This window comes from Acinetobacter sp. YH12069 (assembly GCF_013419675.1).
Taxonomy (GTDB): Bacteria; Pseudomonadota; Gammaproteobacteria; order Pseudomonadales; family Moraxellaceae; genus Acinetobacter; species Acinetobacter amyesii.
In genome coordinates, this window is sequence record NZ_VOZS01000008.1 from 57672 (window position 1) to 115342 (window position 57671).

At 40.5% G+C, this 57671-nt stretch carries 59 protein-coding genes (1 of these 59 only partly in view); 47 read left to right on the top strand and 12 right to left on the bottom strand.

What is annotated here, in order from left to right:
• Positions 1-65 precede the first annotated feature (65 nt).
• From tsaE to hfq, 4 genes are all read left to right on the top strand, one after another.
• The gene (tsaE, locus tag FTU16_RS07415) at positions 66-545 is read left to right on the top strand and encodes a tRNA (adenosine(37)-N6)-threonylcarbamoyltransferase complex ATPase subunit type 1 TsaE (protein ID WP_180003097.1); all 480 of its coding nucleotides are present in this window, start codon (positions 66-68) and stop codon (positions 543-545) included.
• Positions 535-2547, top strand: a complete 2013-nt coding sequence (gene mutL, locus FTU16_RS07420) for a DNA mismatch repair endonuclease MutL (protein WP_180163011.1) — start codon at positions 535-537, stop codon at positions 2545-2547. The genes tsaE and mutL overlap by 11 nt, the downstream gene beginning before the upstream one ends.
• Before the next feature lie 6 nt (positions 2548-2553).
• Positions 2554-3498 (top strand): tRNA (adenosine(37)-N6)-dimethylallyltransferase MiaA, encoded by a 945-nt coding sequence (miaA, locus tag FTU16_RS07425; protein ID WP_180010297.1) that lies wholly within the window; start codon positions 2554-2556, stop codon positions 3496-3498.
• Positions 3499-3590: 92 nt separating this feature from the next.
• Positions 3591-4100 carry an RNA chaperone Hfq gene (gene hfq, locus FTU16_RS07430; protein ID WP_168378882.1) on the top strand — a complete coding sequence of 170 codons (510 nt, stop codon included), beginning with the start codon at positions 3591-3593 and terminating at the stop codon, positions 4098-4100.
• 153 nt (positions 4101-4253) lie between these two features.
• Here the strand turns inward: hfq and FTU16_RS07435 are convergent, their stop codons facing one another.
• Together FTU16_RS07435 and FTU16_RS07440 are read right to left on the bottom strand one after the other, a co-directional pair.
• Entirely contained in the window at positions 4254-5561 is a 1308-nt protein-coding gene (locus FTU16_RS07435) for a peptidylprolyl isomerase (RefSeq protein ID WP_180163012.1), read from the bottom strand.
• The gene (locus tag FTU16_RS07440) at positions 5561-8041 is read right to left on the bottom strand and encodes an LPS-assembly protein LptD (protein ID WP_180163013.1); all 2481 of its coding nucleotides are present in this window, start codon (positions 8039-8041) and stop codon (positions 5561-5563) included. The genes FTU16_RS07435 and FTU16_RS07440 overlap by 1 nt, the downstream gene beginning before the upstream one ends.
• 120 nt (positions 8042-8161) lie before the next feature.
• Between FTU16_RS07440 and FTU16_RS07445 the strand changes: the two genes are divergently transcribed.
• The 28 genes from FTU16_RS07445 to pyrF all read left to right on the top strand — a co-directional run bounded on the left by FTU16_RS07445 (position 8162) and on the right by pyrF (position 30196).
• A complete protein-coding gene (locus FTU16_RS07445) occupies positions 8162-9175 on the top strand; it encodes an aminoglycoside phosphotransferase family protein (protein WP_078193676.1) in 1014 nt (337 codons plus the stop codon).
• A complete protein-coding gene (murU, locus tag FTU16_RS07450) occupies positions 9175-9864 on the top strand; it encodes an N-acetylmuramate alpha-1-phosphate uridylyltransferase MurU (protein WP_180007341.1) in 690 nt (229 codons plus the stop codon). Before FTU16_RS07445 ends, murU begins: the two co-directional genes overlap by 1 nt.
• An 84-nt stretch (positions 9865-9948) precedes the next feature.
• Positions 9949-10581, top strand: coding sequence for a 16S rRNA (guanine(527)-N(7))-methyltransferase RsmG (rsmG, locus tag FTU16_RS07455; RefSeq protein ID WP_180022522.1), 633 nt, complete (start codon positions 9949-9951; stop codon positions 10579-10581).
• 24 nt (positions 10582-10605) lie between these two features.
• Positions 10606-11388 (top strand): ParA family protein, encoded by a 783-nt coding sequence (locus FTU16_RS07460; RefSeq protein WP_078188958.1) that lies wholly within the window; start codon positions 10606-10608, stop codon positions 11386-11388.
• On the top strand, positions 11385-12272 hold the full coding sequence (locus FTU16_RS07465; protein WP_168378888.1) for a ParB/RepB/Spo0J family partition protein: 888 nt from the start codon (positions 11385-11387) through the stop codon (positions 12270-12272). Before FTU16_RS07460 ends, FTU16_RS07465 begins: the two co-directional genes overlap by 4 nt.
• 31 nt (positions 12273-12303) lie before the next feature.
• Positions 12304-12945 carry a MotA/TolQ/ExbB proton channel family protein gene (locus tag FTU16_RS07470; protein WP_168378889.1) on the top strand — a complete coding sequence of 214 codons (642 nt, stop codon included), beginning with the start codon at positions 12304-12306 and terminating at the stop codon, positions 12943-12945.
• Between the two features lie 13 nt (positions 12946-12958).
• Positions 12959-13381 (top strand): biopolymer transporter ExbD, encoded by a 423-nt coding sequence (locus tag FTU16_RS07475; protein WP_078193671.1) that lies wholly within the window; start codon positions 12959-12961, stop codon positions 13379-13381.
• Entirely contained in the window at positions 13381-15108 is a 1728-nt protein-coding gene (msbA, locus tag FTU16_RS07480; RefSeq protein WP_180074254.1) for a lipid A export permease/ATP-binding protein MsbA, read from the top strand. The genes FTU16_RS07475 and msbA overlap by 1 nt, the downstream gene beginning before the upstream one ends.
• A 3-nt stretch (positions 15109-15111) precedes the next feature.
• Complete coding sequence (gene lpxK / locus FTU16_RS07485; protein ID WP_078188953.1) at positions 15112-16125, top strand: tetraacyldisaccharide 4'-kinase; 1014 nt, start codon at positions 15112-15114, stop codon at positions 16123-16125.
• 3 nt (positions 16126-16128) lie between these two features.
• The gene (gene kdsB / locus FTU16_RS07490) at positions 16129-16890 is read left to right on the top strand and encodes a 3-deoxy-manno-octulosonate cytidylyltransferase (RefSeq protein WP_180059026.1); all 762 of its coding nucleotides are present in this window, start codon (positions 16129-16131) and stop codon (positions 16888-16890) included.
• A 13-nt stretch (positions 16891-16903) separates the two neighbouring features.
• The gene (locus FTU16_RS07495; protein ID WP_078193725.1) at positions 16904-17887 is read left to right on the top strand and encodes a DNA polymerase III subunit delta'; all 984 of its coding nucleotides are present in this window, start codon (positions 16904-16906) and stop codon (positions 17885-17887) included.
• A gap of 15 nt (positions 17888-17902) precedes the next feature.
• Complete coding sequence (locus FTU16_RS07500; RefSeq protein WP_111885061.1) at positions 17903-18244, top strand: PilZ domain-containing protein; 342 nt, start codon at positions 17903-17905, stop codon at positions 18242-18244.
• A gap of 31 nt (positions 18245-18275) precedes the next feature.
• Positions 18276-19049 carry a TatD family hydrolase gene (locus FTU16_RS07505; protein WP_180163014.1) on the top strand — a complete coding sequence of 258 codons (774 nt, stop codon included), beginning with the start codon at positions 18276-18278 and terminating at the stop codon, positions 19047-19049.
• Positions 19050-19091: 42 nt separating this feature from the next.
• Entirely contained in the window at positions 19092-19706 is a 615-nt protein-coding gene (locus FTU16_RS07510; protein WP_168378896.1) for a TetR/AcrR family transcriptional regulator, read from the top strand.
• A 9-nt stretch (positions 19707-19715) separates the two neighbouring features.
• Positions 19716-20273, top strand: a complete 558-nt coding sequence (locus FTU16_RS07515; protein ID WP_180059029.1) for a type II secretion system protein — start codon at positions 19716-19718, stop codon at positions 20271-20273.
• Positions 20263-20655 carry a type II secretion system minor pseudopilin GspI gene (gene gspI / locus FTU16_RS07520; protein WP_078188947.1) on the top strand — a complete coding sequence of 131 codons (393 nt, stop codon included), beginning with the start codon at positions 20263-20265 and terminating at the stop codon, positions 20653-20655. The genes FTU16_RS07515 and gspI overlap by 11 nt, the downstream gene beginning before the upstream one ends.
• 46 nt (positions 20656-20701) lie before the next feature.
• A complete protein-coding gene (gene gspJ / locus FTU16_RS07525; protein WP_078193724.1) occupies positions 20702-21331 on the top strand; it encodes a type II secretion system minor pseudopilin GspJ in 630 nt (209 codons plus the stop codon).
• A 39-nt stretch (positions 21332-21370) separates the two neighbouring features.
• Positions 21371-22318: a type II secretion system minor pseudopilin GspK gene (gene gspK, locus FTU16_RS07530; RefSeq protein ID WP_180059030.1), complete on the top strand. Its 948-nt coding sequence runs from the start codon at positions 21371-21373 to the stop codon at positions 22316-22318.
• Positions 22319-22448: 130 nt separating this feature from the next.
• A complete protein-coding gene (locus tag FTU16_RS07535; RefSeq protein WP_180040238.1) occupies positions 22449-23045 on the top strand; it encodes a 6-carboxytetrahydropterin synthase in 597 nt (198 codons plus the stop codon).
• Positions 23046-23081: 36 nt separating this feature from the next.
• Positions 23082-23795 carry a uracil-DNA glycosylase gene (ung, locus tag FTU16_RS07540; protein WP_168378900.1) on the top strand — a complete coding sequence of 238 codons (714 nt, stop codon included), beginning with the start codon at positions 23082-23084 and terminating at the stop codon, positions 23793-23795.
• On the top strand, positions 23792-24913 hold the full coding sequence (locus tag FTU16_RS07545; RefSeq protein ID WP_180074250.1) for an enoyl-CoA hydratase/isomerase family protein: 1122 nt from the start codon (positions 23792-23794) through the stop codon (positions 24911-24913). The genes ung and FTU16_RS07545 overlap by 4 nt, the downstream gene beginning before the upstream one ends.
• A gap of 7 nt (positions 24914-24920) precedes the next feature.
• The gene (tadA, locus tag FTU16_RS07550) at positions 24921-25472 is read left to right on the top strand and encodes a tRNA adenosine(34) deaminase TadA (protein WP_180163015.1); all 552 of its coding nucleotides are present in this window, start codon (positions 24921-24923) and stop codon (positions 25470-25472) included.
• Positions 25473-25498: 26 nt separating this feature from the next.
• Positions 25499-25930: an SRPBCC family protein gene (locus tag FTU16_RS07555; protein ID WP_078188937.1), complete on the top strand. Its 432-nt coding sequence runs from the start codon at positions 25499-25501 to the stop codon at positions 25928-25930.
• A gap of 17 nt (positions 25931-25947) precedes the next feature.
• Positions 25948-26631 (top strand): (d)CMP kinase, encoded by a 684-nt coding sequence (cmk, locus tag FTU16_RS07560; RefSeq protein ID WP_180163016.1) that lies wholly within the window; start codon positions 25948-25950, stop codon positions 26629-26631.
• Between the two features lie 107 nt (positions 26632-26738).
• Entirely contained in the window at positions 26739-28418 is a 1680-nt protein-coding gene (rpsA, locus tag FTU16_RS07565; protein ID WP_168378903.1) for a 30S ribosomal protein S1, read from the top strand.
• 162 nt (positions 28419-28580) lie between these two features.
• On the top strand, positions 28581-28883 hold the full coding sequence (locus FTU16_RS07570; RefSeq protein WP_067767464.1) for an integration host factor subunit beta: 303 nt from the start codon (positions 28581-28583) through the stop codon (positions 28881-28883).
• Between the two features lie 24 nt (positions 28884-28907).
• Positions 28908-29273 (top strand): lipopolysaccharide assembly protein LapA domain-containing protein, encoded by a 366-nt coding sequence (locus FTU16_RS07575; protein WP_078188931.1) that lies wholly within the window; start codon positions 28908-28910, stop codon positions 29271-29273.
• A gap of 242 nt (positions 29274-29515) precedes the next feature.
• Positions 29516-30196 (top strand): orotidine-5'-phosphate decarboxylase, encoded by a 681-nt coding sequence (gene pyrF / locus FTU16_RS07580; RefSeq protein ID WP_180010309.1) that lies wholly within the window; start codon positions 29516-29518, stop codon positions 30194-30196.
• A gap of 78 nt (positions 30197-30274) precedes the next feature.
• Here pyrF and FTU16_RS07585 read toward each other — a convergent pair whose 3' ends face one another.
• Positions 30275-31183, bottom strand: coding sequence for a lysine exporter LysO family protein (locus FTU16_RS07585; protein ID WP_180163017.1), 909 nt, complete (start codon positions 31181-31183; stop codon positions 30275-30277).
• A gap of 49 nt (positions 31184-31232) precedes the next feature.
• Positions 31233-32762, bottom strand: coding sequence for an NAD(P)/FAD-dependent oxidoreductase (locus FTU16_RS07590; RefSeq protein ID WP_180163048.1), 1530 nt, complete (start codon positions 32760-32762; stop codon positions 31233-31235).
• A gap of 157 nt (positions 32763-32919) precedes the next feature.
• Between FTU16_RS07590 and FTU16_RS07595 the strand changes: the two genes are divergently transcribed.
• The 5 genes from FTU16_RS07595 to FTU16_RS07615 all read left to right on the top strand — a co-directional run bounded on the left by FTU16_RS07595 (position 32920) and on the right by FTU16_RS07615 (position 39968).
• Entirely contained in the window at positions 32920-33927 is a 1008-nt protein-coding gene (locus tag FTU16_RS07595; RefSeq protein WP_180003059.1) for an AraC family transcriptional regulator, read from the top strand.
• Between the two features lie 84 nt (positions 33928-34011).
• Positions 34012-35163 (top strand): cell division protein ZapE, encoded by a 1152-nt coding sequence (gene zapE, locus FTU16_RS07600; protein WP_111885050.1) that lies wholly within the window; start codon positions 34012-34014, stop codon positions 35161-35163.
• Positions 35164-35687: 524 nt separating this feature from the next.
• Positions 35688-37850, top strand: coding sequence for a malate synthase G (locus FTU16_RS07605; RefSeq protein ID WP_067767448.1), 2163 nt, complete (start codon positions 35688-35690; stop codon positions 37848-37850).
• Between the two features lie 87 nt (positions 37851-37937).
• Positions 37938-38414, top strand: a complete 477-nt coding sequence (locus FTU16_RS07610) for a hypothetical protein (RefSeq protein ID WP_180129519.1) — start codon at positions 37938-37940, stop codon at positions 38412-38414.
• 111 nt (positions 38415-38525) lie between these two features.
• A complete protein-coding gene (locus tag FTU16_RS07615) occupies positions 38526-39968 on the top strand; it encodes an aldehyde dehydrogenase family protein (protein ID WP_180163018.1) in 1443 nt (480 codons plus the stop codon).
• 76 nt (positions 39969-40044) lie between these two features.
• On the opposite strand, the gene FTU16_RS07620 is transcribed toward FTU16_RS07615, so the two are convergent.
• Together FTU16_RS07620 and FTU16_RS07625 are read right to left on the bottom strand one after the other, a co-directional pair.
• The gene (locus FTU16_RS07620; RefSeq protein WP_180110641.1) at positions 40045-40200 is read right to left on the bottom strand and encodes a hypothetical protein; all 156 of its coding nucleotides are present in this window, start codon (positions 40198-40200) and stop codon (positions 40045-40047) included.
• A 207-nt stretch (positions 40201-40407) separates the two neighbouring features.
• Positions 40408-41031: a hypothetical protein gene (locus tag FTU16_RS07625; RefSeq protein ID WP_180163019.1), complete on the bottom strand. Its 624-nt coding sequence runs from the start codon at positions 41029-41031 to the stop codon at positions 40408-40410.
• Between the two features lie 38 nt (positions 41032-41069).
• On the opposite strand from FTU16_RS07625, the gene FTU16_RS07630 reads away from it, so the two are divergent.
• On the top strand, positions 41070-41729 hold the full coding sequence (locus tag FTU16_RS07630) for an SOS response-associated peptidase family protein (protein WP_180163049.1): 660 nt from the start codon (positions 41070-41072) through the stop codon (positions 41727-41729).
• 21 nt (positions 41730-41750) lie between these two features.
• Here FTU16_RS07630 and FTU16_RS07635 read toward each other — a convergent pair whose 3' ends face one another.
• Entirely contained in the window at positions 41751-42215 is a 465-nt protein-coding gene (locus FTU16_RS07635) for a MarR family winged helix-turn-helix transcriptional regulator (protein ID WP_180003047.1), read from the bottom strand.
• 618 nt (positions 42216-42833) lie between these two features.
• On the opposite strand from FTU16_RS07635, the gene FTU16_RS07640 reads away from it, so the two are divergent.
• The 3 genes from FTU16_RS07640 to FTU16_RS07650 all read left to right on the top strand — a co-directional run bounded on the left by FTU16_RS07640 (position 42834) and on the right by FTU16_RS07650 (position 46034).
• The gene (locus FTU16_RS07640) at positions 42834-44354 is read left to right on the top strand and encodes a transporter associated domain-containing protein (protein ID WP_078193645.1); all 1521 of its coding nucleotides are present in this window, start codon (positions 42834-42836) and stop codon (positions 44352-44354) included.
• Between the two features lie 380 nt (positions 44355-44734).
• Positions 44735-45463, top strand: a complete 729-nt coding sequence (locus FTU16_RS07645) for a hypothetical protein (RefSeq protein WP_180163020.1) — start codon at positions 44735-44737, stop codon at positions 45461-45463.
• 19 nt (positions 45464-45482) lie between these two features.
• On the top strand, positions 45483-46034 hold the full coding sequence (locus tag FTU16_RS07650; protein ID WP_180163021.1) for a hypothetical protein: 552 nt from the start codon (positions 45483-45485) through the stop codon (positions 46032-46034).
• 94 nt (positions 46035-46128) lie between these two features.
• Here FTU16_RS07650 and thiM read toward each other — a convergent pair whose 3' ends face one another.
• From thiM to FTU16_RS07665, 3 genes are all read right to left on the bottom strand, one after another.
• The gene (gene thiM / locus FTU16_RS07655) at positions 46129-46998 is read right to left on the bottom strand and encodes a hydroxyethylthiazole kinase (RefSeq protein ID WP_180108738.1); all 870 of its coding nucleotides are present in this window, start codon (positions 46996-46998) and stop codon (positions 46129-46131) included.
• Positions 46999-47009: 11 nt separating this feature from the next.
• Positions 47010-48167 (bottom strand): hypothetical protein, encoded by a 1158-nt coding sequence (locus FTU16_RS07660; RefSeq protein ID WP_111885041.1) that lies wholly within the window; start codon positions 48165-48167, stop codon positions 47010-47012.
• 149 nt (positions 48168-48316) lie between these two features.
• Positions 48317-48580 carry a hypothetical protein gene (locus tag FTU16_RS07665; RefSeq protein ID WP_078193641.1) on the bottom strand — a complete coding sequence of 88 codons (264 nt, stop codon included), beginning with the start codon at positions 48578-48580 and terminating at the stop codon, positions 48317-48319.
• A gap of 495 nt (positions 48581-49075) precedes the next feature.
• Here FTU16_RS07665 and FTU16_RS07670 point away from each other — a divergent pair, with 495 nt between their 5' ends.
• The 6 genes from FTU16_RS07670 (at position 49076) to FTU16_RS07695 (ending at position 56440) form a co-directional block, all read left to right on the top strand.
• Positions 49076-49351, top strand: coding sequence for a hypothetical protein (locus FTU16_RS07670; protein WP_180003034.1), 276 nt, complete (start codon positions 49076-49078; stop codon positions 49349-49351).
• Between the two features lie 355 nt (positions 49352-49706).
• On the top strand, positions 49707-52316 hold the full coding sequence (pepN, locus tag FTU16_RS07675; RefSeq protein WP_180163022.1) for an aminopeptidase N: 2610 nt from the start codon (positions 49707-49709) through the stop codon (positions 52314-52316).
• Between the two features lie 333 nt (positions 52317-52649).
• Entirely contained in the window at positions 52650-52862 is a 213-nt protein-coding gene (locus FTU16_RS07680; RefSeq protein WP_078193638.1) for a hypothetical protein, read from the top strand.
• Positions 52863-53085: 223 nt separating this feature from the next.
• On the top strand, positions 53086-53862 hold the full coding sequence (locus FTU16_RS07685) for a Rossmann-like and DUF2520 domain-containing protein (protein WP_180163023.1): 777 nt from the start codon (positions 53086-53088) through the stop codon (positions 53860-53862).
• 62 nt (positions 53863-53924) lie between these two features.
• A complete protein-coding gene (locus FTU16_RS07690) occupies positions 53925-54608 on the top strand; it encodes a class I SAM-dependent methyltransferase (RefSeq protein WP_180163024.1) in 684 nt (227 codons plus the stop codon).
• Between the two features lie 215 nt (positions 54609-54823).
• Positions 54824-56440, top strand: a complete 1617-nt coding sequence (locus tag FTU16_RS07695) for a GMC family oxidoreductase (protein WP_180163025.1) — start codon at positions 54824-54826, stop codon at positions 56438-56440.
• 103 nt (positions 56441-56543) lie between these two features.
• On the opposite strand, the gene trmB is transcribed toward FTU16_RS07695, so the two are convergent.
• Both trmB and FTU16_RS07705 read right to left on the bottom strand, forming a co-directional pair.
• The gene (gene trmB, locus FTU16_RS07700; protein ID WP_180023891.1) at positions 56544-57260 is read right to left on the bottom strand and encodes a tRNA (guanosine(46)-N7)-methyltransferase TrmB; all 717 of its coding nucleotides are present in this window, start codon (positions 57258-57260) and stop codon (positions 56544-56546) included.
• Positions 57261-57435: 175 nt separating this feature from the next.
• Positions 57436-57671: the 3' end of a sensor histidine kinase gene (locus tag FTU16_RS07705; RefSeq protein WP_180163026.1), read on the bottom strand. 1705 nt of this gene lie beyond the right edge of the window; the window shows 236 of its 1941 coding nt (coding positions 1706-1941); the start codon falls outside the window, past its right edge — the gene reads right to left on this strand; the stop codon is at positions 57436-57438.

Consider the following 57671-nt stretch of genomic DNA (forward strand, 5'->3'; position numbering starts at 1 on the left):
AACATATCCATTTTAGCCAGTGCGATGCTATCATATTTAATTCTTATGTACATGTTGTGAGTAATATGCAGTATTCATTCAGTCTGGAACTTAATAGTGAAGTCGATACCCAAAACTTAGCTACCGTACTGGCGACGCATTTTACGACGGGTGTAGCGTATTTAATTGGTGACTTGGGTGCAGGAAAGACCACGTTAACACGTTATTTTTTACAACACTTGGGTCATCAAGGTGCGGTAAAAAGTCCAACCTATACATTGGTTGAACCTTACAATATTCAAGGACAAGATATTTTTCATTTTGATTTATATCGTCTGAATGACCCTTATGAGCTTGAACTTATGGGTATCCGTGATTATTTAGAAACGCCGAACGCCCTATTTTTATTTGAATGGCCATCTAAAGGGGGCGACGAAATCCCTGAGGCTGATTTAATTATTAATATTGAAAAGTCTGCGGATGAAACCACCCGTACAGCGACTTTAAGCTCTTCTTCAAAAACTTTGCAAAACGCTTTGGAGCAAAAATTTAACCATGCTGAATGAAATCAGTGCCCGCCGCATTCGAACGCTTGATCCTGCCTTAGCCAACCAAATTGCCGCAGGGGAAGTGATTGAACGTCCTGCTTCTGTGGTCAAAGAATTACTGGAAAATGCCATTGATGCAGGGGCGACTGAGCTGATTGTTCGTATTGAACAAGGCGGCAGTACACTGATTGAAATAATAGACAATGGTCGGGGTATTCACCCTGAAGATCTACCTTTGGCGGTCATGCGCCATGCCACAAGTAAAATCCAAACTGCTGAAGATTTGCATGCCATTGTAAGTCTAGGTTTTCGTGGGGAAGCCTTGGCTTCGATCGCTGCGGTGTCTCGTTTGACATTGACCAGTAGCCAAAATGATGACGGTGTAGGCTATCAGGTCGAAGTAAATGGCACCGCATTTGATTCGCAAGAAATTCAGCCTGTGGCAGCGACGCAAGGCACCACCATCCGTGTGCAAGATTTATTTTTTAATGTGCCTGCACGGCGTAAGTTCCTCAAAAAACCGGGGACTGAGTTTGGACATATCGAAGAAATTGTCCGTCGTTTGGCACTGACCCATTTTGATATACGTTTTGTCCTTGAACATAACAATAGTATTAAGCTGAACTTGCCAATTGCAGACAGTGGCGCGCTCCGTTTTCAGCGGGTGCAACAATTATTAGGCCGTCAATTCACTGAAAATGCGTACTGGATGGATGCTGATAGCGTCAATATGCGTCTTAGCGGTTGGTTGGGTCATCCTTCAGATGCACGTGCGCAAGCCGATATGCAATATGTCTATGTGAATGGACGTATCGTAAAAGACAAGACAGTTTCACATGCACTTCGCATGGCCTATGACGGTATTTTGCATGGACATCAACATGCCGCTTATTTGTTATTTATGGAAGTTGATCCTGAAAATATCGATGTGAATGTGCATCCGACCAAGCATGAAATTCGGTTTCTAAATCAACGTGAAGTACATGAGTTTGTTCGTCATTTTGCCAAATCGACATTAGCGCAATTTCAAACCGCGACCGCCGAATTGTCATCTGCAATGAAACTTGATGGGCAGGCACACGAAAATATTATTCCGCAGCCGCGTCATCAGGAACAATTTTCATTACATCAACCTCAGCCAGTTGCAGAGCAAGGCATAAATTTTGTCAGTCCAGAGATCGCAGGTGGACTTACTGACTTTAGTTCGCCAGCAACGGTGCAATATGGTTCAAATCATGCGCCAACAGGTCTGGAAGCTTATACACAGCAATATTCAAATGCGTCGAACAATAGCACTGGATATCAGTCAAATTTAGCGGGTTCCAGACAGCTCAATAATGCATTGCAAAGTTATTTAGCGCCTTTACGTCAAACTGAGTCTACAAATGATCCTGATACTTCTTTGGCTGAACATATTCAGCAGAAAGTCGATGAGCATCCTTTGGGGATTGCCATTGCGCAATTGCATGGTATTTATATTTTGGCCCAAAACACCGAAGGTTTAATCATTGTTGATATGCATGCTGCGCATGAGCGCATTGTTTTACAACAAATGAAAACGGCTTGGGATAAACCTGAGTTTTGGACATCACAGCAATTGCTGATTCCTAAAGTCGTCAGTATCAGTCGGATGCAAGCGATGCGCGTCGATGAGCTCAAAGAACAATTGGCACGCCTAGGTTTAGAAATAGACCAATATGGCGATGAGCAAGTTATTGTCCGAGGTGTTCCTGCCATTTTGCATAAAGCAGACTTTGATGCGCTGATTCCAGATTTATTAAATGATTTAGACCCAACTGATCAGGTTGCAGGGTTACTACAAAAGCGTGATCAAATATTGGCAGGCATGGCCTGTCACGGCGCTGTACGCGCACACCGTATTTTAAGTCTATCTGAAATGAATGCATTACTGCGTCAGATGGAACAAACTGAATTTGCCAGCCAATGTAACCATGGACGTCCGACGTGGCGTGCGTTTCCATTGTCACAGCTAGATAAACTTTTTGCTCGGGGAGAGTAGTTTTACATGTCAAATCAATTGCCGGTCATCAACTTAATGGGACCAACTGCAAGCGGTAAAACCGCCTTGGCATGTGAGTTATACGAGCAAGGTGGATTCGAATTAATTTCAGTCGATTCTGCTTTGGTTTTTCAGGATATGGATATTGGTACGGCCAAGCCTAGTAAAGCTGAGTTGGAGAAATATCCACATCATTTGATTGATATTATCAGTCCGCTAGAAGTGTATTCGGCAGCGAACTTTGTGGAAGATGCGTGTGTGCTGATTGATGATATGCATGCCCGAGGTAAAACACCGATTTTAGTCGGTGGTACGATGTTGTATTACAAAGCTTTATTGGAAGGGTTGTCTTCAAACTTACCAAGTGCAGACTATGCTGTACGTGCTGAAATTGAAGCCAAAGCTGAGTCGCAAGGTTGGGATGCTGTATATGCAGAACTGTGCAATGTAGACCCATTGGCAGGTGAAAAATTTAAACCGAGTGATAAGCAACGAATTATCCGTGCGCTCGAAGTTTTTAAATTAACAGGTAAACCCATTACGCAGTTACAAGCTGAGCAACCTAAAAACGTACCATACCGTTACAATTTTCATAATTACGCATTATTGCCCGACCGATTAGAATTACATGAGCGTATAGCTCAACGTCTAAAAACAATGTGGGAAATTGGATTTTTAAATGAAGTGAAAGCTCTCATTGAAAAATACGATTTAGATGAAAATTTACCCTCTATGCGCTCAGTTGGATATCGTCAAGCTTTAGATTTTTTGAAAAATAGTGATCAAAGTAGCGAAAAACAGCGTGAAATGGAGGATAAGGCGCTTTTTGCAACACGACAACTTGCAAAACGTCAATATACTTGGTTAAGATCTTTGCAAGAAACGCATAAATTTACTACATATTTAACTGCGCAGCAGGCTCAAGAAGACTTGCGAAAGTGCTACGGATAAAGCAAAATTTACAGACTACCTTTTTGATAATTTTTAATTGAAAAGTAAAGGTAGCTTTTGCGCTGATTTTTATTATTTTTTGGAGTTATAACATGTCTAAAGGTCAAACTTTACAAGATCCGTTCTTAAATTCTCTCCGTAAAGAACGTATTCCAGTGTCGATCTTCCTTGTAAACGGTATTAAATTGCAAGGTCATATTGAATCTTTCGACCAATACGTTGTTTTATTAAAAAATACTGTAAGCCAAATGGTTTACAAACACGCTATTTCAACTGTTGTTCCAGCACGTAACCCACGTCCTGCTGGTGCTCCTGCTGGTGCTCAAGGCGCTGCCGGCTTCGGTGGTCAACAAGGCGGCTTCGGCGGTCAACAAGGTGGCTTCGGTGGTCAAGGTGGCTTTGGTGGTCAAGGTGGCTTCGGTGGTCAAGGTGGCTTCGGTGGCCAAGGTGGCTTCGGTGGTCAAGGTGGTTTTGGCTCTCAAGGTGGCTTTGGTGGTCAAGGTGGCTTCGGTGGTCAAAGTGGTTTCGGTGGTCAAAATGCTGGTTTTGATGGCGAAACTAAATTTGAAGATGCTCAAGACGACGAAAACAACAATCGTTAATTGAATTAAAAAAACCTCCCAAATGGGAGGTTTTTTTGCCTATAAAAAGAGTAGATGGTTTAAATACTGGTTTTTTAATAATTACTACAGCGCTGAATGATGATAAAAATCGACATAAAAAAACCAGCCGAAGCTGGTTTTTTGTTTATTCACTTATTTCTTTTTACGATCTAGAGCAGGGTCTTTAATTTCAACATAGGCATTGTTGCGAATTTCACGTAACCAGCTGTCCAGTTCAGTGTCAAATTGACGCTCACCTAAAATCTGACGTGCCATACGTTCTTGTACTTCATGTGTCATGTCTTGTTGACGTGTATCGGTCACTTGCAGGATGTGCCAACCAAACTGAGATTGGAAGGGTTTGCTGATTTCACCTTTCGCAGTTGATTTCATCATCGCTTCAAATTCTGGAACCATAACACCTGGGCTAACCCAACCTAAACTACCACCATTGGCAGCAGAACCTGTGTCATTCGAGAATGTTGAAGCCAAGACTGCAAAATCTTCACCTTTTTGCAGGCGGTTATACAAGCTGTCGATCATTTGTTTTGCGTTTTCAGGACTCACCACTTCAGATGGTTGAATCAAGATATGGCGAGTTTGGTATTGAGGAACAATGGCTTTTTGTTCGCCACCTTTACGGTCGACTAATTTTAAAACATGAACGCCATCACGTACTGAAATCAGTTCAGTGGTTTGACCGACTTTTAAAGGTGCTACACGTGCAGCAAGCTCATCTGGAATATCAGATAAGTTGCGGAAGCCCATATCTGCACCGTCAACTTTAATGTCTTTAGTGCTGTATTTGCTGGTAATTGCTTTAACATCGTTGCTTGTTGCAAGTTCTTTACGAATGTCTTCAGCGATTTTAACGGCATTATCACTGCTAGCAACGCGTACATGTAAGACATGAACTTGATTACCTAGTGCTGCTTGACCTTGTGGTGAGCTTAAGAAGTTTTTCACATCTTGGTCACTGATTTGAATGCGAGAAGTGACCAACTGTTGGCGTAGGCGTTGTAACGCGATGTCTTCAGCGATACGTGCACGTAAACCAGCATAGGTATTTGGCGCAACAGCATCTAATTTTTGCTGAAATGCTTCTAAGCTTGGAGAGCCGGCATCTTTCGCAACTTTAAGTACGGCTTCATTGAGCGATTTTTCATCCGCTTTGACGTTATAGCGTTTTACTTGTTCAAGCTGTGCTTGGCGTGTAATCAGTTGTTCTAAAGCTTGTTGCTGCAAATATTCAGTCGGTGGGACGGTTTGTTTTTTTACTTGAAGTTGGTGAGTGATCTCGGCAATGCTTTGATCAAGATCACTACGTAGAATCACGCTATTGTCAACGACAGCTACAATTTCATCTTTAGGTTGCGCAGCAGCAAATACAGATACAGAAGTTGATAGGCAAAGTGCCAAGGCTGACGCTTTAAAAATTTGTTTTAACTGTTTTGTCTTCATTAACGTTCTGTCCAAGATTGATTAATATTGTTAAAACCCAACACTCGGTTTTCAAGCAAAGAGGTTAATTTATTGTTGAAGCCACCTAAACCTTTTAGAGTGAACTCCGCCATAATGGCACGTTTTGGTTTAACATCTGAAGATGTTACATCATCTAAATCGTTATAGTACGAACGACCATAAACTGAAACACCCCAGCAGCATGACTCGTAGTTCACACCAAGTAAATATTCACGCGCAATACTGTTGTCGAGGTCATATTGTGCATGACCGATAAGACGCCAGTTATTGTGAATAGGTTGAATAAACGATGCTACTGCTTGGTCATAGCTGTCTTGGCGGTTCGGAATGTCTTTACGATGGAAATAACCGACATTGTATAAATTGCCTTTATTTCCTGTGTAATACATTTGAATATCGCGCTGAGCATTATCACCATTCGCCATCCATGCAGAATTGGCATTCACACTGATGCTGTCAGATAGCTGGCTAGAAATGCTCACGACAGGGCCGGTATGGCGTTCGGTATCAAATTTATCAGAGACGTTGTTTAGCGTGACGCGGCGGTCTTCGAAATAGAAACTTTGACCAACGCTAGCTTTTAAACGCTCAAGACCTACATCATCAAATAAACTATAGCTTAAGCCTAGAGATGCGAAGTTGTTGTCTTCTAAACGGTCATTACCGTAGAAACGACGCGGGCTAAACAACTGGTCATAGTTAATTGACGCTGTGGTTGAGTCAAAGTTCGGGTTAGTGTCTTGGTTTTTGTATGGAGAATACGCGTAGAAGAAACGTGGCGTTAAAGTTTGTAGATAACGACCTTCGCGCTCCATCACAAGACCCGCATCTAAAGTAAATTGCGGTACAATGACCGATTTACTTTCACTACTAGAGTGATTGTTATTTGTATTGGCACGATCAACAGTATCTTGATCATAAATCGTGTTTACGTTACGAATAGACACTTCTGGAATTACAAAAGACCATGGGTTGCGATAGTTATAACGCACACTAAAGTCGTTATAAATACGTGCACCACTTGGCTCATACATTGTCGCATCACTATTGTTTTGCGGAATATTATCGCCACGCAGATTCTTTTTAAAATATGCTGTATCGTTGTTAAATTCGTACTGTAAGCCGAGCGGATTACCAGTCTTGTAGTTCAGTAGGAATTGCGGCAAGCGCGCATACGGACGGTCTTCATCACTGACAGTTTTATCCAGTGTTTGGAAGTCTTCAACTTTAAGCTGTGCTTTTAGGCCGGGGATACCATTTTTATAATTGAGTTCCCATGCACGGCGTAAGTTCAGGTCAGTTTTTGAGTTTGGATTATTATTGAGATCTGAGAAATAGTCTTTATCAGATGCATAGTTATATTCTAAATTTGTCGTGAATTGATCGTTAATTTTCCAGTTATGGAGGAAATGTAAGTCTTTACGATCTTGATCGTCATACTTTTGGTCGGATGGTAAATAACCACCCCACACCATCCCTGAACCAAAGTTTTTGGTTAAATAACGGAATTCACCTTCCATCATTGCGCCACGGTCTGCAATATAACGTGGTGTTACCGTAGCATCATAGTTTGGCGCAAGGTTTAAATATACAGGTACTGCAAGCTCAATACCACCGTCATTGGTAAAACCAAAGCTTGGGGTCAAAATACCTGTGGTACGACGGTCATCAATCGGGAAGTTGAAATAGGGCACAGCCATTACAGGAACATCTTTTACATAAAGTGTTGTTCCTTTGGTTTCACCACGACCAGTTTCTTGATTCAGCTTAATTTTGTCTGCTTGAATTTTCCACGTTGGTTTTTCATCGGGTGGACAGGTGGTATAAACCGCATTTTCTAATTCAAGGGTTTTGGTTGAAGTACGCGAAATTTTTTCAGCACGACCATGCGCATGCTGCTGTTCAGCAATAAAGAAGCTGTTATTTAAATCACCTTGTTGGGTTTTTAAATTGTAATCAATAGAGTCACTTTGAGAAATCAGCCCTGACTGTGCCATTTGTACGCGGCCAGAAGCATTGGCATGGGTTTGGGTTTTATCAATTTTGATTTGATCGGCACGAATTTGACGACCTTCTTGGTCAATCAGAACATTACCTTCAAGAATGGAATCGCCATTCGGGTCAAAATGACCATAGTCTGCGGTAATGGTAGAGGTTGCGTCTTCTGGGGCAACAGCTTTTGTTGTTGGAGCAACTGGGGTAATCCAGGTGCCTGTACAAAACGCAGAACTTAATTGATTGGTGTTGCGAATCTGTGCTTCAGGTGCAGATTTATCGACATAATATTGTTCGAAGAACTGCTGCCCAGGGTAAGCTTCTGAAATGCTTTGTTTGAGTTGTTCTGTATCGTCATCCGTGGACGGGTTTGAAACAGGTGCTGCATAGCTTGGTAACGAGCTACCACATAGAAGGGTTAAGATCGCAGTCGCTAAAGGATTAAATTTAAACTGATGCTTCATTTGTCTCATTAACCAGGTATGCTTAATCGCAATTAATTATTGTCGCATCATAGAGAAAAAGTTGATAAGTAGCTACACTTAGCACTTTAAAAACTCAGCCTGTATTAGAATTTATCGCAAATGAATACACAACGTGAACAATTGATACAAACATGGATTTCATCTGTACTCGGTTCAGATCAATTTGAAATTAACTTCTTAGCAGGCGATGCAAGCTTCCGTCGTTATGCACGAATCAAATTGAATAATAAAACATTTATGCTCATGGATGCACCACCAGAAAAAGAAGATTGTGGTCCTTTTGTGTCGATTGATGAATTTTTTGATGCACATGGCGTGCGTGTACCACATATCGTGGCCAAAGACCTCGATCAAGGCTTCTTATTGTTAGAAGATTTTGGTGATGTTTTATTGTCTACGTTGTTGAATGATCAAACCGTAGACGCACATTATGCTCAAAGTTTTAAACAGTTGATTCAATTGCAGTCAATTGATGGAACTGCTCATTTTCCTGCATATACCTATGAAAAGCTGATTTCTGAAATGGAGCTGTTAACCGATTGGTTATTGCCATCTCTACAAGTGCAGCCTACTGAAGAAGAATCGGCACTGATTAAACGTACCTTTGCTATCTTAGCCAATGCTGCATTGGCTCAGCCTCAAGTGATTGTGCATCGTGATTTTCATAGCCGTAATTTGATGGTACTTGATGGTGAGCAAGATCAGGGTGTGATTGACTTCCAAGATGCTGTGATTGGTGCAGATACTTATGATTTGATCTCAATCACACGTGATGCCTATGTTCAGTGGAATGCAGATCGTGTTTATGCATGGTTTAAGACGTTCTATGATTTGCTACCTGCATCGGCTAAAGAAGGTCGTAACTTTGAGCAATTCAAACAAGACGCTGACCTGATGGCGATTCAACGTCATATCAAAATTTTAGGTATTTTTGTGCGCTTATTTGAGCGTGATGGTAAGTCAGGTTATCTCAAAGATTTGCCGCGTGTGATGTGGTATTTACTTGAAGAAAGTAAACCATATGCAGAATTACAACCTTTTATGCAATTTATTCACGCTAAAGTATTGCCGAAATTTGAAGCCAAATACGGCACTTATGAGGTTGTTGCATAATGAAAGCCATGATTTTAGCAGCGGGTCTCGGAAATCGGATGCGCCCTTTAACATTGTATAAGCCAAAGCCTTTGCTTGAAGTGGGTGGAAAACCACTGATTGTTTGGCATATAGAAAAGCTAAAAAAAATAGGTGTCACTGAAATCATCATCAATTCTGCATGGCTTGCAGATATCCTGATTGGTACTTTAGGTGATGGTTCGCAGTTTGGTGTAGATATTCGTTGGACACGTGAAGCGGAAGGTTTGGAAACAGCTGGTGGCATTATTAATGCTTTACCTTTGCTTGGGACAGAACCGTTTATTTTAGTCAATGGTGACGTTTGGACGACTTACGATTTTTCAGCCTTGCTCAATGTTGAGCTAAAAGATGATTTGGCACACTTGGTTTATGTGACTAATCCAACGCAACATCCAAAGGGTGATTTTATCTTGGATGCAGGGCGTAGTTATACCTTTGAGCAAGAACATGCAGGCGAGGCACTCACCTATAGTGGGATCGCGGTCATTCATCCAAATATGTTTGATGGATTGGAAGCGGGCAAGCGTCCGCTCGCACCTTTATTGAAAGAAGCTATGTTGGATGGAAAAATTTCTGCAGAGAAAATGCAAACTGCATGGGTTGATGTTGGCACACCTGAGCGTTTAAGTGATCTAGATCTACAGATTCGCCAAGGCATGTACGATTAAGTGCATATTCGCTAAGCGTTAGCTACTGTTCCACGGCTTAGAAATCGGTATACTTCAGTTAATTTTTATTGAGATGTCTTCTTTATGCATCCTTTTTTTCAAGACTTAAAGCAAGGTAGTCAAAAGCTTGGCTTAGATTTGAGTGAAGAAGCATTAAATCTATTGCTGAAATACCAAGATGCCCTAGTGCTGTGGAACAAAGCATATAACTTAACCGCTATTCGTGATCCTAAAGAAATGTTAGTTAAGCATTTATTGGATAGCTTAAGTATCCTAAATGATTTGCCTGTAGGTCGTTTATTGGATATCGGTACGGGTGGTGGCATGCCGGGCATGATCATTGCACTGTGTCAGCCTGAACGTGAATGTGTGCTTTTAGATGCCAACGGTAAAAAAATTCGATTCTTAAAACAATTTATTGCTGACTTAAAACTAAAAAATGTCATTGCGGTACAAACACGTGTCGAAAATGAAGACAGCATTCATGAACTGGGTCAGTTTGATGTGATTACCAGTCGTGCTTTTGCATCATTAACGGATTTTGTGGATGCCTCTAAACCGTATATGCATGCGCAAAGTATTATTGCGTCGATGAAAGGCTTAATTCCTGAAGAAGAAGTTGAAACACTGAAAAGTGATTTCAAGATTGATATCGTTGCATTACAAGTTCCACGACTTGATGAGCAGCGTCATTTAATTTTTCTTAAACGTATTTAAAATTTTCAAAGGACTGGGGTTACCATGGCTCAAATTATTGCGATTGCAAACCAAAAGGGTGGCGTAGGTAAAACCACAACGGCTGTGAACTTGGCTGCATCTTTAGCCATATTAAAAAAACGAGTTTTACTTGTGGACATGGATTCACAAGGCAATGCCACGATGGGTTCGGGCATTCAAAAAAATGATTTGCTGTATTCAGTCACAGATGTCTTACTCGGCGAAGTGCCGATTGAAACCGCCATATATAAAGCGGAAGTGGGCTATAAAGTTTTAGGTGCAAACCGTGACTTGGCCGGTGTTGAACTGGCGATTGCGGATCAAGACGGTCGTGAGTTTATTTTGCGTGAAGCGTTGGCAAGTGTTGAAAAAGACTTCGACTATATTATTGTCGATTGTGCGCCAAGTTTAAGTTTGATCACTGTCAATGCACTTGCAGCGGTACGTGCGGTGCTGATTCCAATGCAGTGTGAATATTATGCATTGGAAGGTTTGGCTGACTTAACCCAAACCATTGACCGTATTCAGCAAGCTTTAAACCCAGATCTAGAGATCGTGGGTGTGCTTCGTACCATGTACGATGCGCGTAATGCCTTAACACGTGATGTGTCTGCTGAGCTTGAACAATACTTCGGTCAGAAACTTTATGACACGGTCATTCCGCGAAATATTCGTTTGGCTGAAGCGCCTGCGCACGGTTTACCAGTAATTTATTTTGAAAAAAGCTCGAAGGGTGCAGTTGCTTATTTGAACTTGGCAGCTGAGATGTTAAAAAAAACCAAAGTAAAAAAAGGAACTAAAGCATGACCGTAAAAAAACGCGGACTGGCTAAAGGTCGTGGTCTGGATGCCTTACTCGGCTCAATTCAAAAAGAAAAACTACAGCTCGAAGCAAAAGCTTTAGATCATGGACAGTTAAAACAAATTGATGTGCATTTATTGAAACGCGGCGAGTATCAACCGCGTCGTTTCATTAAAGAACAAGATTTACAAGAACTTGCTGCATCGATTGAAAAGCATGGTGTCATGCAGCCAATCGTCATTCGTCCTGTCGAAGATGAAAAGCATCCCTACGAAATTATTGCTGGTGAGCGTCGTTGGCGTGCAGCTCAGCTTGCAGGTTTAACTGAAGTACCTGCCATTGTTCGTGACTTGAGTGATCAAGTTGCCATTGCTTTGGCATTGATTGAAAACATTCAACGTCAAGATTTGAACCCAATCGATCAAGCCATGGCTTTGCAACGCTTCCATGACGAGTTTGGTTTAAGTCATCAAGAGATTGCCGACACGGTCGGTAAAGCACGGACCACGATTAGTAACTTACTACGCCTCTTGTCTTTAGCGGATCAAGTCAAAGACTTTATGCAGCAAGGTTTGCTCGATATGGGGCATGCACGTGCGATCTTGACGCTAAAAGCCAAAGATCAGTTGAAAGTTGCTGAAATGGTGATTGAAAAAAGTATGTCTGTACGTCAAACCGAACAATTTGTTCGTGATTTGAATGCACCAAAACAACAAAAAGCGAAACCAAGTGTTTCATCAGACATTCAGCAACTGACACAACGTCTCTCTGATCGTTTCAGTGCAGATGTGAAAATTGATCATAATAAACAAGGGAAAGGCAAGCTGGTGATTAGCTACCATACTCTTGAAGAGCTAGATGGCATTTTAAATATTTGTCTAGCTGAATAATTTTTAAATTCGATTTATTGGGGAAAATCAAATGTGGGAATTAGTCAAAGCGGGCGGGTGGTTAATGATCCCGCTCGTCATTTGTTCGATCTTTACGGTAGCCATTACCATTGAGCGCTTTATTCGTTTAAAGAAATCAATGGTGTTGCCAAAAGACTTGATGATGAATGTGAACACATCAGTGAAAGATGTGGTGCAGCAGCTAAAGCAAAGTCCAACTTTACAGCAAAGTACATTGGGTCGTGTCTTGGATGCAGGTTTTGCCAGTAAAGATCAAAACGAGCAATATGCACGTGCGCAAATGGAAGTCACAGCGTCACAAGAAATTGGTTATTTAGAAAAAAATATCAACTTTTTGGGCACCTTAAGCGCTGTTGCACCGTTACTAGGTTTGTTGGGTACGGTGATCGGTATTATTGAAGCATTCTTAATGATTGATATAGGCACCAATAGTGATCCAGTATTGATGATGCCGGGTATTTCTAAAGCCTTGATTACCACTGCTGCCGGTATGTTAATTGCGGTACCTGCATTATTTGCACATCGCTATTTCCAACGTTTGGTTCAGGAATATGTGGCTGAGTTAGAACAGCAGTCGACGTTATTTCATGCCGCTTTGTTTTATAAAAAAACACCTGAAGTAGAAAGTCAGGACATTCAGAAAGCCAGCTGAGTGGAGACTGCGCATGAAATTTAAACGTCGTCAGGTTGAAGATATTCATATCAACCTCACACCGATGATTGACTGTTTGATGTTCATTTTGGTGTTCTTGTTGCTCTCGACTACCTTTAACCAGATGAGTCGAATGAACCTGACTTTGCCAGATGCACAGGGTGTTCCACCTAAAAACTATGATCAAAAGATTGAAGTTGTGGTGGATTCAACAGGACATTATTCTGTCAATGGTCAGTCATTGGCGAGTAAAGAAGTCTCTGATTTGAATACTGCAATTAAACAGACAGCCAATGATCGTCGTGATTTAATGTTTGTGATTGCAGCAGATGCAAAAGCAACACATCAGGATGTGATTCGGGTGATGGATGTTGCAGGTCAACTTGGATTTGTGAATATCAACATCAGTACCAAAGTTCCAACTCGAGGTTATTAGTGAAGCACGATTTTAAGGTCTATTTACGCCTATTAAGTTATTTAAAACCTTTTTGGGGAATCGGCCTGCTGGTTTTGCTTGGTTTCGGTATTAATGCTGCGACAGAAGTTTCTGTCGCAAAATTATTGGAACGCATTATTGAAGCCATTCAAAACAAAGATCAAAGCTTTACAACCTTATTTCCACTCTTGGTGGTTTTATTGATGTTCTTCCGTGGACTCGGTTTGTTCATGGGGGGATATTTTACCGCAGTGATTTCTCGAAACTTAATCTTTAATATTCGTCAGCAAGTGTTCGCAAAACTCATGCGTTTGCCTTCGCAATATTATTTAGATAATTCGAGCGGTCATATCACTGCAAAAATTATGTATAACGTTGAACAGTTGACGGCAGCATCATCTGAGTCACTGAAAACGATTGTACAACAGGGTCTGATTACCATCGCATTATTGGGTTATTTGCTCTATACCAACTGGCGTTTAACTCTATGTATTTTGATTTTTGGCCCAATTATTGGTCTGATTATCCGTAAAGCATCCAAGCGCATGCGTAAATTATCCATGCAAGTGCAAAGTACCATGGGTGATGTTAACCATGTGGTGCAAGAGACAGTGCAAGGCAACCTAGTGGTTAAGGGCTTTGCAGGGCAAGATTATGAACAAAAACGTTTTTATGAAAGCTCAATGGAGAACTTACGCCGCGGCTTAAAAATGGTTGTGGTGCAACAACTCAATAGCCCAATTGTTCAGCTGATTATGTCGATCGCGCTCAGTATCGTGATGTATATCGCGCTACGCCCTGAGATTTTACAAGATACATCAGCAGGTGAGTTTGTTGCCTATATCACTGCCGCAGGTATGTTGAGTAAGCCGATTAAAACCTTAACGGATGTCAATGAAAAACTGCAACGAGGCATGGCGGCAGCTTATTCAGTTTTTGAATTGCTCGATATGCCAGAAGAGGTGAATAACGGCACGCTGAAGCCTGCTTTAAAAGGCGAAATCGAATTTAAAAATGTCAACTTGATCTATGCCGATGGTCACCATGCGATTCATGACTTCAATTTAAAAGTCAATGCAGGACAAACCGTTGCATTGGTTGGACGTTCGGGTGCAGGTAAAACCTCACTGGTTAATCTGTTGGTACGTTACCAAGAGGTGTCATCAGGACAATTGTTGCTTGATCAGCATGATATTCACGACATAGAACTCAATAGCTTGCGTACTCAGATTTCGATGGTCAATCAGCAAGTGGTTTTGTTTAACCGTACTGTGCGTGAAAATATCGCTTATGGTCAGCTCGAGCATGCAACTGATGAGCAAGTCATTGCTGCTGCCAAAGCTGCATTTGCACATGATTTTATTATGGATTTACCGCAAGGTTATGACACACCATTGGGTGCCCAAGGTTTAAATCTATCAGGTGGTCAACGTCAACGGATTGCGATTGCACGTGCCATTTTGAAAAATGCACCGATCTTAATTTTAGATGAAGCGACCAGTGCGCTAGATAACGAATCTGAATTTTTTATTCAGCAAGCATTTGACGCTGCGATGCAAGATCGTACCACGATCGTGATTGCGCATCGTTTATCGACCATTGAAAATGCAGACTGTATTGTAGTGATGGATAAAGGGCGTATTATTGAACAAGGTTCTCATACGGAATTGATGGCACAACGTGGTGCATATTACCAACTTCATCAGCGTAATTTTGAGGAAAATTAAGACATGTCTTTTGCACAATTGATTCAGGATGCTTGGAATGAACAGGCAAAGTGGCTCGTTGTGTTTAGACCTTTGTCATGGCTTTATCGTGGCGGCTTTTTACTCAATAAAAAACTCTATCAATCAGGTATTAAGCAAAGTTATAAAGCGCCTATTCCAGTCATGGTCATTGGAAACATCACAGTGGGTGGAAGTGGTAAAACCCCATTGCTCATTCATTTGGTCAGTTATTTGAATAGCTTAAAGCTGCGTGTTGGTGTGATCAGTCGTGGCTATGGTGGTCAAGGACCATTTCCGGCCTATGTGGATTTAGACTCGACGGCTGAAATCGTGGGTGATGAACCGAGCTTAATCGTTCAGTCTACAGGTGTGCCAATGGCGGTCGGTCCAAATCGCCAGCAAAGTATTGAGTTGCTACTATCCAAGCATGAATTGGATTTGATCATCTGTGATGATGGTTTGCAGCATTGGGCACTTCAACGTCAGTTGGAGTGGATCGTGCTGGATAATAACCGTGGTTTAGGCAATGAAAAATTATTACCTGAAGGTTATTTGCGTGAACCGAAAAAGCGTCTTGCCAGTGGAACGGTCATTGAGCATTCAGCAGATCCAAGTTCTCCACTGAATATGCACCTTGAAGCGGCGCAGCCTTATTTGCTCAATAAAGATCTTGTGACGACATTTGATGCAAATAAAGATTTTTATGCTGTGGTGGGTATCGGCTTTCCGCAACGCTTTTATAAAACCTTAGAAAATATGGGGATTCATCAATTTCAATGTCATGAATTCCCAGATCATTATGAATATGAACTGAGTGATTTGCAGTTTGAAGATGCCAATCCCATCATTACCACTGAAAAAGATGCAGTTAAAATTTTAGCGATCCTCAAAAATAATCCAGATTTTAAAAGAGAAATATGGGTTGTTCCTGTAGATGCAGTGTTGTCACCTGCGTGTTATGAAACTTTGCATGCGCAGTTGAAACAACTGGGTCTGAAACTTCCCGAAGGCATTTAATTTATGAAACATATTGTTATTCCTGCACGTTTTTCAAGTTCACGTTTACCGGGTAAGCCTTTACTTGAAATTCATGGCCGTCCGATGATTTTACGTGTGGTCGATCAAGCCAAAAAAGTTGCAGGATTCGATGACCTTTGTGTCGCTACAGATGATGAGCGTATTGCAGCAGTATGTCGTGCGGAAGGGGTTGATGTGGTATTGACCTCTGCAGAACATCCATCTGGTACAGATCGTTTAAGTGAAGTTGCACGCATCAAAGGTTGGGCGAGTGATGACATTATTGTCAATGTGCAAGGTGATGAACCTTTGCTTCCTGCTCAATTGGTAAAACAAGTTGCACAATTACTTGTTGATCAGCCGACATGTTCAATGTCGACACTCTGCGAGCCGATTCATAGTCTAGATGAGTTTCAACGTGACAGCATCGTCAAAGTGGTGATGTCAAAGCACAATCAAGCGCTGTATTTCAGCCGTGCGACTATTCCTTATGACCGTGATGGTGCAAAGCAAGTAGAACAAACCTTGCATGATCAAGCCTTTCGTCATTTAGGACTTTATGCATACCGCGTAAAACTGCTACAAGAATATGTCACTTGGGATATGGGTGTACTAGAAAAATTAGAAAGCCTTGAACAATTACGTGTTTTGGAAAATGGTCACCGTATTGCCATTGCTGTGGCAGAAGCGAACCTACCACCTGGCGTAGATACTCAAGCTGACCTTGATCGTTTGAACCAAATGGATGTTTCAAACTTCGAATAAGGTTTAACGATTTATGCAAAATGACATTGTGGCGCAAGTGTACCCTTGGCAGCAAAATACATGGAATACATTAACCAGCCGTTTTCCACAACTGGGACATGGCGTGCTTTTGTATGGCAAAAAAGGCTGTGGTAAAGAGGCATTTGCAAAACAATTTCTTGCATGGGTGCTGTGTCAAAAACGTGATGAGCGAACTGAGCCATGTGGTGAGTGTGGGAGTTGCCAGTGGTTAAAGTCAGATACACATCCAAATTTTGTCCACATCAGTACAGATGAAGACAATAAAAAGCAAAATGCCAAAATTAAAATCGAAAAAATTCGTGATTTATTGCCTTTTGTACAGCAAACCGTAGACGGTTGGCGAGTTGTGTTGATTGAGCCTGCTGAAGCATTAAACATTGCATCATCAAATGCATTGCTGAAAACACTGGAAGAGCCGGGCGAGCGGATTGTGATTATGTTATTGGCAGAGCATTATTTGAAATTGCCAGCAACCATTCGCAGTCGAATGCAGCACTATGCATTGGATCGTATTGAACCCGAACAATCACAGCAATATTTACAGCAGCATTTGCCTGATAGTGGTGAAACCCAACGCAAAGTTCTCATGAACTTAGCCAGTCAAATGCCATTACAAGCAATTTCATTGGCAAGTAGTGAATGGCTAAATATGCGCCAAGAGTTTCTACAAGATTGGCAAAAACTTGTGACACAAAAAAACATGCCGATGGCAATTGCGACCAAGTGGAATAAAGCACTGAGTTTTAGTGATTTTAGTCAAATGTTTGAATACTTGTTGTCCGATATAATTTGTGTCAAGCTAAATCAATCCATAAAAAATATAGATTTGGATTTTGGGGTGTTGGCAGAGCAATATTCGCTCGAAACACTCTTTGGGATTTATACAGAATTACAGCAGTCTAAGCGGTTCATCGAGCAGAACGTACAGGGGAATCTGGTCGTAGATGAGCTTTGCATCAAACTGATGAATGTTTAATTAAGGGGAAACATCATGCAACCACGTATGGGCGGGATCGTTCACGCTAATATTCCAGATGTGGAAACACTTTTTGCGAGCTACATGCCTTATGTCGTTGGTGGCGGTTTATTTGTACCATCAAAGCAAGCTGTGAAAATGGGTGATGAGGTTTTCTTATTGGCGACTTTGCCTGAACAAAGTATAAAAATTCCTTTGACAGGAAAAGTAATTTGGATTTCGCAAAAGCAAAATGGCATTAAACCACAAGGCTTTGGGATTCAATTAAGCGGCGAAAAAGGCGTTTATTTTAAAACAGAAGCAGAACGTTTGCTTGCAGGGCTTAAATCTGAGGGGCGTAGAAGTTACACTATGTAGTTACAACTGTGAAGACTTGTAGGTACATATTGTGTTTGTAGATACCCATTGCCATTTAACCATGCTTGACTTAAGCCCTTATGAGGGTAATTTAGATCTTGCATTGGATCAGGCTCGTCAAGCCGGGGTCTCAAAATTTATGAGTATCTCGGTTGATCTAGATGACCATATCGAACTTTCAAAAATTGCTGCACGTCATGCCGATGTAGGTTATTCCGTTGGGGTACACCCATGTGAAGATCCTGCAACGATGGCTCGGGCAACAGAAGAATATCTCATTGAATTAGCACAAGCTGAAAAGGTTTGGGCGATTGGTGAAACAGGGCTGGACTATTTTCATAGTACAGACTTTATTGCAGAGCAAAAAGAATGCTTTGCCCGTCATATTCACGCATCGCAAGCCGTAAAAAAGCCGGTGGTTGTACATACCCGTTCTGCAAAGCATGATACGGTGGATATTATCCGTGCAGAGAAATCTACTCGCGGTATTTTGCATTGTTTTACTGAAGATTGGGAAACGGCAAAAGCTGTCTTAGATTGTGGATATTACGTGTCATTTTCAGGCATTGTTTCTTTTAAAAATGCACAAGATTTGCGTGATGTGGCCAAGCAAGTACCATTGGATCGAGTGCTGATTGAAACTGATAGTCCATACCTTGCACCGATGCCCTATAGAGGAAAGTCTAATGAACCAAAATACGTTCCCTATGTAGCCAAAGCCTTAAGTGATGTATATGATAAGTCAATTGAAGAGATGGCTTTCATTACAATGCAAAACTTTGAAAATCTCCTCAATCTTAAGTAAATAATTTGAATTGATATAAGAGTAAGAGAGTATAGGGTGAAGATGGATCGTCAAGCTCAGTTTAGAGCAAGAGAAGCATTAATTTTCCAAGTGGCAGAGCAACTGCTATTGGAAAATGGCGAAGCAGGGATGACACTAGATGCGCTAGCGGCAGAACTCGACTTGGCAAAAGGGACGTTATATAAACATTTTCAAAGTAAAGATGAACTATATATGTTGCTCATTATTCGTAATGAACGCATGTTATTGGAAATGATTAAAGACACCGATAAAGCTTTTCCTGAACACCTTGCTTTCTTTATGTTGCATCACTTACATCACCCAGAACGTACAGTGTTGTTTCATCAAATTGAAGAGCGTTTATCGACAACGGGTGTGGGTATTCAACACTTGTTTAGTGAACTTTATCAAGTGCGCAAACAGCGTCTAAGATTGATCATTCGTATGACTGAGCGTTATTTGGAGTCGATTCAAAGTAGCATGCCAGTACGTGATTATCTTGCTTCGATTTGGTCACTTACACATGGCGCCGCAGCAATTTTGAACTCTAGTTTTTATCAGCGTTATTTGGGTTCAAGAGACACCTTGCGGGTTGCTTATATTGATCAAGCCTTGGCCTTACCAAAACAAGTGCATGCGGTTGCTCAATTCGCTTAAAGGCTGTTTATGAAAATAGCATCACCATCATCGGTTCGTGGCTTCACCCTCGTTGAATTGATGGTGGTGATTGTGATTATGGGCATCATGGCCTCATTGGTGCTTTTGAATATCGGTGGGACAGATCAACGCAAAGCCATGCAAGCACGCGAAGTGTTTGTAATGGATCTGAAACGAATATTACGTGATGCAAATGATCAAGCTTTGATATTGGCCTTACAGCAAAAAGCTGGAACGGATGTCAACACGCAAAGCTATGCGGTACAAGAATATTTACCAGAACAAAAACGTGTAGAAAATAGTATTTTAAATCAGAACAATAAATGGCAAAACTATAAAGATTTTGAAACCCGAGTATTACCTGAAAATGTCTCTTTTACGATTCAGCCTTTAGATCAACAGTATGAAAATGCTAATAATGATGATTTGTTAAATACCAATGCACCCAAGTTGATTTGGTTGGGTAATGGTGAGGTAAAGCCTGTGCGTATACAGTTTTATTTTGAAGAACGTCCCATTGGTAATGAAATCGAAATCGATCATTTAGGGAAAGTTAATGCGGGCTAAAGGGTTTACGCTACTTGAAGTCATGGTGGCATTGGCGATTTTTGCTACTGCGGCAATGGCTTTGTCTAATGTTGCGATGCAATATACGCAGTCGACAGCACACGCAATTTTAAGAAATAAAGCACAATTTGTCGCGCTGAATGAAATCGCTAAGATGGAAATCAATCGTGAATGGATGACAGGTACTGCATCTAAACAAGTCACTGAACAAGGCGAACAATGGCAAATTGACAAAAAAGCCCAAGCCACCATTAGTCCAAATGTACAACGTATCGATATCCAAGTGAGTTTGATGAATGCTGAAACTGGGGATGTAGAAGCAGGGATTAGTAGTTTAGTGTTCTTTAACTATAAGGCTCCGTTGGATGAAAATAATAACTAGAAAAAAACGTACATCTCAAGATATGCCTGTGCTTGTGCAGCAAGGAATGAAGAATCAAGCAGGATTTACCTTAGTTGAACTTTTGGTTGCGATTGCCATTTTTGCAGTACTATCTGCATTGGGCTGGAAGGTTTTTGATTATGTCTCGAAAGTGAAAGAACGAAACGCAACCCATGAGGCACGGCTCAGTCAGTTGCAAGATGCCCATCAGCAGATACTCAGAGACACGGTACAAGCTGTGCCTTTAACTGCCAATATTAATGGAGATATTCAACCAGCGCTGGTGTTGCAAAATGGCCGATTTAATTTCAGTAAGACTGGTGTCACTGACCCATTAAATCAGGGTATTGCACCTGATGAGCGAGTGGAATATCAATACAAAGCTGATGAAAAAAAATTGTATCGGCTAAAGTTTAAAAATCTAAACCAAACGGGGCATGATCAGCCAGATTCGAGTGTGTTACTAGATAATGTAGAGCAATTTAAAATCACGGTACTCAATCCAAATGAGTTAGAGAATTGGCCAGATGCTGCCGCTGATTTGAATAATGAAAAAACCATACAACTGTTACCGCGGGGTATCAGGATGCAGCTCACAGTTGATGGGACAAACTACGAATGGTTATTCAGTTTGTTAAATACTGATTTTTTATTGGATAAAAATAAGAATGGTTAACGGTCAGGTAGTAGAGGCATTTGAAGTTCGGAGTTGCTTATGAAACAGCAACGTGGCATCGCTTTGTTAACTATCCTGATGATGGTAGCTTTGGCAACCATAGTTGCAGCAGGCATCGCAAAACAACAAGCCAATACTTCTGAAAATACCGCTTATGTGATGCGCCAAAATCAATCGTTGTTATATGCGAAAAGTGCCGAAGCATTTTTTGCTGAACTTTTGGTGAATGATGCCGAAAATGCAGGGCAGGTGGATCACCTCCAAGAAAATTGGGCTCAGCCTATGCCCGCCTTTCCAGTGGAAGGTGGAACCGTTGCAGGTGTGCTGCAAGACGAATCTGGAAAATTTAACCTCAATAGTTTGGTTTCAGAAGAGGGTGTGGTAAATGACAAAGCAAAATTATGGTTTGAGAAAATATTGCAGCGTGTTGGTTTACCCGCAGAATTAAGTCAAGCCGTGATTGACTGGCAAGATGAAGATGATGAGACCTCTGGCCCAATGGGAGCAGAGCTGGCGTATTATCGTGGTTTAAATAATGCGGCACTACCGCCAAATGCAAAATTCCATAGTGTGGAAGAGCTGAAATCAGTCCGTGGTTTTGACGGTGCTCAATATAAACTAATTGCGCCTTATGTGAGTAGCTTACCTTCGCATGAAACAACGGTAAACATTAATACCGCTCCTGCATTTTTGTTAGCGACCTTGGATGATCGTTTAGATGTCAATGCAGTTGAACAAGCTTTGCAACAAAAAGCAGCCAAATTTGAACATTTCGAAAATATCAATGATTTATGGGCAATGGAGCCATTTGCACAGGTGAGCACAGAAAATAGGGAAGTTTTAAATTCACAATTGGGTGTGCAGTCGAACTATTTTAAAGCGCAAATTGAAATTATTTTAAATGAAAGAAAGCGTCAATTTACCAGTGAGTTAGTGCGAAAAGATAAAGATGTATATGTGGCTTTTCGCAGTATGGCACCATTTTAGGTCTTAAATATCGCTAAATTTTCATGATGCCTTTTCCCAATTGTGCTGAACAGCAAAATTAATGCCTCTTGTTAGACTTTTGCATTATAATCTCTCAGAACCCATAGATTATTTGATTGCATTACGACACATGTTAATTCGTAAGTTATTTAAGTTTGAAAACGCGCATATCGTGCGTAATTGCACGTCAGACCGTTGCAAACGTTCCATTCATGGACACAGTTATAAAGTCGAACTATTACTTAAAGCGTCGAAACTTGACCATGGACAAATGGTTTACGATTTCGGTTTGCTCAAAGGGGTAATTAAAGACTTATTTGATAGTTTTGATCACGCGATTTGTTTTTGGCAACATGATGATGCCGAGTACATTCGTGCCTGCAAACAGTTCAGCGCACGGTGGGTTGAACTACCCGTATCGCCTTCAGCAGAACAGTTTTCACGGATCTTCTTTTACTTGGCACAACAAGTTCTAAAATCAACAAAAACTCAAAATGGTGAGGGTGATGTTGAAGTGTATTCTGTGATCGTACATGAGACGGACACAGGCTATGCGCAAAGCTTTTTAGAAGATATCGATAATGTACAAATGGGGCTGTTGCAGTTAGATCAAATCGTCTTTTCCGAACAGGTTCAATCGGAATGGAACGATACCCAGATGTATGAAAAGTTAAAACAGGGTCAAAAATTTTTAAACCCTGCAGTTGATTTACAAGTTAAAATTTAAGTAAATATTTGGTTTTATTAGGATTGGTTAACAGTGATGTCTTTAACAGAAGAGCAACAAGCAAAACTCGCTAAAGTGCAGCTTGATGCTAGCTGGAAATATGGCCTAAGTGAGTTTTTGCTTAGCCCCCGCATGGATGAGTTAAAAGACTTTCTGCTACAACAAATGAAACAGGATAAAGTGATTTATCCACCGAATCCGCTGATTTTTAATGCCCTAAACACGACGCCTATGGCAAATGTAAAGGTGGTGATTTTAGGCCAAGATCCGTATCATGGGCCAAATCAGGCACATGGCTTGAGTTTTTCGGTACAAAAGGGGGTTGCATTACCACCTTCTTTACGTAATATTTTCCATGAGTTAAATACCGACCTTGGGGTGCCTGTGTCAAAACATGGGGACTTAACACGCTGGGCAGAACAAGGTGTTTTGCTTTTAAATGCGGTACTGACTGTTGAGGCTGGGCAACCAACTTCACATCAAAAACGTGGCTGGGAAGATTTTACAGACCATGTGATTGATGTTTTAAATGAACAACGTGAGCATATTGTCTTTATTTTATGGGGGGCATATGCACAGCGTAAGGGACAACGCATTGACCAAAATAAGCACTTGGTGCTAAAAGCCGCGCATCCATCACCTTTGGCTGCAAACCGCGGTGGTTTTTTTGGTTGTAAGGTGTTCTCAAAAAGTAATAATTATCTTAAACAAAATGGCATTGAGCCAATAGACTGGCAGCTGGACGCATGACTTATTCTCCCGTTTCAAAAAATTATCACCCAGATCTGATTGTTGAAGAAGCGAAAAAGGGCTGGCGCATTGTTCGCCTGAATCGCCCAAAATCGCTTCATGCATTAGATGAATCTATCTGTACAGCGTTGCTTGAAGTCTTTCAGGACTTTCAATACGATGATGCAGTAAAAGCGATTTGGTTAGATTCCACTACGCCGAAAGCATTTTGTGCAGGTGGCGATGTACGCAAATTGCGACAATTGGTGGTCAATGATGAAGTTGAAACGGCGAATAAATTCTTTGAACAAGAATATGCCCTAGATTTGCTGCTGCATAACTATGCAAAGCCGATTTTGGTTTGGGGCGAAGGTTATGTCATGGGAGGTGGTTTAGGTCTATTTATGGCTGCACCTTTCCGTTTGGTGACACCTTATTCACGTTTAGCAATGCCTGAGATTAATATCGGTTTGTATCCAGATGTAGGTGCGACGCGTTTCCTCGCTGACCGTGGTGCCATTGGATTGTTTACTGGGTTAACCGGCTCGATTATGACCGCAGCTGGTGCTTATGGTATCGGCTGGGCAACGCATATTTGTGATGCTCAGCGTGATAATGTACTTGAAACTGTCATTAATATTGATTGGGATCATTATCCAGCGGGAGATTTTCGTGCCATTGATGACACTTTAAATAGTATGCATCGTCCTGTGGGGCCGGGGCCATTACAAAACTCGTTAGATGTGATTCAAAGTGTGTGCCGTGGGCATAATTTTGAACATGACTATGAATCAATTATTGGTTTAAGTGATGCGCGCAGTGATTGGTTACGCCAAGCCAGTGAAAATCTACAAAAAGGTTCACCTGCAACCGCCGCATTAACATGGTTGTTGTGGCAGTGGGGCAAGCAAGTGCATTCTTGGAATGAAGTGTTTGAACTGGAAACCCAAATTTCGGATTGGAAAATTCGTCATGCGGACTTTGTGGAAGGTGTGCGCGCCCGCCTAGTCGATAAAGACCTGTCTCCAGAATGGAAAAAAGGTACAGATCTTTCCCTCAAAGGAATTCTGGCTGATGAGCCTCCTGTAACCAATATTGACAGTTGGAATGCGCTGTTAAGACAGTATGGTGTAATTTAATTAATTGATGTCTGAACCAAACTTATATAGTGATGAACACTGGATGCAGCTGGCTTTCGAGCAGGCTGCACAAGCTGCAGAATTGCAAGAAATTCCTGTAGGCGCAGTCATTGTGAGTCAAAATCAAGTCATAGGTGCAGGGTTTAATGCGCCGATTTCTCTGAAAGATCCCACCGCACATGCGGAAGTACAAGCTTTGCGTCAAGCTTGTTTAAATATCGATAATTACCGTTTACCCGATGATGCAACCTTATATGTAACATTGGAGCCATGCACAATGTGTGTGGGTGCTTTGGTACATTCGAGAATTAAACGTGTGGTATTTGCGACGACTGAGCCTAAAGCAGGTTCTTTGGTCAGTTCGCGTCAATTATTAAATTCAGGCTACTATAACCATGTCTTTGAGTTTGAGCATGGTTGCCTACAAGAGCAATGCTCCCAACAATTAAGTGATTTTTTTAAAATGCGTCGTGAACAAAAACGACTGATGAAGTTACAGGAAAAAGCCACTTTGACTGAACTTAATTTAAAAAATCAAGTAAACTCTACTGACAATTAATATTGTCAAATAAAATAGGGTACACCATGAAATCCATTCAAGTAAAAAAAGAATTTAATGCACCGGTCGAGCAAGTTTTTGACTTACTTTCAAAACATTCGACCTATAACGTGGCTTTTGCACCGATTCAAGTGGTGCGTGTCAAAGATTCAGCAGATCCTGAACGTCCTGATGGTGTGGGTTCTGTACGTCGTATGGGCTTTGGGCCAGTGAAGCCGTTACAAGAGCAAATTACCTTACTTGAGCCAAACCAACGCATTGAATATAAGATTATTAAAAACCCACTGGTGAAACATCATTTGGGTGTGATTCAATTCGAAGCGATTGATGCTGCGCGTACTTTAGTCACTTATACGATTGAATTACAGGCGCGTGCGCCATTCGTTAGTCAATTAATCCTTGCGCAACTGAAGTCAGCGATTAAAATTGGTTTTTCAAAACTTGCAAAAACCGTATAAACAAAAGTGGAAGAGCAATGACAGTTCAAATCATTACAATTGATGGCCCAAGTGGCTCAGGTAAAGGAACATTGGCAGCAAAAATTGCGGCACATTATCAGTTCCACTTACTCGACTCAGGTGCGTTATATCGTCTGTTGGGATTGTCATTGCATAAGCAAGACTTAATTGATGCATTAGACTCAAAGCTCGATGAATGCGTAAAAATTGCAACAAATTTAGACATACAATTTGTGGCAAATGAAGCAGGTGTTTCGGTGCTTTTAGATGGTGAAGATGTCTCAAAAGTTATCCGTACTGAGAGAGTCGGAGAGTTTGCCTCAAAAGTTGCTGCAATTCCTGCACTTAGAACTGCGCTTTTAGAACGTCAGCATGCCTTTGCCCAAGCACCTGGTTTGGTTGCAGATGGCCGTGATATGGCAACAACGATTTTTCCAAATGCCCAAGCCAAGATTTATTTAACGGCTTCTGCTCAGTCCCGTGCGGAGCGCCGTGTAAATCAGTTGCAGGCTATGGGCGTGGATGTTAAAATAAACGACATTTTAGCTAATATCGAAGCGCGTGATAAGCGAGATATGGAACGCACAGTCGCTCCACTCAAGCCTGCGCCAGATGCTTATTTCATTGATAGTTCAACTTTGAGTATTGATGAAGTATTTACGCTGATGACGAATTACATCGATCAGCAATTAGCAAACTAAAGAATTTTCAGCAGAAGCATAGCTTGATCAGTCTTATACGGACTATGTAGACGCTTAATTAAACCGGCCTTGTCTGATCCAAGACCGCTGACTTTACTAGGTATATCATGACCGAATCTTTTGCAGCCCTCTTTGAAGAAAGCGAATTAAACCTCAACGTTGAAAAGGGTGCTGTCATCCAAGGCGTTGTAGTAAATATCGACTCTGACTGGGTAACAGTTGACACTGGCCTTAAATCAGAAGGTATTGTTGACCGCGCTGAATTCTTAAATGAACAACGTGAACTTGAAGTTCAAGTTGGCGACACTGTTGACGTAGTTGTTGAAGCTCTTGACAACGGTATGGGTCAAACAGTTTTATCACGTGAAAAAGCGAAACGTGCTGAAACTTGGACTAAACTTGAAAAAATCTTTGAAGACGGCGAAATCGTTACTGGTGTTATCTCTGGTAAGGTTAAAGGCGGTTTCACTGTTGACATCGGTCCAGTTCGTGCGTTCCTTCCAGGTTCTTTAGTTGATACTCGTCCTATTCGTGATACTACTCACTTAGAAGGTAAAGAGTTAGAATTTAAAGTAATCAAACTTGATGCTAAACGTAACAACGTTGTTGTATCTCGTCGTGCTGTTATGGAAGCTGAATCTTCAGCTGACCGTGAAGCTCTTCTTGCTCAGCTTGAAGAAGGTCAAACAGTTACTGGTACTATTAAAAATCTTACTGACTACGGCGCGTTCGTTGACCTTGGCGGTATTGATGGTCTTCTTCACATCACTGACATGGCTTGGAAACGTATCAAGCACCCTTCAGAAGTTGTTGAAGTTGGTCAAGAAGTTACTGTTAAAGTACTTAAATTCGACCGCGAACGTAACCGCGTATCTTTAGGCCTTAAACAATTAGGCGAAGATCCATGGTTAGCGATCATGAACCGTTACCCTAAAGGTTCTATCGTTAAAGCTCGTGTAACTAACTTAACTGACTACGGTTGCTTCGCTGAAATCGCTGAAGGCGTTGAAGGCTTAGTACACGTTTCAGAAATGGACCACACTAACAAAAACATCCACCCATCTAAAGTTGTTCAGATCGGTGACGAAGTTGACGTTATGGTTCTTGAAGTTGATGAAGAGCGTCGTCGTATTTCTCTTGGTATCAAACAAACTCGTGCTAACCCATGGGAAGAGTTTGCTAAAGAACACGACAAAGGTGAAAAAGTTTCAGGTACGATCAAGTCAATCACTGACTTCGGTATCTTCATCGGTTTACCAGGCGGTATCGATGGTCTAGTTCACTTGTCTGACATTTCTTGGAACGAACAAGGCGAAGAAGCTATCCGTCGTTACAAGAAAGGTGACACAGTTGAAGCGGTTATCCTTTCAGTAGACGCTGAAGGCAACCGTATCAGCCTTGGCATCAAACAAATGAACAGCGATCCGTTCAACGATTTCTTAGCTGCTAACGAACGCGGTGCGCTTGTTAAAGGTACTGTAACTGCAGTTGACGCTAAAGGCGCTACTGTTAAGTTAGCTGACGAAGTTGAAGCGACTCTTAAAGCATCTGAAATCAACCGCGACCGCGTTGAAGATGCAACTAAGTTCCTTGAAGTTGGTCAAGAAGTTGAAGCTAAAATCATCAACGTAGACCGCAAATCACGTTCTATCAACTTGTCTATCAAAGCGAAAGACGAAGCTGAAGAAAAAGAAGCGGTAGCTAACTTGAACAAGACAGCTACAGCATCTTCAGACAATGGTCCTAAGACTATTGGTGATTTGATCAAAGCTCAAATGAACCACTAAGTAAGTGTTTGAATTGTATTATTAATGTAAATTAATTAATATTTTTTACACAATTACTGTAACGGTAGCGTAGTAAGTGATTATTACGCTACCGTTTTGTATTTAAACAGGTTATTATCAGGAAACTGATCCTAGGTAGCTTGATAATTAAAGAGGTCGCAGATGACTACTGAAGCACTTAATAAGTCTGACTTAATAGAGCGTATTTCTCTTAAAAACCCACACTTAGCTGAACCCTTAGTGGAAGAGGCCGTTAAGATAATGATCGATCAAATGATCGAAGCGTTATCTACAGACAACCGAATTGAAATCCGTGGTTTTGGTAGTTTTGCATTACATCACCGTGAACCACGTGTGGGTCGTAACCCAAAAACAGGTAAATCAGTAGAAGTTGCAGCAAAAGCTGTACCGCACTTTAAACCTGGTAAAGCTTTACGTGATGCGGTAAACGAATCTGCAAACTAATTCAAAACATTGTTAGGGGTGTTTATGCGTTACGTATTGGTCGTAATTTTACTGGTTCTATTTGGATACTCATTGGCTTTGGTTCTGCAAAACGGAACTGAACTTTCAGTCGATTTGTTATTTACACAAGTGCCTGCAATGCGTTTAGGGCTTTTATTGCTATTAACCTTGTCTTTAGGTTTAGTTTTAGGTCTTTTATTGGCAGTGCAAGTATTCCGAGTATTTCAAAATAACTGGGAAATTAAACGTCTACGTAAAGATATTGACCGCCTACGTAAAGAGCAAATTCAAACTGCTCAACTGGCTGCTGCTGAAGCGGCTGCACATACGCGTCATGAAAAGACAGTTTTAGATATTGATGCAAATGAGCGTCCTTCTAACCCGTTATAATTGGGTTTTTGAAGTAAATTCACTACTTTTATGAGTAGATTTAATTTTTTATATTTAACACTCTGGTGGGATCATCGGGGTGTTTTTTTATGGGCTGAAAAAATAATACGCTTATCTCAAATAAAATAATGAGATAGCTCAATTCAAATTAATCATTTCAAATAACATGAGTTTTATGACTTTCTGATCAAGTTGAATACATCTATAATGCACTAATTTTGTCAAAATGAAGGGTAAGTCTCTTGAGTATCATCGTTGCACTAGATGCTAAAAGCCAATATGACGCACTTACAATTGCAGAGCAGTTAGATCCTGCATTATGTCGAGTTAAGGTTGGTAAAGAGTTATTTACCCATGAGGGTCCAAGTGTCGTTAAGGCCTTGCATGATAAAGGTTTTGAAGTATTTCTAGATCTAAAATTCCATGATATTCCAAACACCACAGCGCAAGCAGTTTGTGCAGCTGCGGATATGGGTGTGTGGATGGTGAATGTTCATGCATCAGGTGGTCGTAAAATGATGGAAACCTGTGTAGAGCGCCTAAAAGCAGGCAATTACAATACTCAGCTGATTGCTGTTACTGTTTTGACCTCGATGGGTCGTGAAGATCTTGCTGATTTAGGTTTAGATGTTGAACCCTTTGAACATGTGAAACGTCTTGCGACTTTAACGAAAGAAAGTGGTTTAGATGGTGTAGTGTGTTCGGCGCAAGAAGCGAAAATGTTACGTGAAACTTTGGGTGCAGAGTTTGCTTTAGTGACACCGGGTATCCGTCCTGCGGGTTCTGCTGCTGATGATCAAAAACGAATTGTGACACCTAAACAAGCCATGCTTGATGGTTCTACACATTTGGTGATTGGCCGTCCAATTACTAAATCGGAGAATATGCGTCAGACTTTAAAAGATATTTTGGCGACACTTTAATATTTACCCTCTCTCTAACTCTCTCCCAAAGGGAGAGAGAAAGTCCTCTCCCTTTGGGAGAGGATTTAGGTGAGGGGGTTAGATAGCCGCCAATATACTTACCAATATAGGTGCAAGTACAGAAAGGATAAAGCCGCTGACCATGGCATGTGGAATAAAATCATTACCACAAGCTTGTTTGACCATCGGTAGTGTGACGTCCATGGCTGTTGCGCCCGCAGATGAAATTGCAGAGCGTGGGTAACGCCAGCCAATAATATACATAAACACAATCGCAAAGATTTCTCTGAATAAATCATTCATCAACGCAATACTACCTAGATGCGCATTTTTTAATTCAGTTACGACGATACCTGTCATCGAATAGAAACCATAGCCTTGTGACAGCATAATCAAATCTTTCAAGCTGATTTGTGGTAATAGATAGGCAGCAGCAAAAGCGCCCAAAAGTGAACCGACGATACAACCGAGTGGAACAAGTAGAATTTTCCAATTTAACCAAGAGCGATCGAGCGGTGAGTAGGCGAGATCAAGCCCAATCATAAACATGAAGACTAAAAGTAGATCCCAAGTACTAATATGTGGCTGAAGACCAAAATGTGCTGCCATTTCGGCAAAAGCATAACCTAAACCTAATGCAATAAAAGCATAGCTAATATTGATGAGTGAGTTTGTCACTAACTGCATGGACACTTTGCCATGACTGGGTTTATAGCCTAAAAGCTTAAATAAAATATAGCAGCAAATAAAAGCACCCACTGAGGTCAATAGTGCAATAAGTACTGATGAAGAAAGGATTTGCAGAGGTGCTGGAATAGTGTGTAATGTTTCAGAAAATTCGATCGCAATCGCAAATAACAAAATATAAGTAAAATACGGCAGCAGTTTAAAGGCGATTTTTTCAAGCCAAGTGGGTAGGCGACGTGCAAGAATAAAACCAAGCCCTAAACAGGCCAAGAGCTGGAAAATCAGCCAGAAAGATTGCATACAAAAATAGGCAGATAATGAATACCTGCCTATTATGACCTGTTATTGCTTAAGCTGCATAACTAGATTTTGTTTTACTGAGGAGTCGAAAATCGGCTGGATTTATTTTTCGAGTAGCCAGCCAATATTTCCATGTATAAGTTGGCCACAGTGCAAAATTTTTACCGCCATTTTGTTGATACCAGCTTACGCAGCCTGATTGCCATACCGTGCCATCAAGCATGTCTTGTACATGAGTGTTAAATTGGTCTTGCACCTGATCTTTGACAGCGATGGCTTGAACATTAGATTTTGAAACCAATTGCATCATTTGTAAGATGTAATCGACTTGTGCCTCAATCATAAATACCACTGAATTATGCGCAAGTACGGTATTGGGGCCTAATAATTGGAATAGATTTGGAAAGCCTTTGGTGCAAATGCCATAAAAACTTTCTGCGCCAGCTTGCCAAACTTGTTTGAGTTCTTGAGCATTTTCACCAATACATTTAAATGATTTTAAATAAATTCTTGGATCGGTAATAAAGCCTGTGCCATAGATCAGACAATCGATTTCACGGGATTTTCCATCTTTGGTAATAATGGCATTTTCAGTGATTTCTTGTATTGCATCACTGACCAATTCCACATTAGGTCGATTAAAGGTTGGAAAGTATTTATTAGAAATTAAAATGCGTTTACAACCCATGATGTAGTTTGGCGTTAGTTTCTTGGCAAGTTCAGCATCTTTGACTTGGTATTTAATATACAGTTCTGCCAGTTTTTGCGCATATTTCATGGTGGTTGGTTTAACAATTGGTACGACACGTGATTCGTTGGTCCAATACAGGCGAGCGCGGTGAATTTTTCGAAACCAATCATATTTTTTAAATAATGATTTTTCTAAACCATGATAACTACGCTCATCTCGTGGAATGACCCAAGCCGCTGTACGCTGAAAAACATACAGTTGCTGTGTTTGTGGTGCGATTTCTGGAATGTATTGGATGGCACTGCCGCCTGTACCAATCGATGCGACTTTTTTACCTTCTAATGGATATTGATGATCCCATTGCGAAGAATGAAACACTTTACCCTTAAATTTTTCAATGCCCGGAATGTGTGGAATTTGCGGGACATGTAGCGGGCCAGATGCAAAAATCACGTATTGAGCGGTAATTTTAACACCATCTTTGAGTTCTAAATGCCAGTCGCAGGTTGATTCATTGTATCGACTTGAAAGCACTTCACTATTAAAGCGACAGAATTGTTTTAAATTATATTCACGGGTGACGTGTTGGATATAATCAAATATTTCAGGTGCTTCGGCATAACGTTTTGACCAATCTGTTTTGGGTGCAAAAGAAAGCGAATACATATGTGATTGCACATCGCAGGCAGCGCCAGGGTAGCGGTTCTCACGCCAAGTTCCACCAAAATCATTGGCTTTTTCGAGAATCAGGAAATCTTGATTGCCTTGTTGGAAAAGCCGTATTGCCATAGCAATACCACCAAAACCACCGCCGATGATGGCGATTTGCGTATGAATTTCCGAATTGGCTTTTGGGGTTTGCACTGTTTTTGTTTGCGCTTCCTGCATCATTTTTTTAATTCCAAGCGAGATTACAAACTAAGCATACTTGAGTTCATGATCAGAACAATATGATTGAGATGACAGAAAAATTGATCGAAACGGCAATGTTCATAATTGCAAATTTGTAGTAAAAAAGAAGAAATTTAATGTCATTTTACGATTTATGAAACGATCCATTCTAAGCCTGATGTATCTTGTACAAGGAATGCGTAAAGCAGGCGTAGATGTCGATCAACGTTTGCAAACTATCGGGCTGCGTGTCGATGCACTCGATCCTACTTCGGTGATTCATCCGAGTTTGGAGTGGGATGTACTGAAAGTCATTGGTAAAGATGTAGAACCTGAGCAAGGGTTATTTATTGGTCAGCATTATACGTTGGCGGGTTATGGTCCGTTGCTGATGTTATTGGTCACCAGTGATACTTTACGCCAAGCTTTAAATCAGGGGATTCGCTTTCAACAGTTGACACATCTAACTGGGCGTTTGAGTTTGCAAATCAGTCAGCATAAAGTGGCCTTATGTTATCAACCCCAAGATGTGTATGCACCACTGGGTGCATTATTGGCACAGTCGGAAATTTCTGGAACGTATAAATTCATCCGCGATCTTTACAAAATGATGGGGTTATCGACACCACAAGTTCAAATTGATTTGCCTTTTGCTGAACCCAAAGATCCTGAAAAATTAAAAATGTTCACCGATTATTATGGTCCACAAGTTCGCTTTGGTGCGCCATTTGCGGCATTTTGGTTCGATGAAGATGTTTTAGATATTCGTATTCCATCCGCAGATATTATTACTTTTCGATTATATGAGTCGAAGTGTATTGCGGAGTTAGAACGTTTAAGCGCCGATGAAGATGCGCCATCATTGGTTCAACGTGTGCAAGATTATTTGGAATTACAAAGTGGTGCGATGCCAAGTATGGCAGCAACTGCTCAAGCGTTGAACTTGCCTGAAAGAACTTTGCGTCATCAACTGCAACAGTTAAATACCAGTTATAAGCAAATTCGTGAAGATATTATTAAAGATAAAGCACTCCGTATGATTGAATATAATGAATATTCAATTGAAATGATTGCAGAATTGCTGGGCTATTCAGAACCTGCGGCGTTTAATCATGCGTTTAAACGTTGGTTTGGGCATAGTCCGAGACAATATAATAAATAGCCAATGCGCTTTACTGCCAAAGTGTTATATCTTCGAGTTTATTCTTCGTTATAATTCATTTAGCCCCAAAAAGTATTTAATGATATGTCAGATTTTCAGTCACCACACAACACCGCATTTACTCCGATTTCACCGGCTGAGCGTTATGCTCAAGCCTTAGCATCTGGTCAGTTTTTACCAGATCAGGAACAGGCGCAAGCAGTGCATGAGTTGGATCGAGTTTGGCAAGAATTAATCCAACGTTTTAAGGCTTCTAAAAAAGCGTTTCGTCGTTTCCGTCGTCAAACTGCACCGAAAGGGGTGTATATGTGGGGCGGTGTAGGACGTGGTAAAACTTGGCTGATGGATCAGTTTTATGATTCTGTGCCATTTCGACGCAAAACTCGTATGCATTTCCATCACTTTATGCAGTACGTACACCGTGAATTAAATAAGCTTTCAGGTCAGCGTAATCCACTCGACCTTGTGGCCGACCAAATTTATAAAGAAGCGGTCGTGATCTGCTTTGATGAATTCTTTGTATCCAATGTCACGGATGCGATGATTTTGAGTGATCTATTCCAAAAATTATTTACGCGTGGCATCACTCTTGTTGCAACATCTAACATTGCACCCGATGGCTTGTATAAAAACGGGATTCATCGTGACCGTTTTATCCCAACCATCGAAATGGTAAAAAAGAACTGTGTGATTTTAAATGTAGACTCAGGCGTAGATTATCGTTTACGTGTATTGAAACAAGCGCAGTTGTTTAAGTCGCCTTTAACACATGAACATAAGTTGTGGATGGCACAGCGTTTTACAGCATTAACGCAAACCCAAACGGTTTCACAAGAGCCAATTATTATTAATCAGCGTATTGTGGAAACCATTGGTCATACGGAAGATGTACTGTGGTGTGAATATTCTGAGCTTTGCCTAAAACCACGTAGTCCAGCGGACTTTATTGAAATTGCCAATATTTATAATACGGTCTTGGTGAGTAATGTGCCGCACATGACGGATTATTTGTCTGAAGGGACACGTCGTTTTATCTACTTGGTTGATGAATTTTATGACCGTGGGGTGAAGTTGTTGCTTACTTCAGAAGATACGATTATTGAATTATATCAAGGTGAAAAATTGGCATTTGAAATTGAGCGTACACGTTCGCGCTTATTGGAAATGCAATCTGATGATTATCTACATACCTCTCACCGTCAAATCAATGCACCAGAATCTACAGCAGAAAATTAAGCGTTTTTGTTGGAATAAAAAAAGAACGTCTTGATGGCGTTCTTTTTTTGATATTTAGTTTTAGATAACATGTATAAATTAAGAAACGCTGTGGAACGAACAATAGAAGTTAAAGCAAAGTCTCAAGATAAAAGCATCATTTAATAAGAAGAAGGGTTGTTTAATAATTCATCGATAAAAGCGTTAAATTTAAACTGATTGGTTGAAGTTGTAGCATCGACATTGGCAGCATTTCATGGCTTAATCGAGTGAGTTTGTTAGATGCTTGGGTCTATTTGTTCAGTTTTAGAACAAAATTCTGCACTTAAGTCTAATTTCGACATTTCAAAAACTTTATACACTGTAAAAAGGTATTCAGGCTGATGATGACGTCGTATTTCTGATCTTTATTATGTTGAATGATGAGGGTATTTCATTACATAGAAAATGATCATTATTTAGGAATGTGATAGTACTATTCAGCAAAGTATAAATGGGTATACTAGAATCTCTTGTTATAAAAAATAGCAATATCAGGAAAGACAATGACTGCACGTATTCAAAAAGGCAAGTTAGCGATTGCTAAAGAACTTTACGATTTCATCGAAAATGAAGCACTACCGGGTTCAGGTTTAGACAGTGAAACTTACTGGAAAAACTTTGAACAAGTCGTTGTCGATCTTAGCCCAAAGAACAAAGCACTATTGGCTAAGCGTGACGACATTCAAGCGAAAATTGATGAATGGCACCGCAACAACAAATTTGAACTCGAAGCTTACAAAGCTTTCCTTACTGAAATTGGCTACTTATTACCAGAAGTAGAAGATTTCCAAATCAGCACAGAAAATGTAGACGAAGAAATCGCATTATTGGCTGGTGCGCAATTGGTAGTACCTGTGCGTAATGCACGTTACTGCTTAAACGCTGCGAATGCACGTTGGGGTTCACTCTACGATGCGCTTTACGGTTTTGACGTGATCTCTGAAGAAGGCGGCGCGGAAAAAGGTAAGGGCTATAACCCAGCTCGTGGCGCAAAAGTTATCGAATTTGCTAAAAACTTCTTAAATGAAACTTTCCCGCTAGCAAATGGTTCGCATGCAGATGCAACTAAATATGCGGTCGAAGGCAAAAAGTTAGTTGTAAGCCTAAAAGATGGCTCAACTGCAACTTTAGCGAAAGAAGCTCAGTTTGTTGGTTTTAATGGTGACGAAGCTGCACCAACTGAAATCGTACTTTTAAACAATGGTTTACATGTAATCATTGAAGTTGATGCGACGAGCCCAATTGGTTCAACAGATGCTGCTGGCGTGAAAGACTTAGTTCTTGAAGCTGCGGTAACGACAATTCAAGACTTGGAAGACTCAATTGCAGCAGTTGATGCTGAAGAGAAAGTTGAAGGCTACCGTAACTGGTTAGGCTTAATGAAAGGTACGCTTTCTGAATCTATCGAGAAAAATGGTAAAACCGTTACTCGTACATTAAATAAAGACCGTACGCACAAAAACTTGATCGGTGGTGAAACTACACTTCACGGTCGTTCATTGATGTTACTTCGTAACGTGGGTCATTTGATGACAAACCCTGCGATCCTTGTAGATGGTGCTGAAATCTACGAAGGTATTATGGATGCATTGATCACACCGTTATTGACGTTTGCAGACATTAAAGGCGAAAACGAAAACAAGAACTCTCGTAAAGGTTCTATGTACATCGTTAAGCCAAAAATGCACGGTCCAGAAGAAGTTGCATTTGCAGTTGAATTATTTGAGCGTGCTGAACAAGCGCTTGGTTTGCCTGCGAAGACTTTGAAAATCGGTATCATGGACGAAGAACGTCGTACCTCTGTGAACTTGAAAAACTGTATCGCGCAAGCGAAAGATCGCACGATTTTTATTAATACAGGTTTCATGGACCGTACGGGTGACGAAATTCATACGTTCATGGAAGCAGGTCCATTCGTTCGTAAAGGCGAAGTGAAGTCTCAAATCTGGTTCCCTGCATATGAAAACCGTAACGTGATGATCGGTCTTCAAGCCGGCTTACGTGGTAAAGCGCAAATCGGTAAAGGCATGTGGCCAAAACCAGATATGTTGCTTGATATGTACAAAACTAAGATTGAGCATCCAGAAGCTGGCGCAAGCTGTGCATGGGTTCCGTCTCCATCTGGCGCTGTAATTCACGCGATTCATTACCATCAGTGCAATGTTTCTGAGCGTCAAAAAGAGTTGTTGAATACTCAGCCGCTATCTTTAGATGACTTGTTAACGCCGCCTTTAGCGACAGATACAAACTGGTCTGAAGAAGAGAAAACCAAAGAACTCGAAAACAACCTTCAAGGTATCTTGGGTTATGTTGTTCGTTGGGTTGATTTGGGTGTAGGTTGTTCAAAAGTACTAGACATCAACAACGTTGGTTTGATGGAAGACCGTGCAACTTTACGTATTTCTTCTCAACACGTTGCGAACTGGTTACGTCACGGTATCGTAACTGCTGAACAAGTTGAAGAAGTATTTAAGCGCATGGCGAAAGTTGTGGATGAGCAAAATGCCAACGATCCACTTTACACACCAATGGCACCAGGCTTTGATGGTTATGCATACAAAGCTGCTTATGACTTAGTATTCAAAGGTGGCGAGCAGCCTTCTGGTTATACAGAGCCGCTTCTTCATGCTTACCGTTTAAAATTAAAAGGTTATACAGGTGACTAATCTGTAAATCAAAAAAAGCCTCTTCGGAGGCTTTTTTATTGCTTGAGAAAGTTAGAATGTCGACATAAAAAATGAAAAGGAAACTCCATGTATTTATGGAATGTAAATCGGTTGGTGGATGATATAAGACTGAATAAAGTCTCAGAAAGCCATTATAAAAACTACTATATTGCCAGCTCAATATTGATTTTCTTTAGCTACTTAGCACTGACCTTAACCCCAGAATCCAAACCTACAGAAGCTTGGGCTTCGTTTGTTTTACAAGTTGGTCTGCTGATCAGCTGGGTGAATGCCATATTTAAAGCCAATGGCGGCGAGCAAGGCCGAGATTTTTTAAAGCGCTTTATTGCATTGTATTTGCCCGTAACGATTCAGAGTTTAGTCCTCTTTATCTTGATCGCTGTTGTTGTCGAAGGGCTGTTACCCATGTTGACCGTTAACATGGAGGAGGCTGCGCTTGAGCAACTCACCACAGTTAAAGATCTAAGTTTTGAAGTCATCATTAGCTGTTATATTTATTGGCGAATCTATAAAGCGATGCGGCAGATTCATCAGCCTGTTTAAAGTATAAGGTTGTAAAAGAAATTAATTATAAAGTTTTATCCTGTTTTTCTCATAGCTTTTCAATGCTGAAGCCTTTACATTGGGATGAATGATAAAAATAGGATGGAAACGATGTCAGCTTATACCGCATTAGATTTGCAATATATTGGTGGGCAATGGCGAGCAGGGACTTCAACACGTCACATCAAGAATATCAATCCCTTTAGCCAAGCAGAGATTTTTGAATTGCAGGCAGCCAGCAGTGTCGATGTAGACAGTGCTTATAGTGCGGCAGAAGCTGCCTTTAAATCAGAAGTGACCAAGCCCATTGAAGTACGTCAGCAAGTCATCACTAAATTAACCCAAACCATTCAGCAGCGCAGAGAAGAAATTATTCAATGGCTGATAGATGAATCAGGAAGTACACGTTTAAAAGCCAATATTGAAGTTGATGCAGCGCTCGGCATTATCCAAGAATCGTTGCGTTTTCCTGAAAAAATGCAAACTACGCAGCTAGAGAGTAAAGACCCGAGTCGAAAGAGTTTTGTATTGCGCAAACCCTTGGGTGTCATTGCGGTGATTAGCCCGTGGAATTTTCCATTTCATTTATCGATGCGTTCTGTGGTGACTGCGATTGCCTGCGGTAATAGTGTGGTGTTGAAGCCTGCAAGTGACACGCCAGTGACAGGTGGAACGTTGCTCGGAAAATTATTTGAAGAAGCGGGCTTGCCGCATGGCGTGTTAAATGTCGTTGCAGGCAGTGGCAGTGAAATTGGCGACTATTTTGTAGAGCATCCTGTGCCTAAAATGATTTCATTTACAGGTTCAACTGAAGTGGGTCAGCAGGTCGGGGTGAAAGCACTAGGAAGTTCAAGGATTAAACGTTTAGCGCTAGAACTTGGCGGTAATGCGCCTTTAGTGATTTTAGATGATGCCGATTTAGATTTAGCCGTTGAACTGACCGTGATGGGGCGTTTTTTGCATCAAGGACAAATCTGCATGAGTACCAATCGAGTGATTGTGGATGAATCCTTGCACGATGCTTATGTTGAAAAATTGATTCAGCGGGTAAAAAGTATTGTTGTCGGTGATCCAAATGCTGCTGAAACCCTCATAGGGCCTATCATCAACAAGGCGCAGGTTGATAAATTAAAAACCATTATTCAAAATGCTATTCAGCAAGATGCAATTTTAGCCTATGCAGGCGGTATTGAAGGTCAATTGGTTGCACCGCATATTTTTACCCATGTGGATGCACACGCTGATATTGCATTGGAAGAAAGCTTTGGGCCAATCTTGCCGATTTTAAAAGCGCGAGATGAAGCACATGCACTAGAATTGGCGAATTCAACCCGATTTGGTTTATCGAGTGCGGTATGTACGTCAAACTTGGCGCGCGGCGGGGAGTTTGCTGCCAAACTCGATATAGGCATGACGCATATCAATGGCATCAGTGTGGCGGATCATTCTAATGCACCCTTTGGCGGTGAACGTAATTCAGGCCTTGGTCGTTTTAATGGTGAGTGGATATTTGAGGAATTTACCCGCACCCATTGGCAAACTTTCCCTGCTTAAAATACGCAAAGTGAAGTCTATTTAATCTTGTGCAATAGACTTCACTGCAGGTTCTGTTATGCAGGACATTTTTAGTTTATTTCCATGAAATATGCGGCAGAATATAGTCCCAAAAACGGCTCCAACGTGTTTTGTAATACAGAAAAGCGCCAAGATCTTGGCTTGAACAATTATCCTGATAGTGCATTTGCTGATTCATCAACAGCATGGGCTTACGTTGCAAAGCCGTCATATACAGCTTGACCTGAACCTTATAATTGTAGATTGAATAATTAGAAGAAATAGTCTCGGTTTTCATTTTTTGGATATGGTGAATATAGACATCAAACTTCAAGCCATTTTTGTAATCCGTTGCCTCATGAATTGTTCGATCTTCGATTGGAATAAGCGGATTGTTATCACTAAACGCTAAATATGCGTTATGTTTTTGGTTTCCTTGTTAATCATTAAACTGAAGAGCTGAATTTGCAGTAGTGAAATAGGGGAGCGCATCTTGAGGGTTGATTTTAAACGTGCCAGTACAAGAAATCCTGACACGCCCTTCATCTGCATTCACCGTAAACCAGCCAAATTGATCTTCTAATTCTGTCGTGTGGGCTTCATCTGCGTCAGGAAGAATCACGCCAAACTGATCTCTTTGTCTTTGCAGATTTTGCATCAAGCGATAACTATTTTGAGCACGTTTTGCAAAACGGATTTCAGGAAACATCTCTGGAGAAGTGATTTTAAAGTCTGAGACATCAATCGCTTCACCATGAGGCAAGATGACCAATGAAAATTGTTGTTCTTGGGTGTTGGGAAGATTTTTGACCGTAACCCAATGATGTGTACTGATCATTTGCTGATTGCGAAAATGCTTATATTGAATGCGGTACTTGCCTGCAGGAATCTCAGTCTCATTGATTAGGTCTTGTTTAAATGGATATTCGTTGAAATAGAGCGCGTCGAGACTAAAAGGTAGAAATGAAACGGTATGTACAGAGACTTTTACGGCATGTGCGGTTGAATAAAGGCTTGAAATTAGAATTAAAACGATAAAGCGACTTCGATTTAGATTTTTCATTTATTATAAAGATTGAATTTTTGCGGATTATGGCAAATATGTGCGCCAACTTCAAACCGATTACCTTAGCGCAATTAAAGTCTCAAAACTTGCCTGAAATCAGTTTTGAATATCCTGATGAAGTCTATCCAAATTATGATTTGCCGCTGCTCTTTAAGTCTGAACAAGGGCTAGAGTGGCGAAAAGTGGGTTTTGGCATGGTGCCTAAATGGGCCGAAGACAAATCAATTGCACTAAAAACCTATAATGCCCGCAATGAAACCTTGTACCAAAAGCCGTCTTTTATCAATGCCATCTCCAAATGTAAATTTGGCGTAATTCCAGTGTCTGAATTTTATGAGTCAATGTATATCGACAATAAGCCGCAGCGTTGGAGTGTTAAACGCAAAGATGGAGAAGCGTTTTATATCGCTGCCTTATATGACATTTGTCGGCAAGGTGATGAGATTGTACGTTCTGCAACCATGATTACGATGGATGCTATCGATCATGAAATGATGAAACACTTTCATGAGCCAGGAAATATAAAACGCTCGGTGATTGTGATTCCGCATGCGCGATTAGAGGAATGGTTAAGCTGGAAATCACCCAATATCCAAAGTTTTGTACAGGGTTTTCCCGTTGATGAATTTGAATGCGCGCATGCACCTAAAATAAAAATCGAAAAAATCAGTCCCCAACTGAACTTTTTCGATTAATACTTCGGTGATGCAGAATGCTTAGCGCGCTAAGTTTTTGAAGATGTGCTTTAAGCTTTCCATGGTTTTTTCAATTTGTAGCGGTGTTAAGCCTTCAAAAGATTGCTCGAGAACGACATTCGTTAGATCGTTAATCTTCTGCGTCATTGCAGTGCCTTTATCGGTTAACACGACGCGGGTAATACGCGCATCATCTTCACAAGAATAGGTATCTACTAAGCCTTCATCTTTTAAGCGATAAACAATTTTGGTTGTCGTCGACATTTTAGACACGACCATTTCAGATAAATCCGAAACGCTCGCATGTGGCTTAGACTTGAGTGCGAGAAGGATACGGCGACGTGAATTATCAACACCATATTTTTTCAACGCATGGTCAACGTTTAAAACGTATTGAGCATGAACCTGAGTGACCCAGTAGAAAGGAAAATTTTCTAAGCTAAAGTCATCGGTGGATGGTAAAAATTTTGAATACTTTTTTGTCATGAAGAAGTCCCCTGAATATTTGTTTTAATTTTATTTAATGTTTTAACATTCTATTGAAAAATAGAGGGTAATAGCAAGAGTTCACAATAAAAAAATAGAAAGTAGAAGATATCTCATTTTTAGATTATCTTAATAGATTATATTGATATTCTGTCCAAGCGATTAAAAAAGAATAAAAGTAATTTTTGCTATAGAGAGATAGTGTAGTGAAAATAAATAAGTTTTTAATTCAAATTGAATATTAATATATTTTACCAAAAGGTTGAAATAAATAATTCATTAGATTTGTCATACAATCTTATACAACGCATTTAATAATATTTAATTAAAAAGTTAGATGAAATCAATCTTTTTAACAGCGTTGGCATGTATCTATAAAAGTCAGTATTACGATCTAGATTTATATTTGATGTAGCCCATTCAATCGGCAACGCATTAAGCGCTTTTAACATTTTGTCATATTGTTGATGCGAAAAAATATGCTTGAATACATTACAAATGCGCAAGATTATGCATAATGGAATGGTCTCTAGTTACACAGGTTAAATTTATGGATCCGTCGCCGTGCGTTGGTCTGATTGAAGATATTCTTACAATCCAGAATGAGGAAGAGAGCTAATGGAATTTTTGTTAGATCCCGGAATCTGGGTTGGTTTACTTACATTAATTATTTTAGAAATTGTACTAGGGATTGATAACCTAGTCTTTATTGCCATTTTGGCAGAAAAACTCCCTCCAGAACAACGTGATAAAGCCCGCGTACTTGGTCTTTCACTCGCATTATTTATGCGATTAGGATTGTTATTTGCAATCTCTTGGTTGGTCACATTAACAAAGCCCCTGATTACCGTTTTTGATTGGACATTCTCTGGTCGAGATCTCATATTATTGTTCGGTGGATTGTTCTTAGTTTATAAGGCAGTCACAGAGCTACATGAGAAATTAGAAGGAAAACCAGAAGTTCAAGTGACAACAAAAGTGGCATATGCCAGCTTTACAGCAGTAGTTGCGCAAATTGTTGTCTTAGATGCGGTTTTCTCTTTAGACTCTGTCATTACAGCGATCGGTATGGTCGACAACATTTATGTCATGATGGCTGCAATGATTGTGGCAATGGCAGTGATGTTACTTGCATCTAAACCGCTAACGGCTTTTGTAAACCGACATCCGACCGTCGTGATCCTATGTTTAAGCTTCTTATTGCTTATCGGTATTAGTTTGATAGCAGAAGGTTTTGGTTTCCATATTCCGAAAGGCTATATCTACTCAGGTATTGGTGTTGCGATTGTCATCGAAGCCTTTAACCAGTTTAGTCAACGCAATGCTCAAAAACACGAAGCGAAAATTCCATTACGCCATCGTACTGCAGACAGTATTTTAAAACTGATGGGTGGGCGCTTAGAAGCTGATCAAGTCGGTAATCAGGCGCAAGAAACCTTTGCAGACGAAGAGCGTTACATGATTGGGGGGGTGTTGACGCTTGCAGAGCGTTCAGTTGCGTCGATCATGACTCCCCGTAATCAAATTTCTTGGGTGGATTTAAATGACACACCTGAACAAATTCGTGAGCAAGTCCTTTCAGTGCCGCACAGTTTATTCCCTGTGTGTCGTGGTAGCTTGGATAAAGTGATTAGTATTGTCCGCGCGAAAGAACTTATTGATGTTCTAGACAGTGAAGATGATCTAAAAGCATTGATTAAACGTCATCGTCCAATCTTTATTTTCCAAAAGATGAAGGTGATTGATGCGATTAATACCTTGCGTACCTCTAAAGGCTCTTTGGTACTGGTTACGGATGAATTTGGTGCGGTACAAGGTTTGATTTCACCACTCGATGTGTTTGAAGCGATTGCTGGTGAATTCCCTGATGCGGATGAACAACTTGATTTGATTAAAATCGATGATGAACATTGGAAAGCTTCAGGCATGCTCGATCTGTATCAGTTAGAACTTGAATTGGAAATGCTGGATTTGATCGAAGAAGATGATGGTTACATCAGTGTTTCAGGCCTCATTTTGGATCAGACTCACGGCAATGTAGAAGTCGGTACTGTGGTTGATTTTAAAGGCATCCAATTTAAAGTTACGGCAATGGATGAAAACCGCATTAAAACGGTTGATATCTATTACCAAGCTTAATGCTTAAATTTTAAAATAACTCAAAGACAGCTTTTCGAAGCTGTCTTTTTTGTATGACTAGAAAGTATAAGAAATCCTATCCAAGGGGGCTGTAATTCACGATGTTAAAACGTATTATATTTACATGATGTAACAGTAAAAAAACGCTGCATCTTTTGAGCTTTTAGAGGGCTAAAACGGTTCAAAAGTAATTAATATTGATAGGGTTGGTTTTAAAAAAGCATTAGGTTAAATAGTGATTCATTTTTAACTCGGGGTTTTAATCATCATAGATGATCTATTAATAATTTTTATTTCATTTTAAATATCGGTTTTGACAAATTTATAACTAGGTACTTTGAAGAAATTCAAAGTTAATCCATTAAAAAATGGGTGTTGGTATGGCGATCACTGAGAATATCATTGATTTTAGTAAACTCACGACTGAAGAAAAACATGAGTTGTTTCAACGGCTCTGGGAGTTTGATCAACGTATTTTCCCGACATCGAAAATTGAGCAACTTTATCAATACATGCATGACCCCGATATTGTAGCATTACCAATTATTCAGTATTTTGAGCAAGATAAACTGATCGGGCAAAACATTGTGCGTATATTAAAAATTATGCATAACAATCGGCCGATTTTTATTTTTAATTCACGGGCAGGGGTATTGGTAGATTACCGGCGGAAAAACCTGACCTTAAATTCGGCGATTAAAGTGGCGATGCAGCATCAGATTCGATTTCCAGCGATTCCGATGTGGTTTGTGGCTACATTGGCACAACCAAAGGTATATACATTATTTGCCTCGCGCTCTGTTAAGTTTTATCCAAGACATGGTGTCCCGATGCCCACAGAGTATATGGATGTTTTAAATAGTTATAAAATCCGTCAGCATGATGTGCAGCATCGGGCTGAGGATATTTTTGTTCATCGTTGTGATTTACCGAAGGTGACGCCTGAGCAATTGGTTCGGCTACGGAAAAAATCTGATGAACATGTTCAATTTTTTATGCAGCACGTGCCAGATTATTTTGATGGCATGGGTTTAATGTGTATTTGTAAATTAAATGTTTCAACTATTTTTGAAGCAAGTATGAATCTGGCAGTTGGGCGGGCAGTTTAATGATGGGCATGGATGTGTTATGCGACAAATGACGATATATCGATTATTCGGTTTCGGCGCGGCGATCTTTTTAACGGCTTGTCAGCCAGCAGAGCAAAAAGTACAGGAGCAATCGCAGAAATGTGTTGCCCCCGAAAAACTGGTCAAACAAATTTATGATCAAGAGTTGAAATTGCATGCTTTGAGTAAAGATCAACTTACTGCCTATTTTGAACCATCGTTAGCGGAACGTATGCAAGCAGAAATTAACTGTAAGCAGTCGCAACAAGCGTGTAATGTGGATTTTGATATTTTCACGGATAGCCAAGATCCGCAGCAAGATTCGAAAAAAGGCGTTCAGCCTAAACTGAGTTTTGATGAAAATAAAAACGTCGTTCGTGCTGAGTTTAAAATTGGCGATGAAGCCAAAGTATTAAATTATGAAATGAGTGATGGCGACTGTTCAAAAATCAAAAATATTGTTTATGCGGGGGACTATGACCTCGACATGATTTTGAGTAATCCAACAGAAACGATCGAAGATTCAGAAATGTTTGATGCTAATGCTGCAAGTAACAGCACGGCACAGTAAGCTTTTGACGCGTTCTAATTATAAAAAACAGCGTGAAACCCTGAACAGCTTGAGTCTTTTACTCAAGCTATTTTTTTCTCAAGCTATCGTAGCTTCATAGTGCATAAATTTGCATGTTGGCAAGTTGATTAAAATCATCTTCATTGAGATTATAAATTTCATCTAAAAATGCAACATTAAAACTGCCGACACTTGAGCTAATTTCATAGGCTTTTTGACCCGCAATCGCAAAGTGCAAATGTGCTGCGACCGTGCCAGCAGTTAGTGATTCACTTACGGCGCAATAAGCTGCTGTTAGCGCACCTAAAGCGCAGCCAGAAGCCGTCACTTTGGGTTGTAAGTAAGACCCACCATTAATCTGTATCACTGCATTCATTTCTTTCGATAAGATGAAATCTGATTCGCCTGAAATTGCCACACATTCACAGTGTTCTAACAAGGGCACAGCATTTAAATAAATCTCGGCACTATTGAGCGTGCTATCGACACCGCGGGATTCACCTTGATTACCTGCAAGACAGCTGATTTCTGATGCATTGCCGCGAATAATACTTGGCTTGTATTGGAGTAATTGGTCAACCATTTCAGATCGCCATGGCAAAACGGGGCCATAACCGACAGGGTCAAGCACCCAAGGTTTATTTAAATTTTGTGCTGTTTGTGCAGCAATTTGCATGGCCTGCATTTGTTCAGACGTTGGCGTGCCTAAATTGATATTCAATGCACTGGCAATCGAGGCAAAGCTTTCAGCTTCAAAGGGATTGTCAATCATTGCAGGAGAAGCACCCGCAGCCAAAAGGACATTGGCCACATAATTGCTCGCGACTGCATTGGTGATGATATGCACCAAGGGTTGTTTGGATTGAAGTTCAATCCACGCATTGATAACGCTTTGCAAAAGAGGGCTATTTAAGTCAGTTAATTCACTGTTCATGGTCGTTTCAAAATTTTCAGATTGATTCATCGTTTTCTCCCTTAGCGGGTGAAGTAATGGTCTTGATGTTTACAATTACGGCAGAACAGGGTCACATAATCTGCGGCATCATAATCGACAGAGAGCTCTTGTGAACCACAGTACATGCAGCGCTTTGTGGAATAAAAATTTAATCGTGGTTCGATTTTTTTCCAAGCATGGCGTATCGGTTGCACAAAGATACTTTCATCGAGTCCTAAAAAGTTAAAGAGCAAAATTTCACTCATTTTACTAAACGGTAATTGTGGCGGACGAGGGAGGGTAAAGGTTTCCCATTTTTCCTGTAAGCCACGTTCACGGTATTGCTGTAAGGTCTTTTTTAACAGATTAGTATTAATGAAGTTTTCATTACGTACTTGCAGAGCTTTTTGTTTATGTAGGTATTCGAGTGCTGACTGAATCATATAGTAAATCTGCCCAACCGCTAGATGGTCGAGTAGGCGATAACAGAACACTTGAAAGCTTTTATTCCCTGCAATTTGAATGCCCCATGTCTTACAGTAAAACTGCATGAATTGGACAATTTCTTGAAACAGTAGGAGATACAAGCACTCTTTCACTTCGTCAGCGCTTTTAAAAGGAACACCCAGAGCTAAATTTTCATAAAACCAATGGCGCAGTTGCTGTGCTACGCTAAAAAGGCTGGGCTCCGAATAGCCATCCAAACGGACATTGATATAATACTGTTCAGCTTGTAGTGCATCATCTTTCACAATCAAAATTTGCTCATGCACGAGATGCTTTTTGAGTGATTGTTGGAAGAAATAATTCGGGCTGATGTTATGATACTTAATAGCGTCCCAGTCGATAAATTCTTGATGCGCCGTATGTTCTTGGACGTGATTATCCAATAAAGCCAGCAAAAAGAGTTTCTGTAAAAAACTCAGTTCACTTAATTCACGTTCAACGATATCTTTATTTTTGAGTTTACGCTGTTCTTGTAAACGGGTTTCTTTCAGTAGTTTTTTTCGCGCAGCCTGACAGTTTTCACAATGACAGTTGTATTGCTGTTCTGGAAATATTTGATGATGACAGTGGCTACACTGATAAAAATTAAATTCTTGCTCATCTAATTTTTCAGCATCTACCCAATACATAGATGCACGACACAACGGGCATTGCGTACTTTCATCCATTTGTTTGCGTAGAATATTGAACATGTTTCCAGCGTTTCTTGAAAGATTAAATTGATTATACACATCTCTGTTTAAAGACGGGGTTGCAATTTGAGTTGCGGCAGCTCAGGCGAGAAGTCGACATATAAAAAAAGCTGCATAGTGATGATGCAGCTTTTAGTCAGAATGGATTATTAATAGGCGGCTGGGCATGGGATCGATTCGTCCTCCTCTCCAAGTTGTTTGGCTTGTATTAAGGCTTGCACTTTTTTAGACGCGACTTTTTTAGTGCCTAATGCACTATATGAGTTAAGTAATGAACTGACCTCAAAGGCTTTGAGCGGAATCCCTTCGCAGGTCATAAACATTGCAATTACTTGATGGTCGATATTTGCAGCATCAAGCGCTTGCAGGGTCTTCATATTTTCAATACGGATGATGTGTTCTTTAATAAACATAATGCACCTCTTTTTGTTTTAGCCTGATGATTTTGCTTTTGGCAATTAAGTAGATGCAAAACGCATGCTCAAATGTTTTGAGTAGACATTTTAAAGCAGATAAACTTTATAATTATTTACTAAGATATTGAAAATAAATTATTAATTTAAAAGTAACAAAATAATATTGATGCGTATGGCTATGTCTAATGAATTCTCAAAATGCTTAAACTGTTGAAAAAGAAACATCTTGGTGCATCGTTTAAACAGAAGTATGCAATCAAATACAAATTAGAAGATTGATATGAATTACGTACTAAGGTGCTTTTTGGAAGGAATCACCTAAGCGATTGGATTTGAAAAGTATATTTGTATATATTGAGCTTATAATTTTTAATGATCTAGGCTTCTAGGATTGAAACCAAGCGGAATCTACTGAACTTGATACACAGCATGATTCAGCTGGATTTCTAAAGGTTTTGATCTTTTTTTATCCTTTCTTTGTATGGAATACACATGTCAGACGCACTTAAAAACAGCAATATCACTCGCATGCAATTATATAAGCAGCCACAGGGTACGGTTGGCGCGCTGATTATTGGGCATGATCAAACACTAGAAAAGACGATCGAGTTACTTGGCCTGGCGCAGCAACATCAAGTATCTAAAATTTATGTGGCGGGTGCGACGGAAGAAATTCAGCAATTCCTCACCTCAAAAGTCACGGCATTTCAATTTTACTTTGCTGCAGACTATGACAGCGCGCTCGATTTAATTTTCGAAAATCAATAATCCTCTAAGTCTTAAGCAGGAAAGTTTGAGCGCAATAATTTGAAGTTACAGAAGTATATAAAGCACCTGTACTTTCTCTTTCTAGTATCTAGGTACTTTATTTATTTGATGTAGATAAATAATTTCCATATTGCAGTAGCTGTGCTCAACTCAGGCATTTATTTTGCTTAAACATGGCGAAAATATGTGCCAGCCTTTAAATTATTCTATAAAGATGATTGAAAACAACATGCGCTGAGCCCATATATAAATCATTGTAAATGCGAAGACAGCTTATGCATCTTGTCGTATGATCAAGTCATTCACAATGTGTTCAAAAAGCTGATGAAGCAATAACTAAGGAATAGGACGAGATATGAACATTGCGGCAAATCCAGTGGTCGAAGCAGACCAAACTGTTTATTTAAAAGATTATCAAAAACCATCATTTGTCGTAGATAGTATCGATCTTGATATTCAAGTCTTTGATGACCATACCAATGTAAATGCAAAATTAGTGATGCAGCGTCAAACGGCAGGGGATTTGGTGTTATTGGGTCGTGATTTGGAACTCAAATCAATTCGCTTAAATGGTCAAGTTTTGCCAGCAGATGCCTATGTTGTAGATGCAGAACAACTGGTGATTTCAAATGCACCTGACCAAGCTGTCATTGAAACTGAAGTCGTGATTCATCCTGAAAGCAATACTCAACTCGAAGGTTTATACCAAGCGGCAGGCGATTTATTCGTTACTCAAAACGAGCCTGAAGGCTTCCGTAAAATTACCTATTATCCTGACCGTCCTGATGTGCTATCGGTATTTACCACACGTGTCGAAGCGGATAAAAAATTCCCTGTATTACTTGCCAATGGTAATTTGATTGAAGCGGGTGAAACCGGTGAAGGTCGTCATTATACCGTTTGGCAAGATCCAACCAAAAAACCATCGTATCTATTTGCTTGTGTGATTGGTGATTTGGCAGTACTTAAAGACACTTATGTGACGTCTGAAGGTCGTAATGTTGCTTTAGAAATCTATGCAGAAGAAAAAGACATTCCAAAATGTCATATTGCCATGGAAGCTTTAAAACATTCGATGCGTTGGGACGAAGAACATTATGGTCGTCCTTATGATTTAGACAATTATATGATCGTGGCAACCAGTGCATTTAACATGGGTGCAATGGAAAACAAAGGTTTGAATATTTTCAACACCTCTTGTGTGCTTGCTGATGAAGAATACACCACAGATGCAGCGATCATGCGTGTTCAGTCTGTGATTGCACATGAATACTTCCATAACTGGACAGGTAACCGTATTACATGTCGTGATTGGTTCCAACTTTGTTTAAAAGAAGGTTTGACGGTATTCCGTGATCAGTCGTTCTCAGAAGATTTACAATCTGCTGCGGTACAACGGATCGATGACGTTGCTGTGTTAAAAGCTCATCAGTTCCCAGAAGATTCAGGCCCGCTTTCACATCCACCGCGTCCAGATCATTTTGTTGAAATTAATAACTTTTATACCGCAACTGTGTATGAAAAAGGTGCGGAAATTAACCGCATGATGGCGACACTCCTGGGCAAAGAAAAATTCCGTGCAGGTACTGACGAATATTTCAAACGCCACGATGGTCAAGCCGTGACTGTTGAAGATTGGGTGGCAGCACTGACAGCAGGTTCAGGTGTAGATTTATCGAGTTTCTTGATTTGGTATAACCAACCGGGCACACCAAAACTTGAAGCAAAAGGTGAGTACGATGCTGCAAATCAAACTTATACTTTAAGCTTCAAACAAAGCTTAAAAGCTCATCCGAAATATCCAAATTTAAAAGCTGTGCCTATTCCTGTGGCTTTGGCATTGTTTGATGCGACGAGTGGTGAACAGTTAGTTCTCAGCTCAGATGCATTGGTTGAAAATGGCATCAAAGATGGCGTGTATTTATTTGATACCGATACTGCAACCATTACATTTAGCGGTGTAAAAACCCAGCCTGTTGTGTCTTTACTGCGTAATTTCTCTGCACCCGTTAATCTTGAATTTAACTATTCAGATAAAGAGCTTGCTTTCCTGATGCAGTACGAGCCGAATGGTTTTAACCAATGGCAAGCTAGCCAAACCTTGTTAGAACGCATTTTGTTAAATGGCCATGATGCCGACATCTATGTTCAAGCCATTCAAAATACATTACCGGCATTGGTTGAGCGTGATCCATTACTTGCTTCACGTTTATTCGATGTACCGACAGAGGGTTATTTAGGTAGCCGTATTGATACCGACTACAGTCCTGCTAAAGTGCAGGAACAGCGTGAAGCACTGTTAAGTCGTGTGGCACGTGAGTTAGGTTCATTCTTTAAAGAGACTTATGCAACTTTAGACCCAGATGCGCAGAAAGAGTTTTCACAAGCTATGGGTGTTCGTGCATTGAAAAACATTATGTTGAGCATGATGGCACGTCAAGGCGATGCCTCTGTATTTGAATTGGCCTATGAACAATTCAGCTCAACAGGCAATATGTCTGAACGCCTTGGTGCTTTAAAAGTATTGGTTTGGAATGATGCACCACAAGCACAGCAAGCTTTAGAAACCTTCTATACACGCTTTAAAAATGAAGCTTTGTCGATGGACCAATGGTTTATGTTGCAAGCGGCACATCCGAAAGCAACTGCGGAAATCATTAAGGCACTGACTGCTCATCCTGATTATGACTTGAAAGTGCCGAACCGTATTCGTGCGGTTACTGGTGGCTTAAATAGCAATCCTGTCAACACTTGGAGCTTTGGTGTGCAGCATATTGTTGAATTAGCAAAATTCCTCGATGAGAAAAATCCAATTGTCGGTTCACGGTTACTGCAAATTTTGTCCCGTTGGTACACGTTGGCAGAGCCGCAGCGTAGTGAAGTTAAAGCCGAACTTGAAGCGCTTAAACCTGTCGTGAAATCGAAGAATGTATCAGAAACCTTAAATAGCATGTTGAGTGTTTAATCATTCAACCTCTCTGTACGATTGATTTGAGTTAAATCAGTCCTACTAAAATGAGTCTGTTGTCATAGGTATGGCAGCAGGCTTTTTTTATATCCAGTCTTTTTTATCTAAACTTTAGTTAGGATTGAAAATCAATCATGTTTAGATGACTGAAACTCAAAAAATTTCTCTGAGCATTTATTTAAATTACATAATAATTGCAATATAAATCACATAATGGCGCTACAATAAAATAGGTCTAACACATGAATGACTGTATGCGGTAAGGCATCCAAGTTCATGAATGTTTAGATTTTTTTATCTATTTCATTGTGCAAGATTTTGAGGCGGGTCATGTTAGTTAAGGTTGATGAAGGTTTTTATTTAAACTCACATCATATTATTGCAATTCGAATTAATAGAGATTTGCTTGATACCTTTGTTGTTTCGGTAGAATACACACCCAACAGTGTGCAAAACACAGGTGTATTTGAAAAGAAATTCAATGCGCGCCGCGATGCAGAACAATACCTACAGACTTTGAATCAAATCATTGGTAAATCGTAAAAGCTCAAATGCATATCGTGGATTTTGTCTAGATTGAAATGGGCAAGATATGAATCAGACTCAGATTGACGTCTAGCAAAAGGGATGAAGTGCATCCCTTTTGTCTTATCTGAGCGAAGCTGATGTGAAGAATTGAAAATAAATCATTCTATCGATACGACTCGATTTGCACGTCGGATATTTTCCTGACATGCTGTAGCCATCCAAAATGAGTTAAAACTATATGCGAATCAGTATTGTGGGTGCAGGTCGTGTTGCACATCATTTGCTCAATGTGCTTCATCCACAACATCACATTGTGCAAGTTTATGCGCGAAATCTTGATAATGCAGAAAAACTTGCAGCCAGAGTAGGTGCAGAAGCTATTCATAACCCAGATAAGTTGAATGCTGAGATTGATCTTTTGATCATTGCGGTGAGCGACCAGTCGATTGCAACCATTATTCAGCAAGTTACAGCCTATCTGCCACAGGTTTTGATTGTGCATACGTCTGGTAGCACCAATATCACGGTACTGACCCAACAGCATTCGCGAGCAGGTGTGTTTTATCCTTTACAAACCTTTAGTTTAGACCGAGATGTGGACTGGACGTCGACACCGATCTTTGTAGAAGCGGCGGATTCTACAGATTTGAGGACACTTACAGATTTAGCAAACAGCATAAGCCAAAGGGTTTATCAATATGATTCGGCACAGCGTTTAAGTCTGCATCTCGCTGCGGTGTTCGCATGTAATTTTAGTAATTATTGTTATGACATTGCAAAGCAGATTGTCGATGCAAAAAATGTCGATTTTAGTTTGCTTTATCCTTTGATTTTAGAGACAGCCAATAAAGCTACTCAGGCTGAACCACGGAACATGCAAACAGGCCCTGCAATGCGTGGAGATCAAAATATCATGCAGATGCATGCCAATATGCTTGAGCAAGCTGATCAAGTCGATCTGAAAGTGGTCTATGAAATGCTGAGTCAGCAGATTCTTGGGCATCATCAGAAATAAACAATCCATATAGAATAATGAATATTTATTAGCTTAGACATACATGTCAATCAGGATGTTACATGGCAAAAGATTTTAATAGTCCGCAAGTGGTCGAAAGTTATGATGCACATATACGAAAATTAATTCCCGGCTATGAACTTGTCCATCAACAGATTCAGGCGGTGTTGAATTGCCATGTCGCTGAAGATGCCCATGTACTGATCATTGGATGTGGGACGGGCTATGAATTGGGCTATCTCATGGCCTTGAATCCAACATGGTCATTTACCGTTACAGAATTATCTGAAAATATGCTGAATCAAACACGGCAAAGTGTTGAAGCTGCTGGACAGTTGCATCGCGTCAAATTTGTTTTGGGCAGTCACACTACTTTTGAGCAGGCGAGTTGTTTTGATGCGGCGCTGAGTATCTTGGTGACGCATTTCATTCTGTTGTCAGAGAAAACTAACTTTTTAGCAAAAGCTTTTGAATTGCTTAAACCGCAGGGTATTTTTGTAAGTTTTGACTTGATGCAAACTCATTCGCGTTTTGAGCAGCATGTACTGCCTGAGTTTTGCAAAATGCAGGGTTTATCTGCATCGCAAGCGACAAAAATGATGCAACGTTTAGAAGATGACTTTGAACTGATTAGTCAGCAGCACTATCAAAGCTTACTGAGGGAAATAGGCTTTGATCAAATCCATTGTTTCAGTCAAATCTTTAGCTATGCAGCTTACTGTGCTTTTAAAACGTCTATGGATTAAAAGAATAAAGACCAAGTTTGAGTGTATTAAATCCATCGATCATTTTGACAGATATTGTTGCTACCTTGCATGAGTGAAACTTGCATCAAAATTTTGATCAATAGTCTCATTTTTTCTTGCTCGGTATCGCGCTCATTATTTTAAGAAAGAAACTTTTCAGTCAGCGTTAAATCCATTATTGTGCATTTATAAAAATAATCAATTGGATGAAAATAATGTCTAAAATGGAATTTGATTATATTGTGATTGGTGGCGGAAGTGCGGGATGCGTACTGGCTGCACGCCTCAGTGAAGATCCACATATATCTGTGTGCTTACTAGAAGCAGGTGGGCAAGGTGATCAGTGGACGGTCAATATTCCAGCTGCATGCGTGGTGAGCTTGCCGACCAAGATCAATAATTGGGCCTTTGAAACTGTGCCTCAAGCTGGCTTGAATGGTCGTAAAGGCTATCAACCACGTGGAAAATGCCTTGGCGGTTCATCCAGTATTAATGCCATGATTTATATTCGTGGACATAAAAATGACTATGATCAATGGGCGGCACAGGGCAATACTGGCTGGTCATACGACGAGGTCTTGCCATATTTTATTCGCTCAGAAAATAACAACCGAATACAGAATGAATTCCACGGTAATGACGGCCCTCTGTCCGTCACAGATGTACAAAGTGACAATATTTTCCATCAACGCTATACCGAAGCGGCTCGTGCACAAGGCCATAAAGTCCTCGATGATTTTAATGGCGCAGAACAAGAAGGCTTAGGGGTTTATCAGGTAACGCATATCAATGGAGAGCGTTGTAGTGTGGCACGTGCGTATTTATTTCCACATTTAGATCGGCCAAATTTAACTGTATTGACCAAAACCACAACACATAAAATCATTATAGAAGATAAAGTGGCCACAGGTGTTGAAGTCCAACATGCAGGGCAAATGAAACACCTAAAAGCCAGACGTGAAGTCTTGCTCAGTGCCGGAGCGATGCAGTCACCGCAGATTTTAATGTTGTCTGGAGTAGGCGATCAGGCCGAGCTCCAAGCGCATGGCATTGAAGTGAAACACCATCTACCGGGTGTAGGAAAGAACTTCCACGACCATCCCGATTTCATTTTTGGTTATAAAGTCAAAGAATACCAAGGCACATTTGGCGTGTCCTTACCTGGCTCAATTGATATGTTCAAGCAGTTCAATCGCTATCGTAAGGAACGAAGGGGTATGATTGCTTCAAATTTTGCAGAATGTGGCGGTTTTCTAAAGTCTTCACCCGATTTAGCGATACCAAATTTGCAATTACACTTTGTCGTGGCGTTAGTAGATGACCATGCACGGAAATTTCATACAAGCCATGGTTTATCGTGTCATGTATGTCTGCTCAATCCAAGAAGTCGCGGCACGATCAAACTAAGTGGTTCCAGTGTCAATGATCCATTATTGATTGATCCAAACTTTTTAGGGGATGAACAGGATTTAGAAGATTTGGTACAAGGCTTTAAGTTGACGCAGCAATTAATGATGTCGCCGTCTTTATCGAGTCATTATCAGCAAGATTTATTTACCTCACTGGTCAAAACAGATGATGATATACGTGCAATCTTACGTCAGCGTGTGGATACGGTTTATCACCCTGTCGGTAGTTGTAAGATGGGTGTGGATGAGATGTCTGTGGTTGACCCTGAATTGAAAGTCTACGGGATTCAAAACCTTCGTGTCGTCGATGCATCTATCATGCCTTCTGTGGTGAATGGCAATACCAATGCACCGACAGTGATGATTGCTGAAAAAGCCGTGGATATGATTCGACAAAGTCAGCTCCAAGCGCAAGTAGCTTAGTGGTTATTCGTTTTATATGATTTGATACAACACAGATAAATCTTAGATCAAAAACAGCAATAAAAAACCACCGCTAACGGTGGTTTTTTGCTTCATTCAAAAATTAATATACTTTTTTGAAGATGAAGTCATTAATTTTATGGCCTGCTTCAATTCCGCGACGTTCAAACTTAGTTTGCGGACGCCAGTCTGGACGAGGGTAGCTATTGCCTTTACCTGCAAGGTTTTCAAGACGTGGACGTTCTTCAAGTACTTCGATCATCCATTCAGCATACGGTTCCCAGTCAGTCGCTGAATGGAATGTACCGCCGATTTCTAATTTTTCTTCAACCAATGGCATACGGTCATGAGATACAAAACGACGTTTGAAATGACGTTTCTTCTGCCATGGATCTGGGAAGTATAATTGCACAGTGTTAATACTGTTGTCTGGCATTTCACGTAGCACTTGGATGGCATCAGCATCTAATACTCGAAGGTTAGTTAAACCTGCAAGACCTGCTTCATAAACACATTGAGCGATACCCGGAACATGTACTTCAATACCGACAAAGTTACGTTCAGGGTTTGCTTTTGCCATTAGTACCAAAGAACGCCCCATACCAAAACCGATCTCGACAGTTAATGGGCGTTCAGGGTGTTCAAAATGCTGACGCAAATCCCCAACAGGATATTCCAAAATTAGATGACCATATTGTTCCAGCGCAGTACGTTGCGAAGTATTAAGTGGCGCAGAGCGGCGCATAAACGTCACGATTTCACGGTGTTCGTTTAGGTTATCCAGATCTACTGCGTGCTGGTCTAATTGATCGTTCGACATAACTTTGGCAAATGTAAAAAATTCGAATGCGGTATTTTAAGTCCTGAGATGCACAAGTCAAATTTTTTACCGTGAATAAATCCGCTTTTTGCTCAATCTCACCGACTGAAGCCGTGCTGAGCATTTGCAATGAGCAGTCAAATGCTCAGCTCAAAAGTGATGAAATAACATTAAGCTAGGCGTTTTTATCGTCAAGATCTTCATTATCAGCACCGTCAAGCTTAAACGGCAAAATGGCCTCAAGCACGGTACAACCCGGCTGTGACTGTATTTTAAATTCACCACCAATACGATGGATTCGCGTTTGCATACTGTGAAGGCCGACATGTAGGCCTTGCTCAACTTCGTCAGGGTTGAAGCCGATACCGTTATCTTCAATACGTAAGATCAGCTGAGTCTCTGTTTCGCACA

Bases quoted from the DNA above. Each gene is read 5' to 3' on its own strand.
- FTU16_RS07570 (WP_067767464.1), top strand. From the start codon at position 28,581: ATGACTACTGAAGCACTTAATAAGTCTGACTTAATAGAGCGTATTTCT.
- gspK (WP_180059030.1), top strand. From the start codon at position 21,371: ATGAAACAGCAACGTGGCATCGCTTTGTTAACTATCCTGATGATGGTA.
- cmk (WP_180163016.1), top strand. From the start codon at position 25,948: ATGACAGTTCAAATCATTACAATTGATGGCCCAAGTGGCTCAGGTAAA.
- lpxK (WP_078188953.1), top strand. From the start codon at position 15,112: ATGTCTTTTGCACAATTGATTCAGGATGCTTGGAATGAACAGGCAAAG.
- hfq (WP_168378882.1), top strand. From the start codon at position 3,591: ATGTCTAAAGGTCAAACTTTACAAGATCCGTTCTTAAATTCTCTCCGT.
- rpsA (WP_168378903.1), top strand. From the start codon at position 26,739: ATGACCGAATCTTTTGCAGCCCTCTTTGAAGAAAGCGAATTAAACCTC.
- FTU16_RS07475 (WP_078193671.1), top strand. From the start codon at position 12,959: ATGAAATTTAAACGTCGTCAGGTTGAAGATATTCATATCAACCTCACA.
- pepN (WP_180163022.1), top strand. From the start codon at position 49,707: ATGAACATTGCGGCAAATCCAGTGGTCGAAGCAGACCAAACTGTTTAT.
- FTU16_RS07545 (WP_180074250.1), top strand. From the start codon at position 23,792: ATGACTTATTCTCCCGTTTCAAAAAATTATCACCCAGATCTGATTGTT.
- trmB (WP_180023891.1), bottom strand. From the start codon at position 57,260: ATGTCGAACGATCAATTAGACCAGCACGCAGTAGATCTGGATAACCTA.
- FTU16_RS07695 (WP_180163025.1), top strand. From the start codon at position 54,824: ATGTCTAAAATGGAATTTGATTATATTGTGATTGGTGGCGGAAGTGCG.
- FTU16_RS07440 (WP_180163013.1), bottom strand. From the start codon at position 8,041: ATGAAGCATCAGTTTAAATTTAATCCTTTAGCGACTGCGATCTTAACC.
- FTU16_RS07515 (WP_180059029.1), top strand. From the start codon at position 19,716: ATGAAAATAGCATCACCATCATCGGTTCGTGGCTTCACCCTCGTTGAA.
- zapE (WP_111885050.1), top strand. From the start codon at position 34,012: ATGTCAGATTTTCAGTCACCACACAACACCGCATTTACTCCGATTTCA.
- FTU16_RS07460 (WP_078188958.1), top strand. From the start codon at position 10,606: ATGGCTCAAATTATTGCGATTGCAAACCAAAAGGGTGGCGTAGGTAAA.
- FTU16_RS07610 (WP_180129519.1), top strand. From the start codon at position 37,938: ATGTATTTATGGAATGTAAATCGGTTGGTGGATGATATAAGACTGAAT.
- FTU16_RS07615 (WP_180163018.1), top strand. From the start codon at position 38,526: ATGTCAGCTTATACCGCATTAGATTTGCAATATATTGGTGGGCAATGG.
- FTU16_RS07510 (WP_168378896.1), top strand. From the start codon at position 19,092: ATGGATCGTCAAGCTCAGTTTAGAGCAAGAGAAGCATTAATTTTCCAA.
- FTU16_RS07470 (WP_168378889.1), top strand. From the start codon at position 12,304: ATGTGGGAATTAGTCAAAGCGGGCGGGTGGTTAATGATCCCGCTCGTC.
- miaA (WP_180010297.1), top strand. From the start codon at position 2,554: ATGTCAAATCAATTGCCGGTCATCAACTTAATGGGACCAACTGCAAGC.
- FTU16_RS07575 (WP_078188931.1), top strand. From the start codon at position 28,908: ATGCGTTACGTATTGGTCGTAATTTTACTGGTTCTATTTGGATACTCA.
- FTU16_RS07680 (WP_078193638.1), top strand. From the start codon at position 52,650: ATGTTAGTTAAGGTTGATGAAGGTTTTTATTTAAACTCACATCATATT.
- FTU16_RS07500 (WP_111885061.1), top strand. From the start codon at position 17,903: ATGCAACCACGTATGGGCGGGATCGTTCACGCTAATATTCCAGATGTG.
- kdsB (WP_180059026.1), top strand. From the start codon at position 16,129: ATGAAACATATTGTTATTCCTGCACGTTTTTCAAGTTCACGTTTACCG.
- FTU16_RS07595 (WP_180003059.1), top strand. From the start codon at position 32,920: ATGAAACGATCCATTCTAAGCCTGATGTATCTTGTACAAGGAATGCGT.
- FTU16_RS07435 (WP_180163012.1), bottom strand. From the start codon at position 5,561: ATGAAGACAAAACAGTTAAAACAAATTTTTAAAGCGTCAGCCTTGGCA.
- FTU16_RS07685 (WP_180163023.1), top strand. From the start codon at position 53,086: ATGCGAATCAGTATTGTGGGTGCAGGTCGTGTTGCACATCATTTGCTC.
- FTU16_RS07640 (WP_078193645.1), top strand. From the start codon at position 42,834: ATGGAATTTTTGTTAGATCCCGGAATCTGGGTTGGTTTACTTACATTA.
- FTU16_RS07690 (WP_180163024.1), top strand. From the start codon at position 53,925: ATGGCAAAAGATTTTAATAGTCCGCAAGTGGTCGAAAGTTATGATGCA.
- FTU16_RS07665 (WP_078193641.1), bottom strand. From the start codon at position 48,580: ATGTTTATTAAAGAACACATCATCCGTATTGAAAATATGAAGACCCTG.
- FTU16_RS07620 (WP_180110641.1), bottom strand. From the start codon at position 40,200: ATGACGGCTTTGCAACGTAAGCCCATGCTGTTGATGAATCAGCAAATG.
- thiM (WP_180108738.1), bottom strand. From the start codon at position 46,998: ATGAATCAATCTGAAAATTTTGAAACGACCATGAACAGTGAATTAACT.
- FTU16_RS07555 (WP_078188937.1), top strand. From the start codon at position 25,499: ATGAAATCCATTCAAGTAAAAAAAGAATTTAATGCACCGGTCGAGCAA.
- FTU16_RS07585 (WP_180163017.1), bottom strand. From the start codon at position 31,183: ATGCAATCTTTCTGGCTGATTTTCCAGCTCTTGGCCTGTTTAGGGCTT.
- FTU16_RS07645 (WP_180163020.1), top strand. From the start codon at position 44,735: ATGGCGATCACTGAGAATATCATTGATTTTAGTAAACTCACGACTGAA.
- gspJ (WP_078193724.1), top strand. From the start codon at position 20,702: ATGAAGAATCAAGCAGGATTTACCTTAGTTGAACTTTTGGTTGCGATT.
- FTU16_RS07605 (WP_067767448.1), top strand. From the start codon at position 35,688: ATGACTGCACGTATTCAAAAAGGCAAGTTAGCGATTGCTAAAGAACTT.
- rsmG (WP_180022522.1), top strand. From the start codon at position 9,949: ATGCATCCTTTTTTTCAAGACTTAAAGCAAGGTAGTCAAAAGCTTGGC.
- tsaE (WP_180003097.1), top strand. From the start codon at position 66: ATGCAGTATTCATTCAGTCTGGAACTTAATAGTGAAGTCGATACCCAA.
- murU (WP_180007341.1), top strand. From the start codon at position 9,175: ATGAAAGCCATGATTTTAGCAGCGGGTCTCGGAAATCGGATGCGCCCT.
- FTU16_RS07650 (WP_180163021.1), top strand. From the start codon at position 45,483: ATGCGACAAATGACGATATATCGATTATTCGGTTTCGGCGCGGCGATC.
- mutL (WP_180163011.1), top strand. From the start codon at position 535: ATGCTGAATGAAATCAGTGCCCGCCGCATTCGAACGCTTGATCCTGCC.
- FTU16_RS07535 (WP_180040238.1), top strand. From the start codon at position 22,449: ATGTTAATTCGTAAGTTATTTAAGTTTGAAAACGCGCATATCGTGCGT.
- FTU16_RS07590 (WP_180163048.1), bottom strand. From the start codon at position 32,762: ATGCAGGAAGCGCAAACAAAAACAGTGCAAACCCCAAAAGCCAATTCG.
- tadA (WP_180163015.1), top strand. From the start codon at position 24,921: ATGTCTGAACCAAACTTATATAGTGATGAACACTGGATGCAGCTGGCT.
- FTU16_RS07635 (WP_180003047.1), bottom strand. From the start codon at position 42,215: ATGACAAAAAAGTATTCAAAATTTTTACCATCCACCGATGACTTTAGC.
- ung (WP_168378900.1), top strand. From the start codon at position 23,082: ATGTCTTTAACAGAAGAGCAACAAGCAAAACTCGCTAAAGTGCAGCTT.
- FTU16_RS07670 (WP_180003034.1), top strand. From the start codon at position 49,076: ATGTCAGACGCACTTAAAAACAGCAATATCACTCGCATGCAATTATAT.
- FTU16_RS07495 (WP_078193725.1), top strand. From the start codon at position 16,904: ATGCAAAATGACATTGTGGCGCAAGTGTACCCTTGGCAGCAAAATACA.
- FTU16_RS07660 (WP_111885041.1), bottom strand. From the start codon at position 48,167: ATGTTCAATATTCTACGCAAACAAATGGATGAAAGTACGCAATGCCCG.
- FTU16_RS07625 (WP_180163019.1), bottom strand. From the start codon at position 41,031: ATGAAAAATCTAAATCGAAGTCGCTTTATCGTTTTAATTCTAATTTCA.
- FTU16_RS07630 (WP_180163049.1), top strand. From the start codon at position 41,070: ATGTGCGCCAACTTCAAACCGATTACCTTAGCGCAATTAAAGTCTCAA.
- FTU16_RS07445 (WP_078193676.1), top strand. From the start codon at position 8,162: ATGAATACACAACGTGAACAATTGATACAAACATGGATTTCATCTGTA.
- FTU16_RS07465 (WP_168378888.1), top strand. From the start codon at position 11,385: ATGACCGTAAAAAAACGCGGACTGGCTAAAGGTCGTGGTCTGGATGCC.
- gspI (WP_078188947.1), top strand. From the start codon at position 20,263: ATGCGGGCTAAAGGGTTTACGCTACTTGAAGTCATGGTGGCATTGGCG.